The organism is Deltaproteobacteria bacterium, assembly GCA_026712905.1.
Classification (GTDB): domain Bacteria; phylum Desulfobacterota; class Binatia; order UBA9968; family JAJDTQ01; genus JAJDTQ01.
This window is the reverse complement of the sequence record JAPOPM010000153.1, coordinates 1-56,487: the sequence shown is the minus strand read 5'-3', so window position 1 is coordinate 56,487 and position 56,487 is coordinate 1. Positions and strand designations below refer to the sequence as shown.

General features: G+C 65.8%; 54 protein-coding genes (1 of these 54 only partly in view). 26 read left to right on the top strand and 28 right to left on the bottom strand.

All coding sequences use genetic code 11. The annotated features are described in order from the left end of the window. Nucleotides 1-459 carry the 3' portion of a TIGR03619 family F420-dependent LLM class oxidoreductase gene (locus OXF11_12355; protein ID MCY4487887.1) on the top strand. 426 nt of this gene lie to the left of the window's left edge, so 459 of the gene's 885 nt are visible here — the last part of the coding sequence; its start codon lies beyond the left edge, outside the window; the stop codon is at nt 457-459. A 25-nt stretch (nt 460-484) separates the two neighbouring features. Here the strand turns inward: OXF11_12355 and OXF11_12350 are convergent, their stop codons facing one another. Continuing rightward, nucleotides 485-1,294 (bottom strand): undecaprenyl-diphosphate phosphatase, encoded by an 810-nt coding sequence (locus OXF11_12350; protein MCY4487886.1) that lies wholly within the window; start codon nt 1,292-1,294, stop codon nt 485-487. 445 nt (nt 1,295-1,739) lie between these two features. Here OXF11_12350 and OXF11_12345 point away from each other — a divergent pair, with 445 nt between their 5' ends. Both OXF11_12345 and OXF11_12340 read left to right on the top strand, forming a co-directional pair. Beyond that, nucleotides 1,740-2,819 carry an LLM class flavin-dependent oxidoreductase gene (locus OXF11_12345; protein ID MCY4487885.1) on the top strand — a complete coding sequence of 360 codons (1,080 nt, stop codon included), beginning with the start codon at nt 1,740-1,742 and terminating at the stop codon, nt 2,817-2,819. Between the two features lie 48 nt (nt 2,820-2,867). Next, nucleotides 2,868-3,947, top strand: coding sequence for an LLM class flavin-dependent oxidoreductase (locus OXF11_12340; protein MCY4487884.1), 1,080 nt, complete (start codon nt 2,868-2,870; stop codon nt 3,945-3,947). A gap of 108 nt (nt 3,948-4,055) precedes the next feature. Here OXF11_12340 and OXF11_12335 read toward each other — a convergent pair whose 3' ends face one another. Then, nucleotides 4,056-4,550 carry a tetratricopeptide repeat protein gene (locus tag OXF11_12335; GenBank protein MCY4487883.1) on the bottom strand — a complete coding sequence of 165 codons (495 nt, stop codon included), beginning with the start codon at nt 4,548-4,550 and terminating at the stop codon, nt 4,056-4,058. A 238-nt stretch (nt 4,551-4,788) separates the two neighbouring features. Here OXF11_12335 and OXF11_12330 point away from each other — a divergent pair, with 238 nt between their 5' ends. Continuing rightward, nucleotides 4,789-5,736 (top strand): NAD(P)-dependent oxidoreductase, encoded by a 948-nt coding sequence (locus OXF11_12330; GenBank protein MCY4487882.1) that lies wholly within the window; start codon nt 4,789-4,791, stop codon nt 5,734-5,736. Nucleotides 5,737-5,750: 14 nt separating this feature from the next. After that, nucleotides 5,751-6,416, top strand: coding sequence for a hypothetical protein (locus OXF11_12325; GenBank protein MCY4487881.1), 666 nt, complete (start codon nt 5,751-5,753; stop codon nt 6,414-6,416). A 345-nt stretch (nt 6,417-6,761) separates the two neighbouring features. On the opposite strand, the gene OXF11_12320 is transcribed toward OXF11_12325, so the two are convergent. Both OXF11_12320 and OXF11_12315 read right to left on the bottom strand, forming a co-directional pair. Then, complete coding sequence (locus OXF11_12320; GenBank protein MCY4487880.1) at nt 6,762-7,622, bottom strand: DMT family transporter; 861 nt, start codon at nt 7,620-7,622, stop codon at nt 6,762-6,764. 25 nt (nt 7,623-7,647) lie between these two features. After that, the gene (locus OXF11_12315; GenBank protein MCY4487879.1) at nt 7,648-8,406 is read right to left on the bottom strand and encodes a DUF3750 domain-containing protein; all 759 of its coding nucleotides are present in this window, start codon (nt 8,404-8,406) and stop codon (nt 7,648-7,650) included. 151 nt (nt 8,407-8,557) lie between these two features. Between OXF11_12315 and OXF11_12310 the strand changes: the two genes are divergently transcribed. Continuing rightward, a complete protein-coding gene (locus OXF11_12310) occupies nt 8,558-9,643 on the top strand; it encodes an amidohydrolase family protein (GenBank protein ID MCY4487878.1) in 1,086 nt (361 codons plus the stop codon). Between the two features lie 37 nt (nt 9,644-9,680). Further along, nucleotides 9,681-10,766, top strand: a complete 1,086-nt coding sequence (locus OXF11_12305; GenBank protein MCY4487877.1) for an amidohydrolase family protein — start codon at nt 9,681-9,683, stop codon at nt 10,764-10,766. Between the two features lie 15 nt (nt 10,767-10,781). On the opposite strand, the gene OXF11_12300 is transcribed toward OXF11_12305, so the two are convergent. Genes OXF11_12300 through OXF11_12290 form a run of 3 tightly spaced genes read right to left on the bottom strand, consistent with a single transcriptional unit; the run spans nt 10,782 to nt 14,064 of the window. Next, nucleotides 10,782-11,351, bottom strand: a complete 570-nt coding sequence (locus OXF11_12300) for a hypothetical protein (GenBank protein MCY4487876.1) — start codon at nt 11,349-11,351, stop codon at nt 10,782-10,784. Continuing rightward, entirely contained in the window at nt 11,348-12,949 is a 1,602-nt protein-coding gene (locus tag OXF11_12295; protein ID MCY4487875.1) for a tripartite tricarboxylate transporter permease, read from the bottom strand. The genes OXF11_12300 and OXF11_12295 overlap by 4 nt, the downstream gene beginning before the upstream one ends. 35 nt (nt 12,950-12,984) lie before the next feature. Beyond that, nucleotides 12,985-14,064, bottom strand: a complete 1,080-nt coding sequence (locus OXF11_12290) for a hypothetical protein (GenBank protein ID MCY4487874.1) — start codon at nt 14,062-14,064, stop codon at nt 12,985-12,987. A 170-nt stretch (nt 14,065-14,234) separates the two neighbouring features. On the opposite strand from OXF11_12290, the gene OXF11_12285 reads away from it, so the two are divergent. The 3 genes from OXF11_12285 to OXF11_12275 all read left to right on the top strand — a co-directional run bounded on the left by OXF11_12285 (nt 14,235) and on the right by OXF11_12275 (nt 16,844). After that, nucleotides 14,235-15,680: a UbiD family decarboxylase gene (locus OXF11_12285; protein MCY4487873.1), complete on the top strand. Its 1,446-nt coding sequence runs from the start codon at nt 14,235-14,237 to the stop codon at nt 15,678-15,680. A gap of 69 nt (nt 15,681-15,749) precedes the next feature. Next, nucleotides 15,750-15,896 (top strand): zinc ribbon domain-containing protein, encoded by a 147-nt coding sequence (locus OXF11_12280; protein ID MCY4487872.1) that lies wholly within the window; start codon nt 15,750-15,752, stop codon nt 15,894-15,896. A 30-nt stretch (nt 15,897-15,926) separates the two neighbouring features. Next, entirely contained in the window at nt 15,927-16,844 is a 918-nt protein-coding gene (locus tag OXF11_12275) for a hypothetical protein (protein ID MCY4487871.1), read from the top strand. Between the two features lie 271 nt (nt 16,845-17,115). Here the strand turns inward: OXF11_12275 and OXF11_12270 are convergent, their stop codons facing one another. Both OXF11_12270 and OXF11_12265 read right to left on the bottom strand, forming a co-directional pair. Then, nucleotides 17,116-17,967, bottom strand: a complete 852-nt coding sequence (locus tag OXF11_12270; protein ID MCY4487870.1) for an isoaspartyl peptidase/L-asparaginase family protein — start codon at nt 17,965-17,967, stop codon at nt 17,116-17,118. Then, nucleotides 17,964-19,037: a dipeptide epimerase gene (locus OXF11_12265; protein ID MCY4487869.1), complete on the bottom strand. Its 1,074-nt coding sequence runs from the start codon at nt 19,035-19,037 to the stop codon at nt 17,964-17,966. Before OXF11_12265 ends, OXF11_12270 begins: the two co-directional genes overlap by 4 nt. 243 nt (nt 19,038-19,280) lie before the next feature. Here OXF11_12265 and OXF11_12260 point away from each other — a divergent pair, with 243 nt between their 5' ends. The 8 genes from OXF11_12260 to OXF11_12225 all read left to right on the top strand — a co-directional run bounded on the left by OXF11_12260 (nt 19,281) and on the right by OXF11_12225 (nt 29,640). Continuing rightward, nucleotides 19,281-20,078 carry a dienelactone hydrolase family protein gene (locus tag OXF11_12260; protein ID MCY4487868.1) on the top strand — a complete coding sequence of 266 codons (798 nt, stop codon included), beginning with the start codon at nt 19,281-19,283 and terminating at the stop codon, nt 20,076-20,078. Between the two features lie 126 nt (nt 20,079-20,204). Then, entirely contained in the window at nt 20,205-20,789 is a 585-nt protein-coding gene (locus tag OXF11_12255; GenBank protein ID MCY4487867.1) for an ABC transporter substrate-binding protein, read from the top strand. A gap of 139 nt (nt 20,790-20,928) precedes the next feature. Then, nucleotides 20,929-21,576, top strand: coding sequence for a hypothetical protein (locus tag OXF11_12250; GenBank protein ID MCY4487866.1), 648 nt, complete (start codon nt 20,929-20,931; stop codon nt 21,574-21,576). Nucleotides 21,577-21,613: 37 nt separating this feature from the next. Continuing rightward, nucleotides 21,614-23,260, top strand: a complete 1,647-nt coding sequence (locus OXF11_12245) for a thiamine pyrophosphate-requiring protein (GenBank protein MCY4487865.1) — start codon at nt 21,614-21,616, stop codon at nt 23,258-23,260. A 36-nt stretch (nt 23,261-23,296) separates the two neighbouring features. Then, a complete protein-coding gene (locus OXF11_12240; GenBank protein ID MCY4487864.1) occupies nt 23,297-25,987 on the top strand; it encodes a UPF0182 family protein in 2,691 nt (896 codons plus the stop codon). Nucleotides 25,988-26,012: 25 nt separating this feature from the next. After that, the gene (locus OXF11_12235; protein ID MCY4487863.1) at nt 26,013-26,840 is read left to right on the top strand and encodes a DUF1732 domain-containing protein; all 828 of its coding nucleotides are present in this window, start codon (nt 26,013-26,015) and stop codon (nt 26,838-26,840) included. Further along, nucleotides 26,837-27,463 (top strand): guanylate kinase, encoded by a 627-nt coding sequence (gmk, locus tag OXF11_12230; GenBank protein MCY4487862.1) that lies wholly within the window; start codon nt 26,837-26,839, stop codon nt 27,461-27,463. Before OXF11_12235 ends, gmk begins: the two co-directional genes overlap by 4 nt. A gap of 53 nt (nt 27,464-27,516) precedes the next feature. Then, entirely contained in the window at nt 27,517-29,640 is a 2,124-nt protein-coding gene (locus OXF11_12225) for a bifunctional (p)ppGpp synthetase/guanosine-3',5'-bis(diphosphate) 3'-pyrophosphohydrolase (GenBank protein ID MCY4487861.1), read from the top strand. 6 nt (nt 29,641-29,646) lie between these two features. Here the strand turns inward: OXF11_12225 and rpmB are convergent, their stop codons facing one another. Next, a complete protein-coding gene (rpmB, locus tag OXF11_12220; protein ID MCY4487860.1) occupies nt 29,647-29,838 on the bottom strand; it encodes a 50S ribosomal protein L28 in 192 nt (63 codons plus the stop codon). Nucleotides 29,839-30,076: 238 nt separating this feature from the next. Between rpmB and OXF11_12215 the strand changes: the two genes are divergently transcribed. Both OXF11_12215 and OXF11_12210 read left to right on the top strand, forming a co-directional pair. Further along, nucleotides 30,077-30,412 (top strand): hypothetical protein, encoded by a 336-nt coding sequence (locus OXF11_12215; protein MCY4487859.1) that lies wholly within the window; start codon nt 30,077-30,079, stop codon nt 30,410-30,412. A gap of 143 nt (nt 30,413-30,555) precedes the next feature. Beyond that, nucleotides 30,556-31,998, top strand: coding sequence for a UbiD family decarboxylase (locus OXF11_12210; protein MCY4487858.1), 1,443 nt, complete (start codon nt 30,556-30,558; stop codon nt 31,996-31,998). Nucleotides 31,999-32,021: 23 nt separating this feature from the next. On the opposite strand, the gene OXF11_12205 is transcribed toward OXF11_12210, so the two are convergent. The 8 genes from OXF11_12205 to OXF11_12170 all read right to left on the bottom strand — a co-directional run bounded on the left by OXF11_12205 (nt 32,022) and on the right by OXF11_12170 (nt 41,718). Continuing rightward, the gene (locus OXF11_12205) at nt 32,022-32,723 is read right to left on the bottom strand and encodes a DUF151 domain-containing protein (GenBank protein ID MCY4487857.1); all 702 of its coding nucleotides are present in this window, start codon (nt 32,721-32,723) and stop codon (nt 32,022-32,024) included. A 289-nt stretch (nt 32,724-33,012) separates the two neighbouring features. Further along, nucleotides 33,013-33,939 (bottom strand): DUF6282 family protein, encoded by a 927-nt coding sequence (locus OXF11_12200; protein MCY4487856.1) that lies wholly within the window; start codon nt 33,937-33,939, stop codon nt 33,013-33,015. Between the two features lie 189 nt (nt 33,940-34,128). After that, nucleotides 34,129-35,355, bottom strand: a complete 1,227-nt coding sequence (locus OXF11_12195) for a M20/M25/M40 family metallo-hydrolase (protein MCY4487855.1) — start codon at nt 35,353-35,355, stop codon at nt 34,129-34,131. A 70-nt stretch (nt 35,356-35,425) separates the two neighbouring features. Further along, nucleotides 35,426-36,724 (bottom strand): amidohydrolase, encoded by a 1,299-nt coding sequence (locus tag OXF11_12190; protein ID MCY4487854.1) that lies wholly within the window; start codon nt 36,722-36,724, stop codon nt 35,426-35,428. 32 nt (nt 36,725-36,756) lie between these two features. Continuing rightward, the gene (locus tag OXF11_12185; GenBank protein ID MCY4487853.1) at nt 36,757-37,719 is read right to left on the bottom strand and encodes an LLM class flavin-dependent oxidoreductase; all 963 of its coding nucleotides are present in this window, start codon (nt 37,717-37,719) and stop codon (nt 36,757-36,759) included. Nucleotides 37,720-38,229: 510 nt separating this feature from the next. Next, nucleotides 38,230-39,339 (bottom strand): NAD/NADP octopine/nopaline dehydrogenase family protein, encoded by a 1,110-nt coding sequence (locus OXF11_12180; protein ID MCY4487852.1) that lies wholly within the window; start codon nt 39,337-39,339, stop codon nt 38,230-38,232. A 90-nt stretch (nt 39,340-39,429) separates the two neighbouring features. After that, a complete protein-coding gene (locus OXF11_12175; GenBank protein ID MCY4487851.1) occupies nt 39,430-40,587 on the bottom strand; it encodes a mandelate racemase in 1,158 nt (385 codons plus the stop codon). A gap of 18 nt (nt 40,588-40,605) precedes the next feature. Beyond that, nucleotides 40,606-41,718, bottom strand: a complete 1,113-nt coding sequence (locus OXF11_12170; protein ID MCY4487850.1) for a Xaa-Pro peptidase family protein — start codon at nt 41,716-41,718, stop codon at nt 40,606-40,608. Between the two features lie 274 nt (nt 41,719-41,992). Here OXF11_12170 and OXF11_12165 point away from each other — a divergent pair, with 274 nt between their 5' ends. The 4 genes from OXF11_12165 (at nt 41,993) to OXF11_12150 (ending at nt 46,297) form a co-directional block, all read left to right on the top strand. Beyond that, nucleotides 41,993-43,108: a DUF262 domain-containing protein gene (locus OXF11_12165; protein ID MCY4487849.1), complete on the top strand. Its 1,116-nt coding sequence runs from the start codon at nt 41,993-41,995 to the stop codon at nt 43,106-43,108. After that, nucleotides 43,105-43,755 carry an MAE_28990/MAE_18760 family HEPN-like nuclease gene (locus OXF11_12160; GenBank protein MCY4487848.1) on the top strand — a complete coding sequence of 217 codons (651 nt, stop codon included), beginning with the start codon at nt 43,105-43,107 and terminating at the stop codon, nt 43,753-43,755. Before OXF11_12165 ends, OXF11_12160 begins: the two co-directional genes overlap by 4 nt. A 218-nt stretch (nt 43,756-43,973) precedes the next feature. Next, complete coding sequence (locus OXF11_12155) at nt 43,974-45,062, top strand: ornithine cyclodeaminase family protein (GenBank protein ID MCY4487847.1); 1,089 nt, start codon at nt 43,974-43,976, stop codon at nt 45,060-45,062. 62 nt (nt 45,063-45,124) lie between these two features. Next, nucleotides 45,125-46,297, top strand: coding sequence for an MltA domain-containing protein (locus OXF11_12150; GenBank protein ID MCY4487846.1), 1,173 nt, complete (start codon nt 45,125-45,127; stop codon nt 46,295-46,297). A gap of 180 nt (nt 46,298-46,477) precedes the next feature. Here OXF11_12150 and OXF11_12145 read toward each other — a convergent pair whose 3' ends face one another. From OXF11_12145 to OXF11_12130, 4 genes are read right to left on the bottom strand one after another with little or no spacing between them, the layout of a single operon-like run. Further along, a complete protein-coding gene (locus OXF11_12145; protein ID MCY4487845.1) occupies nt 46,478-47,764 on the bottom strand; it encodes an NAD(P)/FAD-dependent oxidoreductase in 1,287 nt (428 codons plus the stop codon). Between the two features lie 15 nt (nt 47,765-47,779). Beyond that, nucleotides 47,780-48,502 carry a c-type cytochrome gene (locus OXF11_12140; protein ID MCY4487844.1) on the bottom strand — a complete coding sequence of 241 codons (723 nt, stop codon included), beginning with the start codon at nt 48,500-48,502 and terminating at the stop codon, nt 47,780-47,782. 22 nt (nt 48,503-48,524) lie between these two features. Next, nucleotides 48,525-48,854, bottom strand: a complete 330-nt coding sequence (soxZ, locus tag OXF11_12135; GenBank protein ID MCY4487843.1) for a thiosulfate oxidation carrier complex protein SoxZ — start codon at nt 48,852-48,854, stop codon at nt 48,525-48,527. 8 nt (nt 48,855-48,862) lie between these two features. Continuing rightward, the gene (locus tag OXF11_12130) at nt 48,863-49,297 is read right to left on the bottom strand and encodes a thiosulfate oxidation carrier protein SoxY (GenBank protein MCY4487842.1); all 435 of its coding nucleotides are present in this window, start codon (nt 49,295-49,297) and stop codon (nt 48,863-48,865) included. Nucleotides 49,298-49,393: 96 nt separating this feature from the next. Between OXF11_12130 and OXF11_12125 the strand changes: the two genes are divergently transcribed. Then, on the top strand, nt 49,394-50,383 hold the full coding sequence (locus OXF11_12125) for an LLM class flavin-dependent oxidoreductase (GenBank protein ID MCY4487841.1): 990 nt from the start codon (nt 49,394-49,396) through the stop codon (nt 50,381-50,383). A gap of 481 nt (nt 50,384-50,864) precedes the next feature. Here OXF11_12125 and OXF11_12120 read toward each other — a convergent pair whose 3' ends face one another. The 6 genes from OXF11_12120 to OXF11_12095 all read right to left on the bottom strand — a co-directional run bounded on the left by OXF11_12120 (nt 50,865) and on the right by OXF11_12095 (nt 56,126). Next, nucleotides 50,865-51,254 carry a hypothetical protein gene (locus tag OXF11_12120; GenBank protein MCY4487840.1) on the bottom strand — a complete coding sequence of 130 codons (390 nt, stop codon included), beginning with the start codon at nt 51,252-51,254 and terminating at the stop codon, nt 50,865-50,867. A gap of 206 nt (nt 51,255-51,460) precedes the next feature. Continuing rightward, nucleotides 51,461-52,741, bottom strand: a complete 1,281-nt coding sequence (locus tag OXF11_12115; GenBank protein MCY4487839.1) for a TRAP transporter large permease subunit — start codon at nt 52,739-52,741, stop codon at nt 51,461-51,463. 32 nt (nt 52,742-52,773) lie between these two features. Further along, on the bottom strand, nt 52,774-53,328 hold the full coding sequence (locus OXF11_12110) for a TRAP transporter small permease (GenBank protein ID MCY4487838.1): 555 nt from the start codon (nt 53,326-53,328) through the stop codon (nt 52,774-52,776). A 42-nt stretch (nt 53,329-53,370) separates the two neighbouring features. Continuing rightward, complete coding sequence (dctP, locus tag OXF11_12105) at nt 53,371-54,387, bottom strand: TRAP transporter substrate-binding protein DctP (GenBank protein MCY4487837.1); 1,017 nt, start codon at nt 54,385-54,387, stop codon at nt 53,371-53,373. 50 nt (nt 54,388-54,437) lie between these two features. Then, nucleotides 54,438-54,938, bottom strand: a complete 501-nt coding sequence (locus tag OXF11_12100; protein ID MCY4487836.1) for a hypothetical protein — start codon at nt 54,936-54,938, stop codon at nt 54,438-54,440. Nucleotides 54,939-55,133: 195 nt separating this feature from the next. After that, nucleotides 55,134-56,126 (bottom strand): ABC transporter substrate-binding protein, encoded by a 993-nt coding sequence (locus tag OXF11_12095; protein MCY4487835.1) that lies wholly within the window; start codon nt 56,124-56,126, stop codon nt 55,134-55,136. Between the two features lie 92 nt (nt 56,127-56,218). Here OXF11_12095 and OXF11_12090 point away from each other — a divergent pair. Continuing rightward, a partial coding sequence (locus OXF11_12090) for a hypothetical protein (protein ID MCY4487834.1) occupies nt 56,219-56,487 on the top strand: 269 nt, incomplete at its 3' end.

Sequence of the window (56,487 nt, the reverse complement as noted above, 5' to 3'; positions counted from 1 at the left end):
GTCGAGGCGTTGCGCGTGCTGTGGACTCGGGAAGAGGCCGAGTACAGCGGGGAGTTCGTGCGCTTCCCCCCGGTGCGGGTCTTCCCCAAGCCGCTCCAGAAGCCGCATCCGCCGGTCCACCTGGGGGTGCACGACCCCCGGTACGCGCCCAGGCGGGTGGCCCGGTACGCCGACGGTTGGTGTCCGGGGGATCTGCCCGTGGACGAGGCCGCGGACGCGGTGGCCAGCGTGCGGCGTGCGGCCGCGGAGCGCGGACGCGATCCGGAGGGGATCGAGTTCTCGGTGGTGCTGACGCCCGCCGGAGATTTCCCCACGGTGGACGACATGGCGTGCTACCGCGCGGCGGGCATGCGGCGCATCATCCTGCGGGTGATGGAGGCGGCCACGGGAAACGGGGTCGACGCAGTGCGGCGACTGCATCGCTTCATCGAACAGGCGCGGCGGATCGAACCTCGCTGAAAGACTCCCGGATCGCGCCTCCGGCTTATCCCGACAGACTCCGGGTGATCAGCACGGTCAGACCCAGGCCCCAGCAGTAGAGCGCAAACCAACCGAGGCGACGTGACAGCAGCACCCTCAAGAGTACCTCGATACCGAGGTAGCCGGTTACGAACGCGGCGAGGAAGGCCGCCGCGTAGCCGAACCCGTTGATATCCGGAGCACCGGCCAGGCCGTGGGACAGGAGTTGGAGCGTGAACGCTCCCAGGATCGCGGGTATGGAGAGCAGGAACGAGTAACGCAGGGCCAAGTCGCGTCCGAGACCGCTCAAGACCCCCGCGGCAACGGTCGCTCCGGAGCGCGACACACCCGGTATGATGGCCATGCCCTGGACGAGGCCGATGAGCAGGGCGTGCCAGACGCGCATTCTCTCGATATCCGCGCCCTGGCCGCGCACACGATCCGTGGCTACGAGCAGGGCGCCGGTCACCAGCAGCATGCTCGCGGCCGTGGGCACGCTGCTGAAAAGGCGCTCCAGTCCGTCCTTGAAGAGCAAGCCGATCAAGGCCGTGGGCAGGGTACCGGCCACCACGAGCCCGAGAAGGCGAACGGCGTCCGGGTCGGAAGCCCGGGGCCTCAGAGCGGCGCAGGCCAACACCACGACATCGCGACGAAAGTAAAGCAACACCGCGCCGAGCGTTGCCAAGTGCACGGTGGCATGGAACAATACGCCGGGTTCCTGGAAGCTTGGCAGCCACGACTGAACCAGCACCAGATGGCCGGAGCTGCTGACCGGCAGGAACTCGGTGAGCCCTTGGAGGATTCCGAGCGTTGCAAGAGTCAGGGTGGGGCTCACGATTCGGGCTCGCGACTCCTCGACTGCCGCAAGGGCGTTGTACCGTGCGGGACCCGTGCGGCGGTCCGTCGAGGTTGATTCATGAGTCTACTACGAAACGGGCCGCGAGGCCATGCGCCCTGTGTGCTTCGGTGGCGGGCGTTTCTGTGGAAGATCCGGGCAACTGCTTCGAACATGGTTTGTAACCAAGTAATTGAGTTGCACCGGTCGTCATTTAATTGCTCTTTTGAAAATTTGTAACCGGATTGTAACAATTGGATGATAGGTGCGACAATTGCTGCCTTACTCACGTTGTTCTCCCTGTCTCAGACATGGGCTCGCGGGATGCCGAAAGCGACCACGAACCCATGTCTGAGACAAGGAGACGGCGTGTCCAACCCATACGGTCGGGGACGGACCCCTTCTCCGCGTCCCCGGCCGCCTTCCTCTCCAGGCTTGAACGCCCATGACGGCTTTCGACGGCAGGCTTAGTCTTCAGTTCGTCACCCACTTGGCGAACCACTACACGGTCAACCGGTTCGTGGAGCTGGCCGCGCTGGCCCGTGAACGCGGGTTCCAGCGCATCTGGCTCAACGACAACGCGCGCTACCGGAGCCAGGTGGTGGTGCTCTCCGCCATCGCGGCGCGGGTGCCCATCGGCGTGGGCACGGCCGTCCTCGTGCCCTATTTCCATCATCCCATCGAGGTGGTGGATTCGCTGGCGGCCCTGTCCGAGTTGTGCGAAGGGCGCGAGGTGGGCTTCGGACTGGCGCGGGGTTCCACCACCCAGACGCCGCAGCACGTGATCATGCACCGGCCCTTGGCGCTGGTGCGGGAGTTGGCCGTGTTCGTGTCGCGGGCGCTGGCCGGGGAGAGCGTGGCCTACGGCGACTTTCCGGTGCTGTGCGAGCACTACCACCTCAATCCCGCGGGCAGGTTCAAGCTCGCGTTCACGCCCAAGTCCCCGGTGGTGGTCTATTCCGGCGGCAACGGCCCCCGGTCGCTGCACATGGGCGGCCAGGTCATGGACGGCCTCATCAGCTCCGGGACCTTCATCCCGATGCTGCGCGCGGGACGGCTCAAGAACATGCACGAGAGGGCCGAGGCCGGCGCCCGCAGCGTCGATCCGAACAAGACGCTGCGGAAGATGGTGGAGCTCAACGTGTCCGTGTCGCGCGACCGGGACGCGGCCATGGAGTTTCCCAAGCGCCAGGTGGCCCACTCGATCCCCCAGTGGGAGTCCCTCGGGTTCACCCCGGAGGAGTACGCCCGGCTCGGCGTGGAACGGCAGAGGGTGCTCGATCTGAAGGACGCCTTCGCCCAGGGCGCCACCATCGAGGAGGCCGCATCCCTCGTCACCGAGCAGATGGTCCTGTCCTACTACGTCGCCGGCACACCGGCCGAGGTGGCCGACCAGGTCGTGGAACTGGCGCGACAGGCTCAGGAAATGGGCTACGACGAGATCGCCTTCGCCAAGCTCGGCCCCGACTACGAGGAAGCCATCGAAATGCTGGCGGAGAGCGTGATGCCGCGGCTCAACGGTTAGGTCCGGCGCCCCGGTTCCAGCGACAACATCGAAGAGAAAGGCATCCCCATGACGGCATTCGACGGCAAGCTCAGCCTCCAATTCGTGATCCACCTGGCGAACCGGTACACGGTGACCCAACTCGTGGACCTGGCCGGTTTGGCGCACCGGCGCGGCTTCGATCGCATCTGGGTCAACGACAACGCCCGCTACCGGAGCCAGGTGGTGGTGCTCTCCGCCATCGCGGCGCGCGTCCCCATCGGTATCGGCACCGCCATCCTGGTGCCCTATCTGCACCATCCCATCGAGGTGGTGGATTCCCTGGCGGCGCTGTCGGAGCTGAGCGAGGGGAGGGAGATCGGCTTCGGGCTGGCCCGTGGCGACCTGGCGCAGACGCCGCAGCACGTGGACGTTCACAAGCCCATCGCGCTGGTTCGGGAGCTGGCCGTGTTCGAGCGGCGCGCGCTGGACGGAGAGCGGGTTCCCTACGGCGACTTCCCCGTGCTCTCCGAATACTACCGGCTGAACCCGGCCGGCAGCTTCCAGTTGGCTTTCAAGCCGGGATCTCCCGTGGTGATGTATTCCGGCGGGAACGGTCCCCAGTCGCTGCGCATGGGCGGCCAGGTAATGGACGGACTCATCAGTTCGGGGACCTTCATCCCCATGCTGCGCGCGGGCCGGCTGAAGGAGATGCACGAGATGATCGAGGCCGGCGCCCGCAGCGTGGACCCCAACAAGACCCTGCGCAAGATGGTGGAGCTCAACGTGTCGGTGTCGCGGGACCGCGCCCAGGCCATCGAGTTTCCCAAGCGTCAGGTGTCCCACTCGATACTGCAATGGGAGGCGCTCAAGTTCACCCCCGAGGAGTACGACCGCCTCGGGGTGGAGCGGCTGAAGGTGCTCGAGCTCAAGGAGGCCTTTGCCCGGGGCGCCACCGTCGAGGAAGCGGCGGCGTTGGTGACCGAGGAAATGGTCCTCAACTACTACGTCGCCGGACGTCCGGAGGAGGTGGCCGATCAGATCGTCGACCTCGCCCAGCAGGCCCGGGAGCTGGGTTACGACGAGATCGCCTTCGCCAAGCTCGGCCCGGACTACGAGGAAGCCATCAACATGCTGGCGGACAGCGTGATGCCGCGCTTGCGGGGGTAGCGCGCACCCTTGCCCTCGACCCGGATCATGGGCGGGGAGACCGGCCGGTTGGCGCCGCGCCGCCCCTGGATTCCCGCTTCCGCGGGAATGACGATTCGGGGGGTGAGGTCAGAGGCTGCGCTTCTTCTGCCGCGCGCGCAGCGCCTCCAGGTTCTGGCGCGCGCCGCCGGCGAAGGGGTGGACGGCGAGGGTGGCCTCGAACGCGGCGATGGCGGCCTCGTCGTTGCCCATGGCGTTCATGATGAGGCCGAGGCCGGAGAGGGCGCCGAAGTGGCGCGGCTCGAGCTCCAGGGTGCGGTCGATGTCCTTCACCGACGCGCCGTACTCGCCCATGAGATAGTAGATGGTGGCGCGCTTGTTCCAGGCCTCGGCGAACGTGGGGTCGATGGCGATGATCTCGCCGAAGGTCTGCACGGCGGCCGGGTAGTCCTGGGCCGACATCTCCGCCAGGCCCCGGCGCATGAGCTCGTTGATGTCGTCATCGTCCGACTGATGCCAGATGGCCCAGATCACGTTGGTGACCGCGGCGGCGTCGTGAGCGTCGTCAGTGGTATGGAGGCGGGTGAACAGGGCGTCGAGCCGCGGGTCTGTCTGGTCGGCCATAAGGATTGGGGATGACGTTAAAAGGAATGCAACCAGTACCGCTCCAGCGATCCTCACGGCGCCACCATACAGGGTCCGGTTTCCGCGCGTCAACACGCGGCGGACGGTGCCGAGCGTGTTTGCCGGCGGCGGCCAAGTCGGTTATGGATGGGGCTGTGCCGAGCCGAAGCATGCCTCGCCCGACGTGGATCGTGCGGGATCGTGGGCGTCTCAATTCCAACCAAGGAGTCAGGTAATCATGGGAACAACACTTGTCACCGGAGTGGGCCTCGTCGGCACCTCGTTCGCGCAGTGTGCGCTGAAGCGCAACGAGAAGCTGGTTTTCTACGACTTCATGCCGCGCACGGAGTATCTGCACCGGAAGCTCGGGACGGCGGACGTGAACGTGGTGGAGAAGGACATCCGGGACCTGCCGGCGCTGGTGGATGCGATGCAGCGCCACCGTCCGGAGACCGTGGTGCATACCGCCGGACTCATCGGCGGGCGGGTGGTGGAGTCGCTTTACAACGGCCTGCAGATCAACGTGATGGGGACCATCAACGTGTTGGAGGCCGCGCGGCTCACCGGGGTGAAGCGTTTCGTGCTGATCAGCACCTTCGGCGCCTATGACCGGCGTCGCGCCGGGGATCGACCCACCCACGAGGACATGCCGCGTGGGCCGGGCGCCGGTTACGGCAACTCCAAGGCCACCAAGGAGCTGATGGCGGAGGCATATCAGCGTCTGTACGGCTTCGAGCTGCTGACGCTGCGCCTGGCCAACGCGTACGGGCTCGGGCACTTCTGGGGCGGCTCCGGCGGCGGCGAGAAGGTGCAGATGCTGCTGGAGGCGGGCATCCGCGGTCAGGTGGCGCGGATTCCCCAGGCCCAGACCATGACCTTCGAGTACGTCTACGCCAAGGACATGGGGCGTGCCGTGGACCTGGCGACGACGGTGCCGATGCCCGAGAAGACCACCCTCAACATCGGCTCCGGCCAGGTGACGACCTTCGACGAGCTGGTGGCGTCGGTGGAGCGGCAGTTTCCCAAGCTGGAGGTGGAGGTGATTCCCGGACGGCCGCCGGATGTGTCGACCAGCGTGCCCCTGGACATCTCCAGAGCCAACGAATACCTGGGCTGGGAGCCGCAGTACACCATGGACGCGGCGTTCGAGGACTACGCCAAGGACCTCCGGGCGGTCATGGAGTGAGAGGCGGAGCCGCGATGGAATTGCTTCACTGCGTATACGAGCCCGAGGGCGAAGGGCCGCATCCGACGATCCTGGCGCTCCACGGACGCGGCGCCAACGCCATGGACCTCCTGGGGCTGGCGCCGCATCTGTGCGGCGGCGCGTTCCGCGTCATCTGTCCGCAGGCGCCGCTGGAGGTGGCGCTGGGCCCGGGCATGACCGGATACGCCTGGTTCCCCATGTCCCTGGGGGGCGAGATCGATACCGCCGCCTTCCTTTTCGCCCGCGACCGGCTGCGTACGTTCCTGGACCAGTGCGCCGAGCGCTACGCCGTGGCCGGCGGCAAGCTGGTTCTGCTGGGCTTCAGCCAGGGCGGCGGCATGGCCTACAGCCTGGGATTGTCCGATCCCGACCGCTTCGCCGGCATGTGCGTGCTCAGTTCGTGGCTGCGCGAGGGGACGCTGGACGCCCTTGGCGTGTCCGACGGGGTGGACTCGCTCCGGACTCTGGTGCAGCACGGCGCCCGCGACGAGCTGATCGAGCTGGCGCGCGCCAAGCACTCGATCACCCTGCTCGAGAAGCTGCGGGTCCCGGTGGACTACCGCGAATACGACATGGGCCACGAGATTACGTCCCGCAGCCTCGCCGACCTGACCGCGTGGCTCCAGGAGAACGTGCTGGCGCAGGCCATCGCCCCTTAGCTCCGGCACGGCGGGCACGCAACGTCGTCCTCGCTCCCCCCATGGTCATTCCCGCGGAACAGGGTGTGTCATAACTCCGCCCGGACAAGAACTGGCGCCCCCCCCCCCCCGATTCCTCATTCCCGTTTCCCAGGCCGTGTCAAAACGTCGTCCGGGCAAGAATTGGCGCCAACCCCCGGAGTCGTCATTCCCGCGAAAGCGGGAATCCAGGAGTGGGGAGGCGGGCAACGCCGCTGTAGTGCCCCACCACCACCCCTGGATTCCCGCTTTCGCGGGAATGACGATTCCGGGGGGGCTCTGCCTCATCAGTATTGACACAGCCTGGAAGGCGGGAATCCAGGGGATCTACGCCAGGTAGATGGCGACGACGCCGATGATGACGAACAGCGTGGCGATGGCGGTGCGCAGGTTCACCTGCTCGATGTCGCGCGAGAACAGCATCGTGCCCAGCAGCACCCAGAGGGGCGCGATGCAGACGATGGGTCCTACCACGACCACGTTGCCGTTGCCGAGGGCGGCCACGAGCGACCAGATGCCGATTGCCTCGAAGACTCCGGTGACCAGGAAATAGGGCATGGCGCGCCGGTCCGGCATGAGCCGGGCGCGCGCCTTCGGGTTCAACAGGTTCAGCAGCATGGGCACCAGCGCCGCCGTCCCCATCACCGCGCTGAGCAGCAGCGGCTGGTTGGCCACGGTGAGGCCGTAGCGCCGCAGCGGGTGGTTGAGGCCGGCGCTGAAGGAGGCGGCCAGGGGGAAGACCAGTTCCCATGTCCGGTAGGTCTGCTTCTGGTGTTGCGGTCTCCAGGAGATCAGGCCGATCCCGGCCACGACGAGTCCCGTGCCGGAGAGCAGAAAGGGTGTCACCGTCTCGTGCAGGAGCAGCACGGCGAGGGTGGTGCTGAAGAGGGGATTGGTGGCCTGCACCGTGCTGGTGACCGATGCCCCCATGCGCGCCACGCCGGTGTAGGCGCACAGCCGTGTGACGAGTTGCAGCCAGCCGCCGACGGCGAAGCAGGCGATGGCGATGAACGGGATGGCGCGCACGCCGCCGGTCATGAACGCCACCAGCCAAAGGATCGTGGTGTTGACGCTCAACGCCACGTAGGCCGCGGTCACCGGCGTGGAGTACATCAGTCCGCGCCGGGCGGCGAGAAAGCAGCCGGCGTAGAAGAACGACGTCACCAGGGCCAGGAATTGCGGGGTCATGAACGTCGGTCCGGGCGCCGGGTCCTCATCGTTCCGGCAGATCCCTGCTGAGGCCGATGCGCTCCACGAAGGGAAGCTTGAGCGCCGGCCGCGTCACGTCGAGTCCGAAGACGAGCCCGAGAACGTTGATCTCGATCCCTTCCTGCAAGGCGAGCGTCAGCCCCAGCGCGCCGTATACGGAGAGTTGCCAGCCGGTGTAGCTGGGCGCGCGGGCGAGGAAGGCTCCCTTGTCCAGATAGTCCTTGCCCAGGGCGTTGGCGGGAAGCGCGGCCCCGAGCTCGGGCACGCGGCGGCCGATGTAGGCGGTGAAGGTGTTGCTGTTGGGGCCCGGCCACAGCCGGTACTCCTCCGGATACGGGTAGCTCCCGGCGGCTTCGCGGATGCCCTCGATGGCGCGCTCGGCCGCCGCCCCGCGCAGGTCCGCCATGACTCGCGGGCGGCTGTCGAACCACAGCCGGTCGGGAATGTCTTGCTGCACCGAAACCACCGGCAGGCCGCGGTACAGGCGCCAGCCCACCACCTGGTAGACGGTGTACGCCGGTGCCCCGGGTTCCTTGGTGGCGATCCACGTATGCACGCCGAATATGCCGCGCCAGTTGAAGGCGCGCGCCGCATAGAGTTGAACCACGGCCTCGGGCGTACGTGCGGGGTCCGGCGCGATGCCGGAGCTTTCCCGGCTGGCGGTGCGCCAGTCCCGGTTCCACGCCCCGGACGCGGCGACCACGAACACCGAGACGAGCGCCAGCGACAGAAGAATCAGCGAGATGGTAAGGATGTTCCGCACGGGGCTGCCGTATGGGCGTCCCGTCCGTGTGGGATGCGGCCCCGCAAACTTCTTGACACCCAATCCAAGGGTTCGTTAACTAGTGCGGGTGTGCGGGGCAGAGAAGGACACCTGTCGCGAGTCTAGGTCAATTCCGCCGAGGAGACAAATCATGACACGGAACGGACACCCTGTGGTGGTGGACGCGGACGCCCACGTTCTCGAGACCGAGCGCACCTGGGACTACCTCGAAGGGTCCGACAAGAAGTTCAGGCCCGCGCTGTTCGGCTCGCCGGACATGGACATGCAGTACTGGGTCATGGACGGCAAGATCCGCGGCGCTCGTTTCGCGACGCTGAGCGAACAGCAGCTCGACGCGCTGTCCGAGAAGAAGGGGCGGAGATTCACCACGCCCCAGGCCTCCCGCGAGATGGACGACGTGGACCTGCGCCTGGCGCACCTCGACGAGCTGGGGGTGGACGTGCAGGTCATGCACAACACCATGTGGATCGAGCGGGTCACCGACCGGGCCGACGCCGAGGTTGCCCTGTGCCTGGCGTGGAACCGCTGGATGGCGGACGTGTGGAAGGCAGGCGAGGGACGGCTCCGGTGGTCCTGCGTGATCCCGGCCATGGCCCTGGACGAGGCCGTGCAGCAGATGCGTTTCGCGCGCGAGCACGGCGCGGTGGCGGTGTGCATGCGCCCCTTCGAGGGCGACCGGCACCTGGTGGACCCTTACTTCTATCCGGTGTTCGAGGAGGCCTCGGCGCTGGACCTGGCCATGGGCGTGCACATCGCCAACGCGAGCACCGGACTCATGGCGCACTTCCGCCCGCGCTACGACAAGACCGGCGGCTTCGCGCCGTTCCGCATCCCCACGGTGGTCACCTGCCTCTCGCTCATCATGAGCGAGGTGCCGCGCGTCTTTCCCAAGCTGCGCTGGGGGTTCATCGAGACTTCGGCCCAGTGGATTCCCTGGATCGTCAACGAGGCCCGGCGGCGCGCGGGTACCGACTATCCCGACAATCCCCTCAAGGAGTACAACGTCTACGTCACCGCCCAGTGCGACGACGACTTCCCGTACGTGTTGAAATACGCGGGCGAGGACAACATCGTCATCGGCACCGACTACGGCCACACCGACACGTCCAGCGAGGTGGACGCCATCACGCGGTTCAAGGCGGAGACGACGGTGGATGACACGGCGCGCTGGAAGATCCTGAGCGACAATCCCAAGGAACTCTACGGCATCGCGTGACCGCCGCCCGCGGGTCGCGCACGAAAGGAGAAGGAACATGTCCGGCAACGGAAAGACCCTGGTGGTGGACTCGGACGCCCACGTGGTGGAGACCGAGAACACGTGGGACTACCTGGAAGCGTCCGAGAAGAAGTTCCGGCCGCAGCTCTTCGCCCCCGAGGACTCCACGGCACAGTACTGGGTGCTGGACGGGAAGGTGCTGGGCTTCCGTTTCCGCACCCTGAGCGAGCAGCAGCTCGACGAGGTCTCGGCCCAGGCCGGGCGGCAGATGCAGACGCCGAAGGAGGCGCGGGAGCTGCGCGACGTGCAACTCCGCGTCGACCACCTCGACAAGCTCGGCATCGACGTGCAGATCCTGTACAACACGCTGTGGATCGAGCAGGTCACGGACCGCGCCGACGTCGAGATCGCTTTGTGCGCGAGCTGGAACCGCTGGATGGCGGACGTGTGGAAGCAGGGTAACGGGCGGCTCCGGTGGGTGGCGGTGGTGCCGGCCATGACCATCGGCGAAGCGCTGGAGCAGATCCGCTTCGCCCGGGAGAACGGCGCCGTGGGCGTGTGCCTCCGTCCCTTCGAAGGTGACCGGCACCTGGTGGATCCATATTTCTACCCGATCTTCGACGAGGCCCAGCGCCTCGACATGATGATGGGCATCCATATCGCTATCGGGAGCCCCAAAATGGCGACGCAGTTCCGGCCGCGCTATGACAGTGGCGGCGGACTGCCGGTGTTCCGCATCCCCACGGTCTCCACCTGCTTCACGGTGATGATGAGTGAGGTGCCCAAGGTGTTTCCGGACCTGCGTTGGGGATTCATCGAGTCCTCCGCCCAATGGGTGCCGTGGGTGGTGAACGAGACCATCCGGAGGTCGGGGACGGCGGAGTATCCCACGGACCCCATGAAGGCGTTCAACATCTACGTGTCGGCCCAGACCGACGACGACTTCCCCTACGTCCTCAAGTACGCGGGCGACGACAACATCGTCATCGGCACCGACTACGGCCACACCGACGCCTCCAGCGAGGTGGACGCGTTCACGATTTTCAACGGCAACGATACCATTTCCGCGGAACAGAGGCGGAAGATCCTGAGCGACAACGGCCGGGCGCTATACGGGGTGTAGGGTCCCGGGCCCCTTCTACCTGGCGCCGACCAGGACCGATACCTGGTAGCACACGCTGGTGAAGAGCGGGCTCGTGGTCAGGCCGGTCCAGACGAACAGCTTGCCCTCGGCGAAGAAGATGTGCATGCCGCAGTCGAACGCCAGCATCACCGCGCCCAGCACGGCCGTGGTGATGGAGACCACGGTGAGCCAGCTCTCCCCGGCGCTTTTCAGGTAGAGGAACGTCATCAGCCCCACGCCGAACTGAAAGCCGAGGAGCCAGATGGCGAGGGCGAAGCAGAGGATCCAGCCGATGATGCTCGCGGTGCGGCGCCGTTCCTCCGCCGGGTCGAGGTCGTCGCCCTCCTGTTCCAGGAGCGAGGCGTCCAACATTCCCGGTTCGCCCGCGTCCGTCGGCGCGGCCTTCTCGTCGCTGCCCGCCAGTTGCCGCGCGAGCTGGAGCGCCAGCAGTCCGGCGGTGGGAAGTCCGATCATCCACGCCATGAGGCTCGCCTGGATCTCCCACTTCGAGGCTTCCCACAGACCCCAGGCCAACATCAGGAACAACGCGCCCGTGAAGACGGTGGAGTATCCGCGGAAGCTCATGGCCTCGGTTCCGCCGCCCGCGCGCGGCGGCGTTGGCTGATGAGCGGGTAGGCGATGCTCACGATGATGATGCCGAGAATGATGAGCACCCCCGGGCGCGCGAGGAAGCCGAACTCGTAGCGCGAGTACGTGATCCACAGGTAGTTGTCCGCCAGCCGCCCCAGCACCAGCCCCAGCAGGAGCGCCGGGCGGGACCAGTCGAACATCACCATGAGCCAGCCCAGGGCGCCGAAGATGAGCGTGATGACGATGTCGCCGATGCTGTTGCTGTGGGTGTAGGACCCCAGGTAGATGAACAACAACAGCGGCGGGATCAGCAGCGTCCCCTTGATGCGCGTGAGCCGCGCCAATTGGTTCAGGAACAGGAAGCACACGGACACGGTGATGACGTTGGACACCACCAGCACCCACACCAGCGAGAGGGTGACGTCGAGGTCCTTGGTGAGCATGGACGTGCCCGGGCGCAGCCCCAGGATCAGGAAGGCTCCCAGAAGGATGGCGGTGGTGACGTTGCCGGGGATGCCGAAGGCGATGGTGGGGATGAGCGCGCCGCCGAGGGTCGAGTTGTTGGCCGCGCCGGGGCCGAGGACGCCCTCGATGACCCCGGTGCCCACCTGGTCCTGCTTGCCCGCGGACTGCATGGCGTGGGCGTACGCCACCCACTGGGAAACGGGGCCGCCCATGCCCGGGATGATGCCGATGTAGGTGCCCATGGCGCTGCAGCGGATCACCAGCCACCAGTGGCGCAGGGCGTCCTTCACGCCCTCGAGCACGCCTCCCAGACGCCCCACATGGGCCTGGGCGATGCTCCCCCCCTTGGTCGCCAGATCGACGATCTCCGGTATGGCGAAGAGCCCCACCGTGGCGGGCACCAGCCCGATGCCCGCGCCGCCCGTCTCGCCACCCCCCCACAGGTAGATCAAGCCGAACGTGAAGCGTTCGGTGGCGGTCTGCAGGTCCAGGCCCACCAGCGAGAACATGAAACCCAGTCCTCCCGCGGCCAGGCCCTTGACCACGCTGCCGCCGCTCAGGGCGCCGACGAAGGTCACGCCCGCCACCGTGAGCATGAAGAACTCGGGCGTGCCCAGGGACAGCACCAGCGGCGTCACGATGGGGATGGCGATGGCGATGGCGCAGGCGCCGACGAGGGCGCCCATGAGCGAGCTCATCAGCGAGGCGCCCAGCGCACGCCCCGCCTCGCCCTTCTTGGCCATGGGGTGACCTTCGACAATGGTGGAGGCGGTGGATCCCTCGCCGGGGATACCGAAGAGGACCGATGTGATGTCGCCGGTGGTGGCCGTGACCGCCATCATGCCCAGCAGGAAGGAGAACGCCTCCACCGCGTCCATCTTGAGCTGGAACGCGAACCCGAGCATGAGGGCCATGGTCACGGGTCCGCCGAGACCGGGCAGCATGCCCACGGCGAAGCCGATGAGGTTCCCGAGAAGAAGGTAGCCGAAGGCGGGCCAGGCGAAGACCCGGAGCAGCCCCTTCACGGAGGCCGAGCCGATCTCCGCCGCCATGTCCTGGGCCAGATAGATCCACAACCCCAGGACCACCAGGATGGCCAGCCAGGTCAGGCGTCGGTTGCCGGTCACGAGTGTGAGTGCCCCTTCTCAGCCCAAGGGGTCGTTCACGGCTTCTGTGCCATGGCCTTCAGCAACGCGACGGCCTCGGGATCGCTCTTCTGGATCTCCACGACCCGGTCGATGATGGACTGGGCCTGGGGTGCGTTGAGGGAGATCAGCTTGAAGCCGATGGCCTTCTCGAAGTGGGCGACCATCTCGGGGTCCTTGAGGAACCGGTCGAAGCTCGCGGCCATGGTGTCGAAGGTCGCCTTGGGAACGCGGGGCGCGTAGACCCAGCCGCGACGGACGCCGGCGAGGAAGGCCAGGGTCTCCATGGCGCGGTAGCGCACGTCCTTGCGTATCGACTCCCCCTTGAGTTCCAGGACGATCTCGAAATAGGTGGGGATGTCCGGCAGACGCGGGTCCCGGATGATCTTGCCGTCCTGGACGGTGCCTTCCTGGGCCAAGGGGACAGCGACGCCTTCCTTGACCATGGGCTCCACCGCGGTGAAGTAGGCGCTCTGACTGTCGTTGGTCAGGTTCAGCTCGCCCCGGCGAAGGGCCGCGCGCATGTCGCCGCTGCTGCCGTAGCCGGTCACCACCTTGTGGTCGAGGTCCAGGATGCGCATGAGCAGCCGCGGCAGCATGGCGCGCGGGCTCTGGATCGACGTGGTGCCGAAGAATACCTTCTTCTTCAACCCGGCCAGTTCCGTCCCTTTGCTGATGCCCAGGTCCTTGCTGGCGAAGGCGATGGTGGTTTCCCGCCCCCCCCCGAGCCAGCGCAGCTTGGCCAACTCGAACTTGACCTTGTCGGGCTTGAAGATGGTGTCCGTGACCGAAGTAGAGAACTGCCCGATGATGGTGCCGTCGGCCGGCGCGGAGTTGTACACCCAGTTCTCGCCCACGATGCCGCCGCCGCCGGGCATGTTGCGGATGATCGCGGTGGGGTTTCCGGGGATCTGCTTGCCGATGAACGGCAGCATCTGGCGCGCCATGATGTCGGCGGCCCCGCCCACGCTGTAAGGGATCAGGATGGCGACGGTCTTGCCCTTGAAGGAAACCTCGGCGACCGCCTGGGTGGCGCTCCCGAAGACGAGGAACAGGACGGTGATCGCGGTTGCGAGGACTGCGAAGAGTCGTTTCATGGTGTGCTCCTTCCTGAGTTGGTCCAACGCCCTTGTATTGCGGGTCGTGACCGGATGTCAACCCGCGAACCGCGCCCCGGCGCGATTTGACAACCTTCGGTCCTTCGGCTAAGAACGCGAAATCTTCGGAGAATCCAACTTCCACTCAACACATTCGAGAGAGGTGACACATGCCCAAGAGCCTGGGATCGTTTCTGGAAGATTGCCGGCGTGAGATTCCCAACGAGGTTGTCCACGTGACCAAGCAGGTGGATCCGGCTCACTACGACGTGAGCGCGCTCATCAAGCACCTGGACGAGATGCGCAAGTTCCCCATCCTGGTGTTCGACAAGCCGCTGAACCTCCATGGACAGCCGTCGGATATCAAGCTGACCATGAACTGCGAGATCTCCCAGGGCAAGACCCAGGTGGCCCTCGGCCTGGACAAGAACACGAGCCGGGAGGTCATGACCGACATCTGCCTGGAGCGCGAGGAGCACCGCCTCGAGCCGGTGGTCATCGAGCGCGATCAGGCGCCGGTCATGCAGAACGTCCAGACCGGCAAGGACGTCGACATCTACCAGATCCCGGTGATGCGGCACCACTACATGGACGGCGGTCCCTACATCGTCATGTCCACCGTCACCAAGGAGCGCACCTCCGGCATCTACAACTGCTCGTACCACCGCATGGAGGTGAAGTCGCCCCAGAGCACGGCGCTGTACGCCTCGCCGCGCCACTTGTGGAAGATCTTCAAGGACTACGAGGACAACAACATGGAGTGCCCCGTGGCCACCGTGCTGGGGCACCATCCGGCCTATCACATGGGCGCGTGTTACAGCGGTGCGTTCGAGGTGAGCGAGTTCGACATCATCGGCGGCTACATGCAGGAGCCGCTGCGGCTGACGCCGTCCTCCACCTGGGGCGACAACTTCCTGATCCCGGCCGATGCCGAGGTGGTCATCGAGGGCCTGCTCCAGCCCAACAAGCGCGTGGTGGAAGGTCCCTTCGGCGAGGCCCCGGGCTATCTCGGGCCACAGCGCTACACCACCTGTGTGGAGTACAAGGTGACGGCCATGAACTGGCGCAAGGGCGCCATGTTCCAGTCCATCATCACTCCGGAAGGGGATAAGCCGTGGATGGACCTGCCGCGTGAGGGCGCCTACCTGCGCCGTTGCCGCGAGGCGGTGCCCGGCGTGACCGCGGTGTGCAAGATGGGGCGCCACGCCCACTACAACGTCTTCATCGCCATGAAGAAGATGTCCGAGGGCGACCCCGGGCGCGCGGCGGCCGCGGCCCTGACCTTCGACCACACCAAGAACGTCTTCGTGTTCGACGAGGACATCAACGTGTACAACCCCACGGACATCCTGTGGGCGCTGGCCACGCGCGTGCAGCCGCACCGCCAGATCTCGATCCTGCAGCCGCTCTTCCGCGGCAACTTCCTGGATCCGTCGCTGGTGGACGAGATCAAGACCTCCGGGATGATCGTCGACGCCACGCGGCCGCTGGACCGGCCCTTCTCGCCGGTGTCGAAGGTGCCGGACGAGGCCATGGAGCGCGTCAAGGTCGAGGATTTCATTCCGGGCGAGATCCTGTCGCACATTCCCATCGACCGGACCACGTACTGGTCGTAGGCAGCCGGATCGTTCCGGCGACCGTGTAGCACACGCGGCGGCATTCATTCAGAACGAAAGGAACCCCTCATGGGTCAGGCAGTCGAAATCACTTGTCCGAAATGCACCGAGAAGTTCGTGGTGAACCCGCACATGCTGGGCTCCGGCATGGAGTTCCACTGTCCCTTCTGCGGCGTCTACTTCCCCGAGGAAGAGAGTCCCCACATCTGGAAGTAGGAGAGTGCGTCGCCCCACGACTTCTTCGATTTGAAGCGCCTCTTCGCTTTCCGGGAGGCGCTGGAACGAATCGAGGCCGCGGATGCGCCCGGGGCCGTCCTGGTGGACGGCTCGGAGCCCGTCCGCGGCGGCCGTGTGGGTGTGCTGCCGGGCTCCTTCAACCCGCCTACCGTCGCCCATCTGGAGCTGGCTCGGGCGGCTCGGCGGCGGTTTGATCTCGACACCGTCGCCTTCTCCCTCAGCAGCGTCACCGTCGACAAGGAACGCGTGGAAGGGCTGTGCCGCGAGGACCGGCTCTTGCTGCTTTCATTGTTGACCGCGGACGATGTCCGGACCGCGGCCGTGGTGGTCAACCGCGGCCTCTACTCCGATCAGGCGCCCGCGTTCCGCGCGTGTTTCGGCGGCGACGCGGACCTGTGGTTCATCGTCGGCATGGACAAGGTGCTGCAGATATTCGACCCCCGGTACTACGAAGACCGCGACGCCGCGCTGGACACCCTGTTCGCGCAGGTGCGGCTGATCGCGGCCAACCGCGAGGCTTGGGGTGCCGAGGCGTTGCGCGTTCTGCTGGACCGGCCCGAGAACGTTCCCTACAGGGACCGGGTGCAACCGTTGACGTTGCCGCCGCACCTCCGGGACCAGTCCTCGAGCGCCGTGCGGCGCGGGGTCGGAGGGCCGGCCGCCGACGCTGTCTCGCCGCCCGTGCGGGAGTTCATCGAAGCCACGGGCGCGTACCGGGAGCCCTACGAGCTGCGTCTGGCGGCGCTCGACGCCCTTTATCCCGTGCGTGAATGGGCGGAGGCCGAAGTGGCGTTCGACGCCGTGATGGCGCGGGTGGCGGAATCCGGGGGCGGTGAGGCGGTGCGCGAACTTCTGCTAGCGCCGATGCCGCCCGACAATCTCAAGGCCGGGTTGGCGGCGCTGGGCTTGGCGCGTTTCGGCGTTTGACGATTCGAACCGTCATTCCGGCGGAACAGGCGTGTCAAGACACCATCTGAGAGAGGCAACAACCCCCCGAATCGTCATTCCCGCGAAAGCGGGAATCCAGGGGTGGTGGTGGGGCCCTATAGGGCGTTTCTCGGCCTCGCCACCCCTGGATTCCCGCTTTCGCGGGAATGACGATTCGGGGGACCGCTGCCGGGTCGTGGCCAGGTGGAGTTTTGACGCGGCCTGTTCCGCGGGAATGACGGAAAGGGTCTCCGCGCGGCGCATTGGCCCGTCAGCTCGCCGTGGCGGTTTGCCCCTCCGGAGTGAGGACGCACACCGGCATCTCTTCGGCGTTGTGGGCGAAACCGACGGCGCCGTAGCGGTCTACCAGGATGAGGCCGGCCTGCGCGCCGGTCTGCCGCTCCAGCAACTCCACGGCGCGTTGCGCCGCGGTCGCGGGCATCAGCCCCGCGGCCATCAGGTCCACCGCGGTCTTGGCCAGCAGGACCTTGATGATGGCCTCGCCCTGTCCGGTGCACGAGGCGGCGCCGACGGCGTCGGCGTAGGTGCCGCAACCGATGAGCGGCGAGTCCCCGACACGGCCGGGGAGCTTTCCCGGGGTGCCGCCGGTGGAGGTGCCGGCCGCGAGGCGGCCGCGAGCGTCGACGGCGACGCAGCCCACCGTGCCGTGGCCGGCGCTCCAGCGGTTGCGCTGGGCCTGGGTTGTCAGGGTATCGCCCGGCACCGGCTCGATGCCCGCCCGGCGCGCGAAGTCGCGGGCACCTTGGCCCGCCAGCATCACGTGACGGCCGTCGTCGAGCACCTTCCGCGCCAAGCGGATGGGGTTGCGGATGCCGGAGACCGCGGCCACGGCTCCGGCCTCGAGGGTGTCGCGCATGAGCGCCGCGTCCATTTCCACCTCGCCGGCCGCGTTCAACGACGAACCGGTGCCCGCGTTGAACCGCGGATCGTCCTCGAGCACGGCCACGGCCTCTTCCACCGCCTCCAGCGCCGAGCGCCCCCGGCGCACTGCCGTCCAACCGGTCCGGGCCGCCGCCAGGCAACCGGCGAGACGTTCGCGCCGCTCGGAGCCCGATCCGCGTCCGGCGCCGCCGTGCACGATGATGGCGGGCTGGAACTTCACCGCGCCGTCAACTCCCCGCCGTGGCCGGCGCTGATATGCCCCAGTTCATAGCGCGGGCCGTTGACGGTGTACCCGCCGCGCACCGGATCCTCGGCGAGCAGCAGGGGAGTGTCCAGGTCGATCCATTGGAAGGCTCCGGTGCCGGCCGCCAGATGGACGCTGAAGCCCATGGCCAGACGTGTCTCCACCATGCCGCCGATCATGAGCCCGAGGCCGGAGGCGCGGGCGATGGCGATGATTTCCAGCGCCTGGGCCACGCCGCACTTGGCTAGCTTGATGTTGATCACCTGCGCGAGACCGTCGCGCGCGATGCGCGCGGCGTCCTCGGCGGAGCGACAGGATTCGTCCGCCGCCACCGGCACCCCCGCCTCGCGCGCGACGCGCGCCTGGCCCTCCCAATCCTCTCGCGGCACCGGCTGTTCCAGCAGGGCGGGCTCCATACCCAGGCGGCGCAGCGTGCACAGCACGGCCAGTGTCTGTTCGGCGTCGTAGCCTTCGTTGGCGTCGAGAATGAGACGGCACCCCGGATGACCCGCGCGGATGGCGCGTACGCGCTCGATGTCCCCGTCGACGTCGCCGCCGACCTTGGTCTTCAGCGTGGTGAAACCGCGGGCGCGATATTCCGAGGCGAGGGCCTCGGCCTGTGCCGGATCACAGATGGGAATGGTGATGTCGGTCTCCACGGACACGGAGGCGCCGCCGAAGTACTCGAAGAGAGGCATGCCGTGGCTCCGCGCCAGGGCGTCGAGAAGCGACATTTCCAGCCCTGCCCGCACCGTGGGGGCGCCGGCCAGCGTGGCGGAGAGCGCGCCCAGGAGCGGGCGCCAGCGCAGCGCCTCCTTGCCGATCCATTCCGCTCCCGCCCGGCGTGCCGCCGCCAGCGCCGTGGCCTGATCTTCCGGCGTGACCGTGGGCAGGATGGGAATCTCCCCCCACCCGCTCACGCCGCCGGCGAGTTCCAGTCGCACGGCGACGTTGGAAACCGCGTCCAGGCGCGCGCCGGAAATGGTGAAAGGCGCCTTCAGGGCAACGTCCAGGGGACGCGCTTCGATTCGCGTGATGCACGGCATGGGCGATTCAAGAACAAGCGACCAGCCCAGAGCGTACAATCTGTCGCGGCGTCCCGCAAATACGTCCGACGGTTCGCGAACCCTTTTCGCCGGGTGTTGCGGTTCTTGTGTCGGCCAACCACGGGTCGCCCGCGCTCCCGTCGAAGGCCGTCGCTTCATCTCGCCGTATCTGTTACGTATTCGAGCATCGAGACACATGCGTCCACGCCGTGCGGCTGCACGGAGCACCAAGGAGGACCGAAAATGATATCCGAGGTCGAGTTCGCTCCGGGCAAGAAGGGCTATCTGGCGAGACCCGCGGAGGGCGGCCGTCACCCCGCCGTGATCCAGCTCCATGAACGTTACGGTGTCGTGCGGCACACCACGGACATCGCCGAGCGACTGGCACGGAATGGCTACGTGGCCCTGGCGCCCGACATGTTCTCTCGCTTCACCGGCGACCGGGAAGCGTTGGAGCGCGGCGATATCGGCGTCGGCATCCGTGACGACGAGGCGCTGACGGACTTGGACGAGTGCGTCAACTACCTGCGCGGTCTCGACGATGTCGACGGCGTGCGTATCGCCGTGATGGGCGTGTGCCAGACGGGACGACAGCCGCTGCTGGCGGCGGCCCACCGAGACGACCTGCGCTGCGCGGTGGTGTTCTACGGCGGCATCTACCAACGCGACTGGGAGCCCCACGAGGAGCGCCCGGTCTCGGTGGGGGAGTTCATCCAGCGCTTGTCCTGCCCGGTGCTGGGGGTGTTCGGCGACAGCGACCACATCATCTCGGTGGATGACGTGCGCCGTTTCAGGCGCGCGCTGGAGGACGCCTGGAAGACCTACAACATCCGCATCTTCCGCGACGCGCCCCACGGCTGGCTCAACGATACCATGCCGGGGCGCTACCGGCCGGAAGCGGCCGAGGGCGCCTGGGCCCTGTTGTTGCGTTTCCTCCAACGGCACATGGCCGAAGAGCCCGAAGCGTCCCGTGTGGAATGGGAGTTCGAGGGCGACGTCCCCGCCGTGTACGACTTCTCCAAGATGGTCCGGCTGGCCTGATTCACTGCTTGTCCCCTTACCAGGGCGCGCGGGCCGCGTCTTGTTTGGCTTCCCGGAGATAATCGCTTAGATTGGGGGAGTCAGGGTGTCATGGAGCGGACATTTGCGGAAATGCGAGGTGCACGCGTGAGCTCCGGACGCTCGTGGCTGTGCGGGTTGCTGTTGGTGGCGTGTTGCCTGGCGCCGACCGCGTGGGCGGAGGAGGGTCCCAGGAGCGAGGTCGAGCAGGCGTTGCGCGCCGGTCTTGCCATCCTCGGTGATTCCAGCCTTCAGGAGGACGCCAGGATAGAAGGGGTGCGGGCGGTCTTTCTGCCGCTCTTCGACTTCCCCGAGATGGCCCGGCGCTCGCTGGGCGCCCACTGGCGCCGTCGGACGCCGGAGGAGCGGCAAGAGTTCACCCGGCTCTTCGGTGCCTTGCTGGAGAAGACCTATACGAGCCGCATCGCCGGTTTCAGAAGCCAGCGGGTGCATTTCACCGGTGAGGAGATCGACGGGCGTTACGCCCAGGTCGAGACCCGGATCGTGGACCGGAAGGGACGCAGGTTCGACCTGGACTACCGCCTGCACCGGGTGGAGGCCGCCGGCAAGTGGCTCATCTATGACATCGTCATCCAGGACATCAGCCTGGTCAACAATTATCGCGCCCAGTTCAACCGCGTGATCAACCGGAGTTCCTACGAGAGCCTGATGGCCAAGCTTCGCGCCCGGTAACGCCAAGACGGCCGACGGACGGTGGTTCCACCGGTCACACCGAGGATACATGCAGGAAGAGTCGGTTCCAGCCGTTCCCAAAAAAGCATCCACCCTCGTGCTCGTGCGTCCGGCGCATGCCGGTGTGTTCGAGATCTTCATGACACGGCGGCCCCGTGAAATGCGTTTCCTCGGCGGGTTCTTCGTGTTTCCCGGAGGCGCGGTCAAGGGGGCGGATGCCTCGCCGGCGATGCTGGATCTGTGTCGCGGACTCTCGCCCGCGGATGCCCGTGCGCGTTTGGGGGACGAGTTGAGCGCCGAGGACGCCATGGGGCACAGGGTGGCGGCCATCCGCGAGCTGTACGAGGAAGTGGGGGTGCTGCTGTGCGTGGTCCGGGAAAACGGCGCGGCCGTCGCGCCGGAAGCTTGGGAACGCGTGGTGGCAAGGCGCACCGCGCTGCTGGGCCGTGAAGTCAGCTTCCCGGAACTGCTGACGTCCGAAGGGCTCTGCTGCGACGTCGGCAAGCTCGTCTACTTCTACCACCGCACCACGCCCGAGCGTTACGCCATGCGCTTCGACACCCGCTTCTTCCTGGCCGTCTTGCCGGAGGGGCAGACGCCGCTGGAGGTATCGGAAGAGGTGACGGAGAGTCTTTGGATCACCCCCGCCGAGGGGCTGCAACGAGCGGAGCGGGGGCGCATGGCCATCATCCCGCCGACCCTGGCGACCCTGCGAACGCTGGCCGAGCTGGGCACATGGGACGCGCTTTGCCGGGACTTCGCGCTGCCGTTGCCGGAGAATGAATGAACCTGCCCGGGAGGGTTGGGAGGGAGCAGTCGATACCATGAGAACGGTGGACGTCATCGCGGAGATCCTGAAGCGCGAAGGGGTGCCCTACCTGAGTGCCTTCCCCACGTCGACCCTGATCGAAGCGGCGGCCGCGGCGGGCATCCGGCCGGTGATCTGCCGCCAGGAGCGCGTGGGGGTGGGGATCGCGGACGGATACAGCCGGGTCAACAACGGCACGCCGCCGGGCGTGTTCGCCATGCAGTTCGGTCCCGGGGCGGAGAACGCCTACGCGGGCGTGGCCACGGCTTTCTCGGACGCCGTGCCGATGCTGCTCCTGCCCCTGGGGCACTCGCGCGAACGGGACGGCGTCTTTCCCCAGTTCAGCTCCGTCAGGAACTACGCGCCGGTCACCAAGTTCGTGGAGCAGGTCACCACGGCGGACCGGATCGTCGATGCCATGAGGCGGGCGTTCGCGCGCCTCAAGATGGGACGTCCCGGACCGGTGATGGTGGAGATCCCCGTGGACGTGGCCGGGGAAGAGCTCGATGCGGCGGTCGTGGAGCGGTACCGCCCGGTGAAGGCGGCGGTGTCGCAGGCGGACCCGGGCGACGTCATGGCGGCGGCGAAAGCGCTGCTGGAAGCGCGGGATCCCGTGATCCTGGCCGGCCAGGGGGTGCTCTACGCCGAGGCGGCGCCGGAGCTGCTGGAGCTGGCGGAGCTCACCCGCGTGCCCGTGGTCACCACCATGGGCGGCAAGAGCGCTTTCCCCGAATCCCACCCGCTGGCGCTGGGCAGCGCCTCCGGCGTCATGAATCTGCCGGTGTACCACTTCCTCAGCCAGGCCGACGTGGTGCTGGCCGCGGGCACGAGCCTCACCCGGCATCCCATGACCACACCGATCCCGGCGGACAAGACCTTCATCCAGGTGATCGACGATCCCATCGACGTGGGCAAGAACTACGACGTCGAGTACCCGGTCATCGGCGACGCTCGGCTCGTGCTGCGGCAGTTCGTCGAGGCGGCCAGGGACCTGCTGAACGGGCGCTCCCGGGACGATCGTTCCCCCGTTCGCGCCATCGCCGAGCTGCGCGCCACGTGGCTCGATGCGTGGAACGAGAAGCTCTCCTCCGACGAGGTCCCCATCAACCCGTACCGGGTCATCGCCGAGTTCATGAAGGCGGTGGACCCGGCGGAGGCCATCGTCACTCACGATTCCGGCAGTCCGCGGGACCAGATCATGCCCTTCTACCGCTCGGCCGGGCCGCGCTCGTACCTGGGGTGGGGCAAGTCCCACGGCCTGGGTACCGGACTGGGATTGAACCTCGGCGCCAAGCTGGCGGCGCCGGACAAGTTCGTCGTGAACTTCATGGGCGATGCCGCGTTCGGCATGACCGGGCTCGACTTCGAGACCGCGGTGCGCTCGAACCTCCCGATCCTGACCATCGTGCTCAACAACTCCACCATGGCCGTGGAGACGCGCCACATGACGGTGTCGCACGAGCGTTACGGCAGCCGCGACCTGGGCGGAAACTACGCGGACATGGCCCGCGCCATGGGCGGATGGGCCGAGCGCGTGGAGGACCCGGCCGAGGTGGGTCCCGCCATCGTGCGCGCCCGGCGCGCCACCGAAGAGGGCCGGGCGGCACTGCTGGAGTTCATCACCAGCGCCGAAATCGAATATTCCTACAAGGGCGCGTTCTGAGCCGCACCGGCGGCCCCGAAGCGTTGAAAGGATACCATGAGAAGGTCCATCGGTTTGATCGCGCTGGGCGCGTTTATCTTGTTCTCGCTCGTCGGCGAGGCCGTTTACCTCTACACGGATTATCTCTGGTTCCGTGAGATCGGCTACTCCGGGGTATTCACCAAGACGCTGTGGATCAAGGTGTCGCTGGGGCTGATCTCCGGGCTCCTGTTCTTCGCGCTCTTCTATTTCAACATCAAGCTCGCGGCGCGCCGGCGCGAGGGAGTGGTGCCGCTCCAGAGCAGCAACCCCGAGGTGCCGGGCTTCGAGGAGCTGGATCCCCTCATCCGCCGGTTGCTGCTGCCGGTGGCGCTGGTGCTGGGTTTCCTGGCCGCGCCTCAGGCGGCCATGCACTGGGAGTCCGTGCTGCTCTACTTCAACGGGGTTCCCTTCGGCATGCAGGACCCGCTCCTGGACAAGGATATCGGATTTTATCTGTTCCAGCTCCCGGCTCTGGACGCCGTCTACCGCTGGTTCCTGGTGGCCTTGGGCGTGATCCTGGTGGCCACGACCTTCGTCCATTTCCTCTACGGCGGCATCCAGTACTCCGAGAACGGCCTGTCGGTGCACCGCGCCGCCAAGATGCATGTTTCGGTGCTGTTGGCGCTGGTGTTGCTGGTCCTGTGCGGCGGCTATCTGCTCGACGCCTACAAGCTGCTCAATTCGCACAACGGCGTGGTGTTCGGCGCCGGCTACACCGACATTCACGCTCGCCTTCCGGCGTTGCGCGTGCTCGCGGTGGTGGCGGCGCTGGTGGCGGTGCTGTGCCTGGTGCAGATGCGCCGGCCGGGCTTGCGAACCCTCTTCATCGGTCTCGGCGCCCTGGCGGCGGTGCACGCCGTGGGCATGTACGCCTATCCGTCCTTCCTGCAGCAGTTTCACGTGGTCCCCAACGAACTGGTGGCGGAAACGCCCTTCATCGAGCGCAACATCCGCTCGACCCGGCATGCCTACGGTCTCGACCGGGTCGAGGCCCAGGTGTTCCCGGTGAACGAGGTGCTGACCGCGGACGATCTGCAGGAGAACGACGCCACCGTCAAGAACATCCGCTTGTGGAACTACCAGCCACTGCTGTCCACCTATGCCCAGTTGCAGCAGATCCGCACCTACTACGAGTTCGTGGACGTGGACAACGACCGTTACCAGGTCGACGGCGAATACCGCCAGGTGATGCTGTCGGCGCGCGAGCTGTCCCACGAGCAGCTTCCGAGCCGCATCTGGATCAACGAGCATCTGATCTACACCCACGGTTACGGTGTGGTGTTCAGCCCGGTGAACCAGATCAGCAAGGAAGGGTTGCCCGAATTCTTCGTCAAGAACATCCCGCCGGTATCCAACGGTTTCTTCAAGGTGACGCGGCCGGAGATCTACTTCGGCGAGGTGGCCAACGACTACGTGTTCGTCAAGACGCGGGCGCGCGAGCTGGACTACCCGGCCGGCGACCAGAACGTCTACACCACCTACGATGGCGAGGGCGGTGTGCCGTTGCGCTCGTTCTGGCGCAAACTCCTGTTCTCGGCGCGTTTCGCTACGCTGCGCATCTCCCTGTCCAACGACCTCACGCCGGAGAGCCGGATTCTCTACCACCGCAAAGTCCAGGACCGTGTGCGGAAGCTGGCGCCGTTCCTCGATTTCGACGAGGACCCCTACCTGGTGGTGACGCCGGAAGGGCGGCTCTTCTGGATCATCGACGGTTACACCACCTCCGACCGCTATCCCTACTCCGAGCCCACGGACGGGATCGGCAACTACATGCGCAACTCCGTGAAGACCGTGGTGGACGCGTACAACGGCACGGTGGACTTTTACATCGCCGACGGGGACGATCCCGTGGTGAGGGCCTACGCCAGCGGGTTTCCCGGGCTGTTCAAGCCCATGGAAGGCCTGCCCGACGCGCTCCGTTCCCACGTCCGCTATCCGCAGGACTTCTTCAAGGTGCAGGCGCACATGTACGCCACCTACCACATGCAGGACCCGCAGGTCTTCTACAACAAGGAGGACCTGTTGAGCGTCCCCATCCGCACGGTGGACGAGCAAGAGCGGCAGATAGAGCCGTACTACACCATCATGCGGCTGCCCGGGGAGGAGAAGGAGGAGTTCGTGCTGCTCCTGCCCTTTACCCCCAACAACCGCGACAATATGCGCGCGTGGTTGGCGGCGCGCAGTGACGGCACCCACTACGGCAAGCTCCTGGCCCTCAATTTCCCCAAGGACCGCCTGGTCTATGGGCCCAAACAGGTCGACGCCCGCATCGACCAGGACGCCTTCATCTCGCAGCAGTTGAGCCTGTGGGGCCAGCGCGGCTCGGAGGTCATCCGCGGCAGCCTGCTGGCGATTCCCATCCAGGATTCGCTGCTGTACGTTCAGTCGCTGTACCTGGCGGCGGAGCAGGGATCGCTGCCCGAGCTCAAGCGGGTGGTCGCGGTGTTCGGCAACCGTATCGCCATGCGCGAGAACCTGGAGGACGCGCTGCGCGAGCTGTTCGGTTCCACGGCAAGTGTCGAGGGTGCGGCGCCCGCGCCCGCCGTCACGTCCGCCGCGGCAAGGGAGCAGGGCGGTGATGCCGAGGCCCGGGCACTGGAGCATTACCGGCGCTCGATGGAGCGCCTGCGGGCCGGCGACTGGGCCGGCTTCGGCGACGCGCTGCGTCAGCTCGAGCAGTCGCTCCAGGCCATGCAAACGCCGTAGGTGATACGGGGGGTGTATGAGAAGCATGACAGGCTTTGGCCAAGCCATCCTCCAGGACAGGCGGGGCAAGGGCTCGGTACAGATCCGTAGCGTCAACCACCGCCACGCCGATGTTCACCTGCGCGTGCCGAAGCTCTACATGAGCCTCGAGGACGAGTTGCGGGAGCAGGCGCGTGCGCAGATCCACCGGGGCCGCACCGACATCTACGTGGACCGGACGCCGCTCAAGGGGCGCGGTTACCGCGTGGAGGTGGACGAAGCCTTGATGGAGCAATACTGTGATGCGCTCCGGCGTATCAAGCAACGCTTCCGGCTCGAGGGTGACATCGACCTCCAGTTGGTGCCGCGCCTGCCGGATCTCTTCCAGTTCAAGGAGCCGGAAGAGATCGAAGCGGGCGAGCGGCAGCTTGCGTTGCGCGCGCTGCAGGCGGCTCTGAAAGCGCTCACCCGGTCGCGCGACCGGGAGGGGCGCAACCTCAAGCGCGACATGACCGCGGAGGCGCGCCGGCTCACCCACACGTCCCGGCGGCTCGGGAAGAGCGCCGAGTCCATCGACCGGCGGCTCCAGGAGCAGAACGCCGCGGCCAATCCGGTGGGCGAAGCCGGCAGCAACGCGTTCAAGGGCAGTATCAACGAGGAGGTGGTGCGCCTCGGCAGCCACGTGGAGATGCTCGCCAGCCTGATGCGCGAGCGCGAGCCGGTGGGAAAGAAGATCGACTTCTTGCTGCAGGAGATTCAGCGGGAGCTGAACACCATCGGTGCCAAGGCGCCGCAGCTCGAGGTCGTGCGGCTGGTGCTGGGCGGCAAGGAAAGCGTGGAAAAGATCCGCGAGCAGGTCCAGAACGTGGAATGACGGTCACGATCGGCAGCTTTGCCCGGCGCGGTCCGGGCGTCGTCTTCATCGTGTCGGCTCCTTCGGGAGCGGGCAAGACGACGTTGACACGGCGGGTCTTGGACGTCCACTCCGAGATGAGGCTGTCGGTGTCGTGCACCACCCGGGCGCCGCGGACCGGCGAGACTCAGGGCGAGGACTATCACTTCGTGTCCGAGCCGGTATTCAGGCGGATGCTTGACGCCGGCGAGTTCGCGGAGTGGGCCGAGGTGCACGGAAGCCTCTACGGCACGCCACGGCGCATGCTGGAACGGCAACTCCGGAAAGGACAGGACGTCCTGCTGGACATCGACGTACAGGGGGCGCGCCAGATCAAGGAGCACTTTCAAAGCGCCGTCTCCATCTTCGTCCTGCCGCCGTCGCTGGCAGAGTTGCGGCGCCGGCTGGCGGCGCGGGGCACGGACGCGCGCAAGACCATCGAGCAACGTTGGTTGCGGGCGCGGCATGAAATTCAGGAAATCACGGGGTATGATTATTTCATCGTGAACCGCGACGTCGACGATGCGGTAGCACGCCTTGCCGCCATCATCGCGGCTGAAAGGGTGAAGGTTTGCAGGTTCATTCAGATGCGGAAGCCGGTGTAAGCTCCCGGCGCCGATCCCGCGGCACGGCTGGCAAGGGCGCCGCCAACGAGCTGGTGGAAAAGGTCCTGCAGTACCAGCCCACGGCGGACGTGGAGCCGTTGCGCCAGGCGTACCAGTTCACCGCGAAGGTGCACGAGGGACAGAAGCGTCTTTCCGGGGAACCCTACGTGACCCATCCCCTCGCGGTGGCGGGAATATTGGCGGACCTGAAGCTGGATCTTCCCAGTATCATCGGCGCCATGCTGCATGACACCGTCGAGGATACCGTGGCGACGCTGCCGCAGATCGAGGAGCAGTTCGGCGCGGAGATCGCCGTGCTGGTGGACGGCGTCACCAAACTGAGCCAGGTCAATTTCAACAGCCAGGAGGAAAAGCAGGCCGAGAACTTCCGCAAGATGATTCTGGCCATGGCCAAGGACATCCGCGTGGTGCTCATCAAGCTGGCCGACCGTACGCACAACATGCGCACGTTGCAGTACCTTTCCGTCGAGAAGCAGCGGCGCATCGCGCAGGAAACGGTGGACATCTACGCTCCCATCGCGCACCGGTTGGGGATTTACTGGATCAAGAGCGAGCTGGAAGACTTGGCGCTCAAGTACCTGCGCCCGGAAGTCTACGCCGAGTTGAAGCACAACGTGGCGCAGAAGCGGAAGAACCGGGAGAAGTACACCAACGACGTCATATCGCGGATGAGCAAGGCCTTGGCCGAAGAGGGCATCGACGGCGAGGTAAGCGGACGGCCCAAGCATTTCTACAGCATCTTCCGCAAGATGGAGAACCAGAGCCTGGACTTCAGCCAGGTGTACGACCTCGTGGCCTTTCGGGTGCTGGTGGACACCCAGCGCGAGTGTTACGAGGCCATGGGCGTCGTCCACTCCAAGTGGCGCCCGGTGCCGGGCCGGTTCAAGGACTACATCGCGCTTCCCAAGGCGAACATGTACCAGTCGCTGCACACCACCGTCATCGGCCCCAATGCGCAGCGCATCGAGATCCAGATCCGCACCCACGACATGCACCGCGTGGCCGAGGAGGGCATCGCCTCCCACTGGCGCTACAAGAAGGGCCAGGACCTTCAGGTAACGGACTTCCAGCGCTTCACGTGGCTGCGGCAGCTTCTCGAATGGCAGCAGCACCTCTCCGATCCCCAGGAGTTCCTGCACAGCATCAAGGAGGACCTGTTCCCCGACGAAGTGTACGTGTTCACGCCGGGGGGTGACCTCCACAGCTTTCCGAAGGGCGCCACCATCATCGATTTCGCCTACCGTATTCATTCCGACATCGGACAGCGTTGCACGGGCGCGCGGGTAAACGGGCGGCTCGTCCCCTTCAAATACATACTGCGGAGCGGCGACACGGTGGAGATCATCACGACCCAGGAGCAGACCCCGAGCCGGGACTGGCTCAAGGTGGCGAAGACGCCCCGCGCCAAATCCCGGATTCGCGCCTGGATTGCCGCGCAGCAGCGCGAGCGCAGCGTGGCCCTGGGTCGCGAGATCCTCGAAGGGGACCTCGCCCGCCACGGGCTCGACTACCAAGCGCTCGAGGACCAAGGGACCATCAAGACGCTGGGACGGGACCTCGGAGTCCGGAACGAGGAAGGTCTCCTGGCGGGCATCGGCTACGGCAAGGTGATGTCGCACCAAGTGCTGGCCAAGCTGCTCCCGCCGGAACAGATTCACAAGGACAAGGAGCAGATCGAGGGCGGTCTGGAGCGTCTTTTCCGGCTCGTGGGGTCACGCGATCGCGGCGTGCGCGTCACGGGTATCGATGACGTGCTGGTGCGGTTCGCGCGCTGCTGCCATCCGTTGCCGGGCGAGGACATCGCCGGCATCATCACGCGCGGACGGGGTGTGACGGTCCACGTGGCGGGGTGCCCGACGGCCCTGGAGGGCGATCCGGCCCGAAAGGTGGAAGTGAACTGGGCGGACGACGTGAAAATGCCGCGGGCGGTGAAGATCGAGGTGACCTGCGCGGACAAACCCGGCCTCCTCGCGGCCATCAGTTCGGCCATCTCGGAGGCGGGCGTCAACATCGCGCGCGCTCACATACGAACGTTCGACGACAGGGCCGTGAACACCTTCGAGATCATGATCGGCAGCTTCGATCAGTTGGGGCGGGTGCTGCAGGATATCTCGCGGGTGAAGGGAGTGTACCGGGCGAGCCGCGTTCAGGGGTAGTGTCCGTCAAGCGACCTTTTCGACCTTGCCGGATCGCAGACACCGGGTGCAGACGCGGATGCGCTTCACGGCGCCGTTGTACCGTGCGCGAACCTGCTGCAGATTGGGGAGCCAGCGGCGCCGGGTCTTGTTGTTGGCGTGGCTGACGTTGTTGCCCACGGAGGGCCCCTTGCCGCAAATGGTGCATCTTCTGGCCATGGCTACTGTTTCCGTATCCTTTCGATCAATTGCGTCGAGGATACCACATAGTTCCGCGTTTGCGAAGCAGGTGAGGTAGTCGACGGGAGGATCGAATTGATACAGGTAGCACGTTTCCCCGAGCACTTGCGCGTTGTGTTTTCTTGCGGGCCATGTTAAGGCCTAGAAAACACTTCAGCCACGGGGGAGCCAAATGGCGTTGGACTTGCGAGACAGCGTTCGGAAACAGATCGATATCTTGAAGAAGGAATTGGCTTCGGCCACCGAACGGGTCAACGGCTTGAACGACGAGATCAAGCGGCATGAGGTCATCTACGGCATGCTGGCCGGGAACGACAAGCCGGCACCGCGTCGAGGGCGTCCCCGCGGACCGCAAAAGCGCGGTCCCAGCGGTTCCATGATCGACTGGAATTCCATCTTCCAAACGCTGCCCAACGAGTTCACCCTGGACACCATCGGCGCCAACGAGACCGCCCAGGAGAAGCCGCGTGCCTATCTCCGGCAGGTGGTCGTGCGCTGGTCCAAGGAAGGCCGCATCAAGCGCACGGGAAGAGGGCAATACCGGAAGGCCTGATCCTCGCTTTTCACGCGCATCATGCGCACGCCGGCCCGACGCCTTAGCGGCGCGTGGCCGGGCCGTCGGCCGTGGCTCCAGCCCGGCCGCACGATTTCGGGCCGACAAACCAACGTAATTCACCGCCAGGGATTGGAGGTTCCATGCAATTCAATGATTGTCGTCAGTGGATCGAACAAGCGAACGCCATGGGCGAGCTCAAGACCCTCAAGGGGTGCAACTGGGATCTTGAGATCGGCGCCATCACCGAAATGGTCATGCGCAGGGAAGACGGCCCGGCCGTGTTGTTCGACGAGATCAAGGATTATCCGGCCGGCTACCGGGTCCTGTCCAACACGTTGACCTCACGCAAGCGCATCGGCCTGACGTTGAATCTGCCGCCCGGTGACAGCAAGATGGAGTTCGTCAACACTTGGCGGAATCACTACAAGAACATCAAGCCGGTGCCCGCGAAGGTGCTCAAGGACAGCCCCCTGTTCGAGAACGTCTTCGAGGAGGGCAACATCGACCTGTTCAAGTTCCCCACGCCTCGCTGGCACGAACGGGACGGCGGCCGCTACATCGGCACCGGCAGCATCGACATCACCTCCGACCGTGACGAGGGCTGGACCAACTGGGGTACGTATCGCGTGATGGTCCACGACTCGGACACCGTGGGTTTCTATATCTCGCCGGGCAAGCACGGCCGCATTCACCGGGACAAGTATCAACAGACCGGCGAGTCCTTCAAGATGGCCATGTCCTTCGGGCACGATCCGCTGGTGTTCCTCGGCGGCAGCATCGAGGTCCCCTACGGGGTGCCCGAGTACGACTTCCTGGGTGGAATCCGGGGCGAACCCCTGGAGGTGGTGAAGGCGCCGTATTCCGGCCTGATGGTCCCGGCCAACGCCGAGATCGTGGTGGAAGGCGACGTGCTCTTCAACGAGGACCGCGTGGAGGGCCCCTTCGGCGAGTGGACCGGTTACTACGCCAGCGCGGAGCGGAACGAGCCCATCGTCAAGATCAAGCGGCTGTACCATCGCAATGATCCCATCATCCTGGGGTCACCTCCGGGCAGGCCTCCGGCCGAGCTGGGCTGGTATCGGTCGTACCTGCGCTCCGCGCTGATCTGGGACGAGATGGAGAAGGCGGGCGTGCCGGACGTGAGGGGCGTGTGGCTGATGGTGGCCGGCGGCAGCCGCCTGGTCATGGTGGTTTCCATCAAGCAGCGTTACCCGGGACACGCGCGCCAGGCCGCGGTGGTGGCGTCACAGTGCCACGCCGGCGCCTACCTCGGCCGGTACGTCATCGTGGTGGACGACGACATCGATCCCTCCAACACGGACGACGTCATCTGGGCCATGGCCACGCGCTCGGATCCCGACGCGGACATCGACATCATCCGGCGCTGTTGGAGCGGTCCCCTGGACCCGATCGTGCATCCCACGAAGAAGGGCTTCAACTCCCGCGCCATCATCGACGCGTGCCGTCCCTACGAATGGATGGATCAGTTCCCGCCGGTGGCGGAATCGCCCCGCGAAGTGCTCGATGCCACCGAGAAGAAGTGGGGCAAGGTCCTGTTCAGCACCAACGGCACGGGCGCATAGCCCGAAATCAAGGTTTTCCGGGTTTATCGAGACGGCGGGTTCGTCACAAGGGTGACGAACTTGCCGTCTCTTTGTATGCGCAGGACGCGGAGCTGCTTCGTCATGGGGTCTTGCAGCTTTTCCAGCAGATCGCGGGAACTCCTGATGGGCGTGCCGTCCACTTGCACGACCACATCTCCACGGCGGAGCCCGAGTCTGGCGCCGGAGCTGCCGCGCTCCACGTGAGCGACCAGCGCGCCGGCGTCGACGGTCGCGGCAAACAACCTCGCCAAGTCCGGGGTAAGGTCCTGCACTTGCATACCCAGGGTCCGCGCAACCCTGTCCCGCAGTTTCGATTGCCGCCCGTCCATGCGAACGCCCTGCCGCAGGACCTCGGGTGTTGCATAAATCGGCGTGCCCGTCCGTAAAGCCACGGCGATGGCGTCGCTCGGGCGCGCGTCGAGGCGAATGCGCCGGCTGTTCCGTTTAATCGTGATCTCCGCGAAGAAGGTACTCTCGCGCAATTCCGTGATGGTCACGCGTTCCAACTCGGCTTCGAGGCCTCCCAACACCCTTTGAATCAAGTCGTGCGTATCGGGTCTGGGAAGCTTTTCTCCGGCCAGAGCGCGAGCGATGGAGTTGGCTTCGGCCTTGCCGATCCAGATGGGCAGTAGTCGCTCGCCGCCGGCCAACAGCACCACCGGCGTCCCCCGCGTCGGGTCCACGACCACTTGCCGCACCTCCATGCGGACAGGTTCCGCATGCGCGCTCCCGTTCTGAAGCGGCAGTCCCAGGAGTGCCCCGAACAGCAAAGTGCGCGTCAGCACCCTTGTGCAACGGTCGCTTCGGAAACCGCGCCGCTCGGCTGGCCAAACGCCCCGCATGCCGCGGAGCTTAGTCACCGGCGTCGCGCGGTGTCAACAACGTTCGCGAGAGTCGAGCCACCACACCACCCGGATTCCCGCTTCCGCGGGACTGACGATTCGGGGGTGTGCTTCGGATCGCTCTTCACGGACACCTTTTGCAGCATTGGGGTTAAGGGTCCACCAGGGAACGAGGGTTGTCCTTCATGGCGGTGTCGATGTCCACGCGCGGGATTCCTTCGGCCAGCAGCCCCGCGCCAAGCCGCGCCAGCCCTTCCGCCGGAGCCGCCCGGTCCACCTGGCCCACGTCCGTGGACAGGATTGTCCGCGCCGCGCCCACCTGCCGCAGGATAGCCGCGGTCTCCTCGAACGACACCAGGCCCATATCGACCAGGATGAAGCTCAACTCGACGTAGGCGCCGGCGTTGGCCAGATCGAGAAGTTCCGAGACGGCGATGGCCGGGGGATCGTAGCAGGGGTGCGTGACGATGACCTTCCGGACGCCCAGAGCGCCGGCCCGTTCCATCACATGGAACACCTCGTCCCGGCCCGCGTGGCCGGTGGCGAGCACCAGGTCGTGGTCGGCGGCGATGCGCAGGATCTCGTCCAGTGGCCGCCGGAGCCCGGCGGCGAGCACGTTGATGGGCTCTACCTCGGCCAGCGGCCGGGCCAAGGGGGAGACCGTGCCGCCGCACCACTCGGGCGGGATGTCGTATTGCTCGCCTTCGTGATGCCGTGCGGTGAGATGCGCGGCGGCGTGGACCGTAGGCAGCCACACGACCTTGAGGTAGGGTTCGCCGTCGGCCGATGGTCCCAACGCGCCGCGCACGGCCGCGGGATTGATGCCGCCGACATAGTGGTTCAACACGACCGAGCCGTGAAGGCGGACGCCAGTTGCGTCATGCGCCATCTGTGCCCAGCTCGAGGTTGGGGCCATGTGCGACTTCAGCACGACGCCGCCGAGTCCCGTCTCCGCCACATGCCGGGCCAGCGAAATCGCGTCGAAACGCCGCGGAATCCCCTCGGGGCCGCAGTGCACGTGCAGGTCGACCGCGCCGGTGACGTCGAACGCTTCGGGGGTGCTTTTCGAGGTGCTCACGTCAATCCGTCGCTATGGGCAATGGAACGCCGCCGCCATCCTGAATGCGTCAGTCCAGCTTCTCGGGCTGTGTCAAACCCCCATCCGGGATAGGCAACGACCCCTGAATCGTCATTCCCGCGAAAGCTTGCCCTCGACCCCGATCGGGGGCGGGAATCCAGGAGGGGGGTGTTTGTGGCGAGTCTCCCTTCATGTGCCGCAGACGTCCATGGCCGTGTTCGCCAGCACCTCGGCGCACGTCACCATCTCGCTGATGAAGATGTAGCTGCCGTCGGGGCCGGGGTCGAGGAAGCCGCCGCCGGGTCCGTAGTGGAGGCAGGGGATGCCGTGCTTCCAGAGCCAGCAACTGTCGCCCGCGGAGTAGGACATGGGCAGGTGGGCGCCGATGAGCCCGGGCGGCGCACCCGTGACCTTCTCGTGGTTTCGCGCCACCGCCTGGACGATGGCCGCGTCCGGCGGCACGTCCAGCGGGTCCATCACCAGGCGCCGGCAGCCCTTGAAGAAGGGTGGCGGTGGGATCTCGATGGCGTAGTCGAAGTCCGGGTCGGCGTCCGTCAGAGGATCTAGCGCGCGTCTCACGTCGGCGATGACCGAGTCCGCCGTCTGCCCGGGCACGAAGTGTACGTCCACGATGACGGTGCACAGGTCGGGCACGTAGGGCGGCTCCGTCAACACGTAATCTTCACCGCGCCCGCCGATGATGCTGCCGACGTTGAGGCGGGGCAGGGCGGGCAGGTCCGCCCGAGGCGTGCAGGTGAACTCCACGTGGCCCAGGGCCTCGATGACCCGTGTCATCTGCTCCACGGCGTTGACCGTCTCCTCGACCTTGCTTACGTGTCCGGTGACGCCGTAGGTATGGACGGCGAAGTGCACGATGCCGCCGTGCACGGTCACGAGATTGCCCAGGCCGAAGGGCTCCGGCAGCACCGCCATGTCGGTGCGGAAGCCGCTCTCCATGAGATGGTGAGTGCCCTCGCCGCCCTGGGTCTCGCCCACCACGCAGGCCAGCACCAAATCTCCGCACAGCTTCACGCCGCTTCGCCGCACCGCCTCGGCCGCGCCGATCATGGCGGCCACGCCGCCCTTCATGTTCTGCACCCCGTGGCCGTAGAGCCGGTCCCCCTCCACCACCGGCGTCCAGGGGTCGCGCGTGCAGCCCCGGGTGAGGGAGTTGATGTCGATGTGGCCGTTGAACATGAGGCTCGGGCCGCCGCCCGCGCCCTCGAGGATGGCGATGGTCTGGCAGCGGCCGGGCGCCACTTCCTGGAGCGTCACTTGGTAGCCGCGCTCCGAGAAGTAATCCCGCAGGAAGAGAGCCACCGGGGTCTCGTCGGGGCAGAAGCTCGGGATCTTGATCAGCTCGCCGGCGAGTCCCACGAGTTCCGTTGCGTCAACATCAATCTCAGGCTCTGTCATGGACGTGTCCGTTCCCCTGGATTCCCGCCCCCGATCGGGGTCGAGGGCAAGCTTTCGCGGGAATGACGATTCAGGGGGACCCGGTGAGGCGCATCACCAGTCCCGCCATGAGCATGGCGCCGTGGGCCAGGGCGCGCTCGTCCACGTCGAACGTGGAGGTGTGGTGTCCCGTGGGGGTGCTGCCGCCGAGCAGGAAGTAGAGGGACTTGCCGCCGTGTTCCTGGACCCGGCGCATGAAGTAGGTGGCGTCCTCGCCGCCGCCCAGGGGGCGGGCGTCGTGGACGCGGAAGTCCACGGGCGAAGACCCGGCCACCCGCGCCAGGTGGTCCTTCATCTCGCCGTCGGACTTGGCGCCGATGGTGCGGCCGGTGATCTCGCTGGTGACCTCGACCCCCTGGAGCGTGGCCGCGCCTTCGATGCAGCGCCGCGCGCCTTCCTCCATGAGCTCGCAGATCTCGTCGGTGCCGCCGCGCACTTCGTACTTCATGTGGGCCTCGGACGGCACCACGTTGGTGCCGGTGCCGGCGTTCAGCACGCCGACGTTGACGAAGGTGGCGCCCTGGCCGTTGCGCGGCAGGGCGTGGAGCGCCAAGGTGGCCTGGCACGCCGCCAGCAGCGCGTTGCGCCCCCGTTCCGGCGCGCCGCCCGCGTGGGAGGCCACGCCGCGGAAACGCGCCTCCATCTTCACGGACGAGAGGAAGTGGGTCGCCTCCAGCGCCACTTCGCCCAGCGGCAACGTCGGTCCGCCCATGTGCAGGCAGGCGAAGTAGTCCGTGTCGTCCACCACTCCGGCCTCCACCATGGGATGGGCGCCGCGGCCGCCTTCCTCCGCCGGCTGGAACAAGAGCTTCACGCGCCCGCGCCAGTCCGGGTTGGCGGCCAGCAGCTCGGCCGCGCCCAGGCCGATGGTCACGTGGGCATCGTGGCCGCAGGCGTGCATGACGTCGGGCTTGCCGGAAGCGAAGCCGCGGGCCACGGGCGGATGCGCCGGGTCGTCGGACTCGGCCACCTCGGTGGCGTCCATGTCGAAGCGCAGCGCCACGGTGGGGCCTTCGCCGCGCTCGAGGATGCCCACCGCACCCGGCACCTCGATGTCCCGCGCCAACTCACCCGCCTGGGCGCGGCTCTCCCGCACCACCGCCTCCTCGGGCCAGCCGCGCACCGCGTCCGGATGGATGCAGTCAGACCCCGTCTCCACCCGGTAGCCCAGCTCGCGCAGCCGGTGCACCACCATGCCGGTGGTGCGGAACTCGGTCCAGCCCGCCTCGGGGTGGCGGTGCAGGCTGCGCCGGATGTCGGTCAAGTCGGGGAGCTTGGACTCGGCCTGCCGCATGAGTTCCTTCAGGTATTCGTTGAGCTGTTGTGCCATAACCCACCAGTTTTATATAGTTTAGAGGCCTTCTATCCCTCCCGCGCGATCTCCACCACGCGCCTGCGTTGCTCCTGGGTGCCGAGGGGCATGAGCAGGGGCAGGTCGAGACCGCCGCGGACGAACTCGTCCAGGCGCTGGCGGCATTCGTCCGGCGTTCCGGTCACGGAATGCGCGTACACCACTTCGTCGCTGATGAGGCCCTTGGCCTCGTCCCAGGCGCGCCGGCCGACGGCGTCGGCGAGGCGGTCCTGGTCCACGGCGCCGCCCCCGAGGCGGATGTTGTCGGCGTGGTGCTTGTTGCGGAAGATGTACGCCAGAAAGGTCTTGGTGGCGTCCATGGCCTCCCGCGGGTCGTCGGATACCGAGGCCGCGATGAACCCGGCGACTTCTCCCGTGGCGTCCTTCCCGGCGCGGGCGACGCCTGCCTCCACCTCGTCCACGCAGTGCCGGATGTACGCCGGAGTGCAGCCGGCGGACAGCAGCACGCCGTCGGCCACCTCGCCGGCCAGGCGCAGCATCCCGGGCCTCACCGCCGTCATGTAGATGGGTATCTCGGTGCCGGGTGTGAGCCCCATGCTGGCGCCGTGGACGGTGAACATCTCGCCCTCGAACCGCACCGTCTCGCCCGCCAGGAGCGCGCGCAGCAGCGTCATGTACTCGCGCATGGTCCTGAGCATCCGCTCGGCCTGGATGCCGATCTCCCGGAGCGCCGTGGGGTTGGCCGTGCCCGCCGTGGCCGCCACCCGTCCCGGCGCGAACTCCTCCATGGTGGCCAGCGCCATGGCGGTGACCATGGGGTGGCGCGAGTAGGGGCTCAGGGGCGCGGGGTTGACCTTGATACGGGGAGTGCGGGCCAGGAATGCCATGGCCGATGCGATGGAGTCCCGGAAGCAGATGTGGTCGGACATCCAGATGGAGTCCATGCCGATCTCGTCGGCCAGTTGCGCCAACTCGATCATCTCCTGGATCGAGTAGAAACCGTCGAAACACAAGCCCGCGTGCATGGCCGACAGAGTAGAACAACCGAGACGGGAATGAAAGAAGACGAAAGCCCCTCTGGCGCCATTCCCGCGGAGCAGGCCGTGTCAAAACGTGGTCCGGACAAGAACCGGCGCCAAACCCCCCGATTCGTCATTCCCGCGGAAGCGGGAATCCAGGGGTGGTGAGGCGGGGGAGCGTCGCTGTAGCACCCCTCCACCGCCCCTGGATTCCCGCTTCCGCGGGAATGACGAATCGGGGGGCGTCGCCTCAGCAGTCTTGGCACAGGCTGTTCCGCGGGAATGACGAATAGTGGGGCGGCGCCTCAGCAGTCTTGACACGGCCTGTTCCGCGGGAATGACGAATCGTGGGGCGGCGTCTCAGCAGTCTTGGCACAGCCTGTTCCGCGGGAATGACGAATCGAAGGGGCTGTGCCCATCAGTTGTGACACAGCTTGGAAAGCGGGAATCCAGGGGCGGGGAGGGGCTAAATGGGCGTGTTTCGGTCTTGTTCGTACCGGTGGCTCAGGGGAATCCCGTATCGAGGATCGCCTGAAGGTCCGCGGGGCTTGTCCCTTCCAGACCCATGTCCGCCAGCGTGAGGCCTGTGTGACGGTAGTCCACGCGGTTCATCTCCGACGCGAGGGTGATGAGGGCGTCGATGACCGGCGTGTCGATGCCCAGCAGGGCGGCCAACTCGGCCATGGGCACGAGGCCGTAGCCCACGTCTTCGTGCACGTAGCGGTGGTCGTGGGTCGTGGGCGACACGATGGTCTTGTTGGGCTCGCTCTCCTGCGTGGCCTGGTAGACGTCGCCGCTGGCGAGGGCCGCGTCGGAGGTGAGGCCGGCGGCGTGGAAGATCTCCACGAAGGTGCGCGGCGGCAGCCCAAGCGCGCGCACGATGGCCAGCCGTTCCCGGTCCACCCCCTCGATCATGCGCGCCACCGAGGGCGACAGGGCCTCCCGGTAGAAAAGCATCGCGCCGCCGTGCTGCTCGATCCAGCCGGCGTTCCCCACCATGCCGGCGGGGTGCATGATGGCGTTGATGTTGGAAAGGCCGGTCTCCAGCACGTTGCGCGCGGGCACGATGTTGGCGAACACCGCGGTCATGTCCGGCAGGATCTCCGGCCCATGGGCGGCGGGGAAGGCCGCGCAGCCGAGGTTGGCGGTGCGCCGGTAGACTTCCACGCGCGCCGCGCCGGCCATGCGGCAGATGCACGTGAGGGTCACGGTCTCGCAGCAGCGAACGGGCACCCGGCATCCCGCGCGTCGCAGTTCGTGCACGAAGTGCAGGCTGCCCCCGGTCTGGCCCGGGTTCAGGTGGACGATCTGGTCCTCGGTCAGGAGGGGCGCCAGCGAGCGCGCCATGAACGCGTGGGCCACCGCCGGGGCGGCGATGGTGATCAGGTCGGCGCCGGCGACGGCCTCCTCCAGCGCCGTCGTCGTGAGCCGCGGCCGCCCGAAGCTCTCCCGGCCGCCCTCCACCAGCTCGACGCCGCCGCGCGCTAGCAAGGGTGCCAGCGTCTTCTCGGAACGGGAGTAGAGCCGCGTGTCGAACCCCCGAATGGCGAGGTCCGCCGCGGTGGCGCCCCCGCCGTTGCCCGCGCCGAGGACGGCGACCTTCGTAATGCTCATGGTGTGAATCCGACGCTTCAAACCGACATTCCCGCTCTGACGGCAATGACGGTCACGGGCTTCAATGCCATCCCAAGGACAAGGTCCCCGTCACTTGTCCAAGCGGTACCGCTCCACCTTCTCTTCGTCCAACTCCACGCCCAGCCCCGGCCCCCGCGGCACCTTGACGGCGCCGTCGACGAACGCGAAGGGCTCGGTGACGATGTCGTCCTTGTAGTAGATGCCGGCGACGCGCCCGGTGGCCTCGGCGTCGGGGGTGGTGACGGGGATCACGCAGCCCAGGTTGGCGGCGGCGGTCGAAGCGGCCAGGTGGACGTTGGCGGCGTTGCCCACGCCCATCTCCACCGAGCCGTTGACGTTGCACGGGAAACCCGCGGCCTCGGCGATGGCCGCCACCTTCTTGGCCTTGAGCAGACCGCCGGGCTTGGTGGTGTAGATGGAGATGATGTCCGCGGCCTTCTTCTCGATGATCTCCAGGACGTCCCAGGTGGTCCAGGCGCTCTCGTCGGCCATGACCGGCGTGTCCACGCGCCGGGTGACCTCGGCCATGGCGTCGAGCCCCTCCACGGGTTGCTCCATGTAGAGGATGTTGTACGGCTCCATGGCCTTGGTGGTGCGCACCGCCTCCTTCGCGGACTTGTAGCCGTTGTTGGCGTCCACCGTGAGGTTCATGTCCGCCCCGAGAGCCTCGCGTACCCGTCGCAGAAGCTCGACGTCCCGTTTGGGTTCCACGCCTCCCTTGAGCTTGATGGTCTTGATCCCTTCCTCCTGTACCCGGAGCACCTCGGCCACCGCTTCGTCCATGTCCATGAGGCCGATGCTGTGGGAGATGGGCACGGATTCACGGTAGAGCCCGCCCAGGAGCTGGTAGGCCGGTACCCCGGCCGCCTTGCCCACCACGTCGTAGAGCGCCATGTCGATGGCCGCCTTGGAATAGGGGTATCCCTTGACCGCCTGGTCCATGAGGGTGTGAAGCCACTCGATGCGGCGCGGGTCCTCGCCCACGAGGGCAGGCGCCAGGATGTCGTGGATTACGGCCGCCACCGAGGTGGGGGTCTCGCCGTAGTAGCGCATGTGGTCGCCGCCCCAATCCTTGAGCGCCGGGGCTTCGCCCAAACCGGTCAAGCCCTCGTCGGTGACGAGCTTCACCACCAGGTAGACGCCGATGGGGGTCTTGAGATTGGCCCACTGGTGTACCCGCCGCGTGGGCAGCCGGACGGGAATGGTCTCGATGTTGTGGATCTTCATCTTGGCTCCGTGGATCCGTCAGCCGATGCGTATGAGCTTGTCCGTGTCGGTGGCGTTCGACAGCAGCTCGCAGCCGTCCCGGGTCACCAGCAGCATGTCCTTGTTCTGAAGCCCCATGCGGCCGGGAATGTACACCAGCGGCTCGATGGCCACCACCATGCCTTCCTCCAGCACTTCCTCGCCGTAGCGTCCCAGGTAGGGCTCTTCGTGCAGGAACACGCCGATGCCGTGGCCCACGAAGCTGATGGGCTCCAACCCCAGTTCGTCGAACTTCTCCAGGAACCGGCGATAGACCTCCTGGGCATGGGCGCCGGGCTTGATCAGGTCCATGACCAGGTACTTGCACTCCACCAGGTTGTCCCAGATGCGCGCCTGCTCCTCGGTGGGCGCGCCCACCACCGCCGTCCGGCACACGCCGGCGTGATAGCCGTCCAGGACGCCGAAGAGCTCCATGCGGATCAGGTCGCCTTGCCGGAGCGTCCGTTCCGTGGGGCCCACGTTGGGGAACTGGCTGCGCTCGCCCGAGGCGATGATCATGAGCTTGAAGTGCTCCGCGCCGCCGGCGAAGATCCGCCCGGTCAGCTCGCCCGCCATCTCCATTTCGGTCATGCCCGGCCGCGCATTGGCCAGGGTGCCGCCGATGGCCGAGTCCGTGATCCGGCTCAGGGCGCGCAGCAGCTCGATCTCGCGCGCGGTCTTGACCTGGCGCAGCTTGCCGAAGAGCGCGTCCGCGGCCACGAAGTCGGCCTTGGGCAACAGCCCGCGCAGGGTGGCGAAGTCGCCGGCGGGGAGATACTCCATCTCCACGCCCACCCGGCCTCCGGCCAGCCCGCGCGCCTCCATGGCGGCGGCTACCTCGCGCATGGGGTCGTCGGTGAACTCCCGGTACACGCGGATGTCGTCGACGGAGGCGTGCGCCTTCACCGTGGTCTCCTCCATGTCGATGGCCACCATGGTCGTGTGTCCCGACCGGTCCACGAGGCACATGGCGTGGCGCCAGCGCATGAGGAGTTGCGAGGGCACCACGAACCCGGTAGTGTAAGCTAGGTTCTCGGGCGAAGCGGCGATAAGGGCGTCAAGACCCCGCTCCACCATGGCGGTCTGTTGTCTAACAATGATGTGTGGGTCCATGTCTTGAAGCTTCGCGGCATAGCTACTGTTGAAAGGATAGTGTACCGGTCAACACCGGGTACAGCAACTTCAGCGCCTGGTGCCCGTAAGGGCCGCGGGCACGAAGGCCTCTGTGATTCCCCGCCGCGCCTCCCTCGTGAGTTCATGTTATTGGTTCCCGCGCAAGAACGGAATAGTTGGTGTTTTGGACGGTCTCAGCAAGAGGGTAAGGTTCCTAAGAATACTTGGATACGTAGCGGGTCCGACTAAACTAAGGGACCCTAGGAGTAACAGAATGAGTCTTGATGAGGAAATAAGCGCTCGCCGCGCTGAAGTACGTAGTGATGGCTACCCCATGTCTATCGGGGAACTCATCAACCTCTACCGCGATAATGAGTTAGATATACACCCTGAGTTTCAACGATTCTTTCGATGGAGCGAAGAGCAAAAATCGCGCCTTGTAGAGTCAATCCTCTTGGGGATTCCCATCCCTTCGATCTTCGTTTCCCAAAGGGATGACGGCGTGTGGGACGTAATTGACGGGCTACAACGGCTTTCCACTATCTTCGAGTTGGTCGGCATTCTCAAAGACCAAAAGGGCGAAGAACTACCGCCATTGACTCTCAAGAAAACAAGGTATTTGCCTTCGCTGGAGGGTAAGAAGTGGGAAAATGGAACGGACGAAACGTCGTCTATTGGGACCACCAATCGCCTTGTTGTCAGACGTTCGAAGATTGATGTCAAGATAATGCTACGCGAAAGCAGCGAATCGAGTAAGTACGAGCTGTTTCAACGCCTCAACACCGGCGGTTCACCGCTCTCCGATCAAGAGGTCAGGAACGTAATCTTAATAATGGTAAATGCTGATGCTTATCGCTGGATAGAAGATTTGGCGGAAGATGAAAACTTCCAATCCTGCGTGGCATTGTCGGACAGAATGTTGAGCGAACAATTCAATCTGGAATTGGTGACGCGGTTTTTGGTTTTTCGACAGCTCGGAGAGGAGGACATCAAGCAAGTCGGCGATATCGGCGAATTTCTTACGGAGCGTATTACCCAGCTTGCGGAACCACGAAGCTTCAAGAGAATACGTAAGACTGAAGAAAAGGCGTTTCGATCAACCTTTCGGTGTCTCGCAGAATCGCTTGGGGAACATAGCTTCCGTAGATTTGACACAACACGGGATAAGTATCGCGGGGGTTTCTTGATCTCTGCCTTCGAGCCGATAGCGTTTGGGATCGGGTACCATGCGGATTCGTACCACGGAGAGACGGACTCTCTTGAGATGGGGAAAAGGGTCCGAGCCTTGTGGAGCAACCAGAAGTTTTTGGACAACAGCGGAATGGGCGTGAACACAAGGGTCCGCCTGCGGTCAAACGTCCCGCTCGGGCGTGAACTGTTCGCGGTATGACCATACGGACTCTCAGTCAACTCGTCGACGTCCTGGATAAGGACGTAGGCTGGCGAAAACGTGAGCTGACCACTGTGAAGTTCATGCTCGCCAATCGACGGGCTCACCAAACGGAAGCGTTGCTTCGGGCGGCAATATGCCTTCTCTACGCGCACTGGGAAGGATTTGTACAGACAGCTACGACGGGGTACGTGACCTTCGTGGCCAACCAGGGCTTGAGATACCGCGACTTGGCGCCGAATTTTGTGGCGCTGGCGCTGCGGCGGGAGATTGTCAAGGCCGGTCAAACAGAACGACCTACTATTCATAACGGCCTGGTTGAGAAATTGATGACAGATTCGGGAGACAGACTCGAGATTGAACCAGGGAAAGTTGTGCCAAAACAGTCTAATGTCAACCTGGATCGGCTGAGAGAAATTCTTGCTCTTTTGGGACTGGATGAAGGGGACTACCTGTCGAAAGGCGTTCTCTTGGATCGGAAACTACTAGCGAATCGAAACGAGATCGCGCATGGTGGAAGAACGGAACTACAGGCGGAGGACTATGAAGGACTGCAACTGGAGGTCGTCGAATTAGTGGAACGTTTCAACAACGACGTTCAGAATGCAGCAGCGACAGGTCGTTTTCGACGTGCAGGTTCCCAGTAGCCGCTTTCGGTGCGGTATTGCCAGAGGAAGGTGCTTTCAGGGCGGGGGGAGTCTTTGGTGCTCTCAGTGGTTGGGTTTGGATGCGTAGGGTGAGTTTGCGGTCCTACTCGCAATCGGGGTAGGGCGTGGGCGTCTACGTATGCGACGGTCTGCGAAGTGGACGCTGTCGGGATAGGTACATCTGAACTTGCGCAACCCATTCATCGGAAGGAACACGTATGCTGCTTATCAACAACCAGGAAGTCGAAGAGCTGATGGACATGAAGGCCTGTCTCGAAGCGCTGGAGACGGGTTACGAGGACCTCGCGCGCAACGATGCGGTGTACCGGCCGCGGCTCGACGTGTGGGTGCCGTGCGAGCGGCCGGACGGTTACTACCGCTGGGGTACCATGGAGGGCGCGAGCCGCACCATCGGCACGTTCGCCATCCGCATGAAGTCCGACATCGTGCACTGGCCCGGCGGCGACACCGAGGAGAAGTACTGCATGGAGCCGGGCAACTACTGCGGGCTCATCATGGTCTTCAGCATAGCCAACGGCGAGCCCCTGGCCATCATCAACGACGGGGTGCTGCAGCACATGCGCGTGGGCGGGTGCGCCGGGCTGGGCGCCAAGATGCTGGCGCGCGAGGACGCCTCGGTGGTGGGCATGTTCGGCTCGGGCGGCATGGCCGAGACCTATCTCATGGCGTTCAACGAAGTGCGGAAGCTCGACGAAGTGCGGGTCTACAGCCCCACCAAGGCCAACCGGGAGCGGTATGCGGGGAAGATGAGCGAGATGCTGGGGCTCAAGGTCACGGCCATGGACCGGCCCGAGGACGTGGTGCGCGGGGCGGACATCATTTCGGCGTGCACGGATTCCACGCGGGTGGTGTTCGACAATCCCGAGTGGCTCAAGCGCGGCGCCCATGTCACCTGCGTGCGCGCCTGCGAGATCGGCCCCCGGGTGGTGGAGGTCTGCGGCGTGTCCGTCAAGCTCGGGCGCAACACGGTGGTGACGACGGACGAGGGCATGGTGCGGCTTCACGGCAACGTGGGCTACGTGGCCGGCCAGCCCGAGGAGATCGCGCGCATCCCGAACCCGGTGCAGGACAATTATACCGGGGACTACTTCCACTACTTCATCGATGTGAAGCTCGGCCGGCAGCCGGGCCGGACGAATGACGACCAGACCACCTTCTTCATCAACGCCGGCACCCAGGGTCTCCAGTTCGCCGCCTGCGCCGGCCGCGTCTACCAGATGGCGAGAGAGAAGGGGAAGGGGCGCGAGCTGCCCACGGAGTGGTTCACACAGGACATTCGGGACTGAGGCGGGGTCCGGGGACAACCGTGCCGAGGCGGGTTTCAAGCCGGCCCGTGTCCGTGACGCGGATGGCGGTCGACAAAGGCGTCCGGCGGACCGGCGCGCCACGGGCGTGTTTCCTGATGGCGCTGTCGGCGCTTGTGCTGCTCGTCGGATGCGGCCTCCAGCAGGGAGGCCCACTGCCCGCGGCGCCGGAAGCGATCAGTGACGATCTGGAAGCGCAATCCCTCCGCCGAGCCGTGACGGAGAGCCTGCGGTTTCTTCACAAGGTGCCGCGAGAGGCGCGGTTGGGCGAGTGGCCCCGGGCGGTGACGGCCGCGGAACTGCGTTCGTCGCTGGCCGAGTTCCTCGAGATCCTGGAGCGCACGACGGAGGCGGACGGGTCCTGGCTCGACCGGGTGGCGCAACGGTTCGAGTTTCATCCCGCCCCGGCGCGGCCAGCGGGGAACGCGGTCCTGTTCACCGGCTACTACCAGCCGGTGATCGATGCGAGCACGGTGCGCACGGATGAATACCGCTACCCGGTGTACCGGGAACCCGAGGCGACGGGCGCGCGGGCCGGTACGGAGGGGTCGACGACCGCGGCCACGCACCCGTCGCGTTACGAAATCGACGTATCGGGGGTGCTCGGAGGCAAGGGTCACGAGATCGCGTGGTTGCGGGACCCGGTGGACCGGTTCTTCCTGCACATCCAGGGCTCCGGGCTCCTGCGCATGACCGACGGGCGCGAGCTGCCGCTCAACTTCGCCGCCTCCAACGGCCGGCCCTACACCAGCATCGGCAAGGTGCTGATCGACGAGGGCAAGGTGGACCGGGAGTCCATGTCCATGCAGCGCATTCGCGCCTGGCTGGCGGAGTTCCCGGAGGAGCGGGAGGCGCTGTTCGCGCGCAACGAGCGCTACATCTTCTTCCGGCTTGGGGAAGAGGGTCCGCTCGGGAGCCTCGGCGTGCCGTTGACCGCCGGGCGCTCGGTGGCCACCGATCCCGCGGTCTACCCCAAGGGCGCGTTGCTGTACGTGGAGACCCGGACCCCCGTGGTGGACGAGAGCGGTGCGCTGGCGGGCTGGCGTACGGTGCGGCGGTTCGTGGTCAACCAGGATTCGGGAGCGGCCATCCGCGGCCCGGGGCGCGCCGACCTCTACTTCGGCACCGGCGCCGCGGCCGGAGCGCGGGCAGGTTACATGCAGAGCGAGGGAAGACTTTTTCTGTTGATGAAGCGAAGATCGGCACCCCTGGGCTAGTGTGGTGTCTGGTTAATTCGCATAATAATATGCGGAGGATTTTTTGTCGTCGGCAAGGCGCGATGACGAGCAGTGGCGGGCACCACGCGAGGAAGAGCAACGCAGCCGACGGCGAAAAAGACCCGCAGGTTATGATGCGAATTAACCAGACACCACACTAGCCCCTCCGCGCCCTCGCCATCAGCCGAACATGTCCTTGGAAATGCCCGCGTACCAGCCGAGCGATTCCTTGTAGGTCGCCTTGCGCATTTCGGCGCTCTCTCCGGTCTTCGAAATGAACCCGTCGGTCTTGGCGATCTTTTCGTCGGTGGCCTGGTAGGAGGCGCCGACCTTGACTCCGTCATCGGTTGCGATGAGCGACCAGCAGGTGTTGGAGAAGCGCGCCGGAAACACCTTCGAGCTGGTCAGCGCCCCGCGCACCGCCATGGCGCACACCTTGGCCTGGCTGTTGGCGGAGAACCCGGACTTGGGCATATCCCCCTGCTGCGACGAGTCGCCGAGCACGTGGATGTTCTCATCCGCCCGGCTTTGCATGGTGTGGGGCACTACCGGAGCCCACCCGGCCTTGTTCGTGAGCCCCGCCACCGCGGCGATGCGTCCCGCCTGCTGCGCCGGAATGACGTTGCAGACGTCCACCTTGGTCACCTCGCCGTCGATCACCACCTCCATGGAGCCGGGGCGCACTTCGACCTTGTCGCCGCCGAAGTCCGGGCCCACCCGCTCGACCATACCGGGGTAGTGGCGCTGCCAGCCTTCCTCGAAGAGCCCTTGCTTGGAGAACTTCGCCTTCGGGTCGACGATCAGGATCTTCGCGGTCGGATTGGTCTGCTTCAGCGTGTGGGCCACCATCGAGATCCGTTCGTACGGTCCCGGCGGGCAACGGAACGGGTTCGGCGGCGCTACCATGCAGTAGACACCGCCCTTCCGCATGGCCGCGACCTGCGCCTTGAGGACTTCGGTTTGCGAGCCTGCCTTGTAGGCATGCGGCATCCGGTTCTGCTGCGACAGGTCCCAGCCGCGCACCGAACCCGGGCGGAAGTCAATGCCCGGAGACAGCACCAGCCGGTCGTAGGCAAGGCTGCCGCCGCCGGCGAGCCCTACGGTTTTCTTGTCCCGGTCGATGGAGACGGCCCAGTCGTGGACGACGTTGATGCCGTAGGCGGCGGCCAGGGTTCCGTAGCCGTGCCCGATGGACGCGAACTCACGGAAGCCGCCGAGGTAGAGGTTCGAGAAAAAGCACGTGTAATAGCGCCGGGTGGGCTCCACCAGGGTCACGTCGACGGCCCCTTTCGAATCCTTGGCGATGTAACGCGCGGCCGTGGCGCCGCCGGCGCCGCCGCCGATCACCACCACCCGCGGGCGTTTTTGCCCGAGGATGGGAGTCGCCCACAGCGCCGTCGATGCCGCCACCGTCGTTGTCAGGAAGCGGCGCCGGGTCATTCCGCGGTCTTCGTTGCTTTTCTTCATCTGGGTCTCCCCTTCTCACGGACCGGCGAGCGGTCTGCCAAAATACACGGCGAGCGAGGCAATCTCTTCGTTCGACAAACGCTTGGCGATGGTCTGCATGGCCTGGTGCCGCCGTTTGCCGCGTTTGTAGGCTTGTAGGGTTATCACGAAGTCATCGACGGGCCAACCGACAATGGAAGGTATGCCCTCATCGGCCCCGTCGGGCCGGTGGCAGGTGGTGCACTCGCTCGCCAGATAGGCGCCGTATTCGGGATCTCCCGCGGCATCGAGGACCCGCGGGTCGAGGCCGAATTCGTCAATCGTCATGGTCGGTTCCGCCACCGGAAGCCCGGTCCGGGACCCCGAAAGGGTGCGCAGCCACGCCAGCAGGTCCATCCGGTCGCGGGACGCCGCCATGCCCTCATAGCTCATGCGCGAACGCGGCACCATCTTCCGGGGGTTGGTCAGAAAGGCGTCCAGCGTCGCCTTGGTCCAGACCAGCCCGGCTTCTCCGGCTTTTCTCATGGCCGAAGAGTAGCGGAAATCCGAGAGCGAGCCGGCGCGGCGGTCGAATATGTCGTTGAGGTGCGGGCCGATGCGGTGCTTCGCGCCGCGGCCGGCCTGATGGCAGCGCTTGCACTCCTGGTAGAGCGCGTTGCCCCGTTGCGGGTCCGCGCCGCGGGCTCCGGTGGCGACAAGAAGGGCGAGAAGTCCGAACGCAAGTACCGCGAAACCTTCGGACCTGGTCAAGCGTGTCATCCGGTGTCGGGCTTCGGCAACGTCACGGCTTGACCTCGATCCGCCTGCTGAGGCGGTATGTCGAGCCGTCGTCATCCAGCCATTCGAATTCCATCTCGCCCGACTCCCGGACAGCCATCTCGAAACTGAAGTACGGGTCGGCGGATACCGCCCGCTCGAGGTCCACGGAGATCGTCTCCTCCCCGTTGTAGCGCACCACGAACCGGTTGATGATCCGGCGCGGAATTCGTTTGCCGTCACGGCCGAGGCGGAGCCCGGTGTGCATGGGATGGGTAATCCGGGTCCGGACCGTGAAAGGAACGCCCACGGACACCGACTTCGGCAGTTTCACGCGCGGTCTGGGTTTCTGCATTCCTGCACCTAGCAACCGCCCGCCGTCACCTTGATCGGGCGGGAGGTCGTGCGAAACGTGCCGTCGGACATTTCCGCGACGGCGATGAGCTTCTGGCTCCGGGCCAGCCGGATGCGGGTCGACGCCGCCGGCGTGATCCACTTTCCGAAGGTAAAGACGGCCACGCCGGGACTCGGATTGCCGTCCGCGAACACGGCGATGCGCCGGGCGCCCTCGGCGGCGACCCGGATCGGCACGGCGCCGCCGTTGTCGGCGATCTCGGGCGCTTCGAGCAGGACGCCGCCCTCGGCCGGCACCGTCCCCTTGGTGAACGCCGCGATGGCGCGCGACGTCTCATTGGCCGCCCGGGCAACGCGGACGGGAAGGAAACCGGCCAAACTGGCCGCCAGCGCGGCCAGCGATGCGCCTGCCAAAGAAAGTATTTCCCTGCGTGTGGTGTTCATGTTTGGATGTTTTCGACCCGGTGCGACACGGCTTGTCGCGCCTCGCGATCCGTATTTATAGTAGACGTTGGAAAACCGCAACGAAAGAGGGTGCCCGTGAAATTCGGCTTGTTCATCATCGGAGACGACGACCCCGAGCTTCAGCTTGACCTCAAGGGCTACTACGAGAGGATGCTGGAACAGGTGCGGTGGGGAGAGTCGCTGGGATACGAGTGCTTCTGGTTCGGTGAGCACCACTTCGACTTCCACGGCGTCATCCCGTCGCCCACGGTGCTCATGTCCGCCGCCGCCACGTGTACCAGTACCATCCGCCTGGGAGTCGCCGTGGCGCTGCTGCCCTACCGGGACCCCATCCTCACGGCCGAAGAGTACGCCATGATCGACGTGCTCAGCGGCGGCCGGCTCGACTTCGGGGTGGGGCGCGGCACGCCGCCGGAGTTGGTCGGGTTCGGGGTCAAGGAGGACAACCGGGACCGGCTGGTGGAGAGCCTCGAAGTCGTGGAGATGGCTTGGTGCGAGGGGCGGGTGTCGTACCAGGGACAGTTCCATCACATCGACGACGTGTCGCTGAACGTGCAGCCGGTCCAGCGGCCGCTGCCGCCCGTGTACTTCGCCGCCCTGAGCCAGGGCTCCTACCAGGTGGCCGGCGAGCGCGGTTATCCTATCCTCGGCATCCCCTTCGCGAGCTGCAAGGACATGGCCGAAGTGAAGCGCAAGGTGGACTTCTACAAGGAGACCCTGAGCCAAAACGGCCACGACCCCGCCACGCTGGACGTGGGCCAAACCATCCATACCCACGTGGCCGAGTCCGACGCCGCCGCCCGACGCCGCGCCCGACCCGCCATGAGCCGCTACTACGAGGCGCGCAAGTCCGTACGTCCCCGCGGCTACGACGAGCTCGACGAACAGCGCATGCTCATGGTCGGCGGCCCCGCCCGTTGTATCGAGCAGATCCAGGAGATTGCCGACACCGGCGCCAACTATGTCATCTTCTCCATGAACTTCGCTGGCCTCGACCAGAAGAGCATCCTCGAATCCATGGCGATGATGGCGGAGGAGGTGCTGCCCAAGGTTGCGGCGGGCTAGCGCCGGGGGCGCGGTCGTGGCGGTACGCCCCGGGCCACGCGGCCCGATTTCGGAGTAACGCCTGTCCCTAGCGCGGCCTCCGGCACACGCCGAGGTCTTTGCAGCAGTAGACGTGTCTGATGCTGGCGGTGTACTCGCCACGCCGTACGTTGTCGCCGTGGAGGTGCCAGGTCCGGTCATCGGAATGTACCAGATCGATTTTCGCCACGACCCTGCCGAGACCGGAACAGGAGCTCTGGGCGGTTACCCAATTCTTCGGGTGTCCCAACACTGCATTGTGGTTTTTCCATTTGGCTGTCAGGCATTCGGAGTCACCATGGGGAATCCGGTGCTTCCACTCACAGGCTGCAAGGGCAGAGCCCGCCATTATCGCCGAGACGGCGAATACAGCTACAAGGATGGGCAGGGTTCGTCTCATGTTGTTCCTCCTCTTCTCTCGAGAGTCTTACGCATTCCCCCTTTTTGAATTTCCTCCTTGATTTCATTCTACACCTGTAACCGGAGCCCGGGCCGTGTCCTGGCGCGGTCTGTGGCACACGCCGAGGTCGCGGCAACAGTAGACGCCTCTGATCTTCGCGGAGTATTCGCCGCGCCGCGTGTGGTTGTCGTTGAGGTGCCAGGTCCGGTCCATTTCGCCTTTCAAGTCGATTTTCACCGCGACCCTGCCGAGATCGGAACAGGAGCTCTGGGCGGTCACCCAATTACGCGATGGTAGGGTCATTAGCGGCTTGCTGTTCTTCCATTCGGCCGACAGGCATTCGGATTCACGATGGGAAATTCGGTGTCGCCACTCGCAGGCCGCATGGGCTGCCGCCATGGTCATCGTCGCGAGAAGAAATGCCGCCGCAAGGGCAATGAGCACGCGTTTCATTCGGTTCCTCCCTCTTCGTTCATTCAGCCTCTACTTCAAGTGTACCCCCGATCTGTCGGCAAACCGGCTGTTTGCGAACAACGATGAGGGTTTCCCCGGGCATTTCCGCGCATGGCGTGCGCATTTCGCGAAAACGGCGCGCATTTCAGCGCACACGGCGGCGGCGCGTCGACCGAAGGTGAGAGTGAGAGTGGGAAGCGTGCGTCCTACCGCATCAACCCCGGCAACCAGATGGCGATGGGCGGGAACAGCATGACCAGGGCGAGGGCGATGATGTTGATCAGGACGAAGGGGATGACGCCGCGGTAGATGGCGCCGAGGGTGACGTCGGGCGGGGAGACGCCCTTGAGCACGAACAGGTTCATGCCGAAGGGCGGGGTGATGAGCGAGAGCTCGATGTTCACCATGGTGACGATGGCGAACCACAGGGGATCGAGGCCCAGGGAGCGGATCACGGGGAAGAAGATCGGCACCGTGATGAGCATGATGGAGATGGGCTCCATGAACGCCCCCATGATTAGGATCACGATCTGCATGGCGGCGATGATTATCCACGGCGAGACGGGCAACTCGGTGGCGAACGTCGAGAGGCCCATGGCGGCGCCGGAGTGAGCCAGGATCTGGCTGAAGGCGGTGGCGCTGGTGACGATGAGCAGAGCGAATCCCGAGACCTCCACGGTCCCCAGCAGGGCCTTGCGCAGGATCTCCCGCGACAGGCGCCGGTAGGCCACGGCCAGGCAGAAGGCTCCCGCCACGCCCATGGCGGCGGATTCGCTGGGGGTGGCTATACCCATGAAGATCGAGCCCAACACCACCAGCACCAGCACCACCAGTGGCAGGAAGTACAAGAGCGCATTCAGACGCTCGCTCCAGGATACCTTCTCCAGCTCCACGGCCGGCGCCAGATCCGGCCGGACAGAGCAGATGATGACGATGTAGCCGAACAGCAGCGTCGCCAGCAGCAGTCCCGGCAGGATCCCGCCGATCAGGAGATCCCCCACCGAGAGCTGGCTGATGCCGCCGAAGATAACCATCAGCGCGCTGGGCGGGATCAGCACCGCGAGCCCCCCGGAGGTGGCGAGGGTGCCCACGGCCAGGCCGGTGTCGTAGCCCTGCTTGCGCATCTCCGGCACCAGGATCGTGCCCAGGGTGGCCGAGCTGGCCATGCTGGAGCCGCTGCCGGCGCCGAACGCCGTGCCCGCGAGCACGGCCAGAACGGCGAGGCGGCCGGGCACCCGGCCCAGCCACTTGCCGATGGAGGTGATGGCGAGGGCGGCCAGCCCCGAGTGGAGCACCAGTTCGCCCATCAACACGAACAGCGGTAGGGCGATGAACGCGAAGGTGCCGATGCTCGTGAAGCTGCTGAGGGCGATGGCCTGGACCGCGCCCGGGCCCACCAACACGTAAAGGAACCCGAGGTTCAGCACGCCGAACGCGAACGCGATCGGGATGCCCGACGCCATGAGCACGATCAGGGCGCCGAACATGATGACCAGAACGATCCACCACTCGAGGAAGATCAGAGGCCTCCCTTCTCGGGAGTCGTCGCGGGGTGCGCGTGCGATCCAGTGAGGATTCGGACTACAAAGGCGAGACCCAGCCACGCGGCCCCGATGGGGATGATCACCAGCACCGGGAACTTCGGCAGGTTGAGCGCGGTGGAGAACCGGTAGCCGTTCTCGAACGCGTGCCACGCCACCACCCAGCCCTGCCACGCGAGCACAACGCAGTAGATGAGCCCCAGGAAGTCGGTGACGATGCGCAGGCTGCCTTGCGATGCCGGCGTGAGTCGAGCGGTGACGATTTCCACCTTCACGTGGTGGTCGTTCATGAGGATCCAGGCGGACGGAACGAAGCAGAGGTACACCAGCAGGTATTCGTTGATGTCGAGGACCCAGATGGTGGGCGCGGCGAAGAGCATGCGGGCGAGCACGTCGTAGAGAACGGTCACCGCCATGACCACGACGAACGAAGCGGAGACGTAGCCCAGCACGCGGTTCGTCCGGTCGAATGCGCGGTTCAGCGTATTCAGCATGGAGGGGGTGGAGGAGGCGGCCCCCGGGTGCCCTGCCATGCAGGCCGGCGGCCGCCGAGAATCAGGTCCGGAGGGCCCGGATCAGTTGTAAGGCGCCAGGGCCTTCTGGATCTGCGCGCCGTACTTGGGCGATTGCTTGAGCAGCTCGGGCCAGTAGGCGTTGCGGGCGTCGGACAGCCGCTTCTTGGCGGCGTCGTCCACCTCGATGACCTTCATGCCGTTTTTCTCAAGCCTCTTGATCGCGGCATTATCGTTGGTCTGGAAGTACTTGAGGATCCCGGGTTCCATGTCGATGATGGTCCCCTCCAGCACCTTCTTCACGTTGTCCGCCAGCTTGTCCCATGCCCGCGTCGGCATGTAGACGCCGCCCGGCGCGAACTGGATAGGGGTGGCGATCATGGCCTTGTAGACCTTGTGTTCGCCGAAGCTCCAGGCGTCGTTGGGCGCGCGGTAGGCGCCGTCCACCACGCCGCGCTGCAACGCCGTGTACAGCTCGTTGGCCGGGAGGGTCTGGGGCGAGCCGCCGAGGGCCTGGATGGCGGCGGCGTCCTGGGCGCCCGAGGCCCGGATCCGCTTGCCCTTGATGCCGTCGAGGTCCTTGACGGGCTTGGCCATGAGGAAGCGGAAGCCGGTTCCGGCGACGGTGATGCCCAAGAAGCGCATTTCCGACTTTTCCCGGTAGGCCTTGTTGATGATCTCCATGGCGCCGCTCTTGCGCAGGGCCTCCAGGTACTTCTCCAGGCTGTCGGGAGCGATCAGGCTCATGGCCGCGGCTTCGACGGTCTCACCCACGTAGTACGCGGGCGCGGAGTTGGTCATGTCGGCGATGCCGGTGCGCAGGGCCTGGAACTGCTCGAACGCGGATGCCACCTCGTTGCCGCCCAGGAGCCGGATCTGCACCACGCCCTTGCCCCGCTTGTTCACTTCCTTGATGTAGTTCTTGTACCAAGTGTTGCCGTCGATGCTCAGGGGCCAGGCCGAGATGGCGCGGATCACCACCTCCTTGGCGTCGGCCGGCGCGGCGGCGGTGAGGGTCCACAGGGGGACGGCGAGCAAGAGTGCGAGCAGGGAGACTCTTACAAAAGGTTTCGTACGCATGGGTTACCTCCGGTCGTACTAAGGGGAACGCAATCCCCGGACAAGGATGCTCAGACGGCCTCGTAGGGATAGCGCTTCACCTTCGCCATGTTCTTGCCCTCGATGCGGATCAGCTTGGTGGTATCCGCGCGCCAGGGCGAGTGAAGGTCTCCTTCGTTGTACAGATGGGCCATGCCCGGTTTGAGGGTGTAGGTGCGTAGCTTGCGGGCCTTGCCCTTCTTGCCTTCGTCCGCGGGCTCGACCTTCTCCCAGTCGGTCATCTCGGTCTCGCCCGAGGCCTGGCCATAGATGGCCCAGGCCGGACCGTGGTCGTGGGGATTGCTCCCCTTGGAGCCCTTGTTGTGGTGGGCCAGGATGCAGAACCCGAGCTCGGAATCCTCGTAGATCACCTTCCGCTCCGGTTGATCCTCTTCGACGTGCTGGGCGATGAATTCCTCGTCCTGGCATATCTCCTCGACCAGTGAAACGACTTTCTGGCGTCCTTCCGGGCCGGGCTCCGCCTTGAGGATGCGGTGACAGTCAGCGGCGAACTGCTCTAACGTGTGGCTCATGATTCAACTCCTTCGGAAACAAAGTTTGGGTCCGCCGCGGAACACGGGAACCCGAATATTGGAATCCTTCTACGCCTTCCGCCGCGAGGGTGTCAAGCCGGTTCAGACGGCGCGTTGGCGTAATCTTCGCCCCGTCATCCCGGGCTTGCACCGGGATCCGGGAGTGACGGGGAAGGGGCCGTGCCGCAACCCTCGCTACTCCGCCCACCCGACGATGGGGGTGAACAGGCTCTCCAGCGGCGGCCTGGGTTCCGCCACGAACCCCTGCTCCACCAGATACTGCATGAACGTGTCCAGGGCGGCGCGGTTGGCTTCCACACCGTACGGGTACGGGTCACCGCCGAACAGCTCGCGGATTTCATCCAACTCGGCGTTCAGCCACGGAACCATGTACGCCATGGCACCCGTAAAGCTCATGTGGTCCAGCGCCCACGCCTTGGCCGCCTGGAAGGCCTTGAACATGCTCTCGGCGATCCACGGGTGCTCCACGTGGAGCTGCTCCCGCATGACAATGGTGTGCATGATGGGGAAGATGCCCGTCTCACGGAAGTACTCCCGTTCGGTCTGCCGGTAGTCGCGGAACAGCCTGCCGATGCCAGGATGCCTGCCCACGGCGTCGGGTTGCCGGGCGCCGAGATAGGCGACGATGTCGCCCTCCACCAGCAGATCGTTGATGGACTTCCCGGGCGGCGCCGGCTCGATGTCCACGGCGCCGGCGGGCCGCAGGTCCATCTCGTCATCCGGCGGCCGCGGCGTGTTGACGCCACCCTCCACCCAGCGGATGGTGGAGAGGTTCACGCCGTGCCGGTGTTGCAGGATGCCGCGGATCAAAACGGCCGCCGTCTGGCCGTACTCCTGGACGCCGACGCGCTTGCCGTTGAGATCGGCGGGTTCGGCGATGCCATGATCCCGGTTCACGTAGACGTAGGCATGGCGGAAGAGACGCGACGGGAACACCGGTAACGCGATGAAGGGGAACGACCCCCGCGAGCGCCGGGTCAGGTAGGTGGACAGCGACATCTCGCACAGGTCGAAGGCCTCGGTCTTCATCATGCGGGTGAAAATCTCCGGCGGTGACTGGATCTGCAGGCAGGTGACGTCGATGCCTTCAGGCCGGACGACGCCTTTCGCAATGGCTTCCACCCGGTCGTACGGGCCGGTGGCCAGAGTCAGTGAGAGATTTCCCAACGTAGTTTCCTCCGTGTTAGGGTTCAGTACGGACCCATACGGGCCGGGAAGCGGCGGCGCTCGAAGCCCGTCGCCGCATGGGACGGGGATCGATGGACGTTTACGGATCGTCGCGCGGGGCGCCCGATCATTCGGATATCGTGAGCCGGCTGGGCCGCGAGCAGCGGCGCGGCCTGCTGCAGCGCTCCAATCTCAAGGGCCTTCTCCACCTTGCCGGCCACCTGGCGGCGCTCGGGGTCACCGGGAGCCTCATTCTGCTGGAGGTGCCCGGCTGGCCGGTCCTGCTGCCGCTCCACGGCATCCTGCTGGTGTTCCTGTTCTGCCTGCAGCACGAGGCGGTGCACAAGACGCCGTTCCGTGG

Excerpts from the sequence above, each read along its gene's own strand:
- OXF11_12130 (MCY4487842.1), bottom strand. The coding sequence starts at position 49,297 with ATGAACACCACACGCAGGGAAATACTTTCTTTGGCAGGCGCATCGCTG.
- OXF11_12335 (MCY4487883.1), bottom strand. The coding sequence starts at position 4,550 with ATGGCCGACCAGACAGACCCGCGGCTCGACGCCCTGTTCACCCGCCTC.
- OXF11_12110 (MCY4487838.1), bottom strand. The coding sequence starts at position 53,328 with ATGGCAGGGCACCCGGGGGCCGCCTCCTCCACCCCCTCCATGCTGAAT.
- OXF11_12180 (MCY4487852.1), bottom strand. The coding sequence starts at position 39,339 with ATGAGCATTACGAAGGTCGCCGTCCTCGGCGCGGGCAACGGCGGGGGC.
- soxZ (MCY4487843.1), bottom strand. The coding sequence starts at position 48,854 with ATGCAGAAACCCAGACCGCGCGTGAAACTGCCGAAGTCGGTGTCCGTG.
- OXF11_12260 (MCY4487868.1), top strand. The coding sequence starts at position 19,281 with ATGATATCCGAGGTCGAGTTCGCTCCGGGCAAGAAGGGCTATCTGGCG.
- OXF11_12290 (MCY4487874.1), bottom strand. The coding sequence starts at position 14,064 with ATGAAACGACTCTTCGCAGTCCTCGCAACCGCGATCACCGTCCTGTTC.
- dctP (MCY4487837.1), bottom strand. The coding sequence starts at position 54,387 with ATGCGTACGAAACCTTTTGTAAGAGTCTCCCTGCTCGCACTCTTGCTC.
- OXF11_12235 (MCY4487863.1), top strand. The coding sequence starts at position 26,013 with ATGACAGGCTTTGGCCAAGCCATCCTCCAGGACAGGCGGGGCAAGGGC.
- OXF11_12265 (MCY4487869.1), bottom strand. The coding sequence starts at position 19,037 with ATGCCGTGCATCACGCGAATCGAAGCGCGTCCCCTGGACGTTGCCCTG.
- OXF11_12300 (MCY4487876.1), bottom strand. The coding sequence starts at position 11,351 with ATGAGCTTCCGCGGATACTCCACCGTCTTCACGGGCGCGTTGTTCCTG.
- OXF11_12205 (MCY4487857.1), bottom strand. The coding sequence starts at position 32,723 with ATGGAGGTGCGGCAAGTGGTCGTGGACCCGACGCGGGGGACGCCGGTG.
- OXF11_12170 (MCY4487850.1), bottom strand. The coding sequence starts at position 41,718 with ATGGACCCACACATCATTGTTAGACAACAGACCGCCATGGTGGAGCGG.
- OXF11_12345 (MCY4487885.1), top strand. The coding sequence starts at position 1,740 with ATGACGGCTTTCGACGGCAGGCTTAGTCTTCAGTTCGTCACCCACTTG.
- OXF11_12120 (MCY4487840.1), bottom strand. The coding sequence starts at position 51,254 with ATGAAACGCGTGCTCATTGCCCTTGCGGCGGCATTTCTTCTCGCGACG.
- OXF11_12155 (MCY4487847.1), top strand. The coding sequence starts at position 43,974 with ATGCTGCTTATCAACAACCAGGAAGTCGAAGAGCTGATGGACATGAAG.
- OXF11_12165 (MCY4487849.1), top strand. The coding sequence starts at position 41,993 with ATGAGTCTTGATGAGGAAATAAGCGCTCGCCGCGCTGAAGTACGTAGT.
- rpmB (MCY4487860.1), bottom strand. The coding sequence starts at position 29,838 with ATGGCCAGAAGATGCACCATTTGCGGCAAGGGGCCCTCCGTGGGCAAC.
- OXF11_12320 (MCY4487880.1), bottom strand. The coding sequence starts at position 7,622 with ATGACCCCGCAATTCCTGGCCCTGGTGACGTCGTTCTTCTACGCCGGC.
- OXF11_12210 (MCY4487858.1), top strand. The coding sequence starts at position 30,556 with ATGCAATTCAATGATTGTCGTCAGTGGATCGAACAAGCGAACGCCATG.
- OXF11_12150 (MCY4487846.1), top strand. The coding sequence starts at position 45,125 with ATGGCGGTCGACAAAGGCGTCCGGCGGACCGGCGCGCCACGGGCGTGT.
- OXF11_12305 (MCY4487877.1), top strand. The coding sequence starts at position 9,681 with ATGTCCGGCAACGGAAAGACCCTGGTGGTGGACTCGGACGCCCACGTG.
- gmk (MCY4487862.1), top strand. The coding sequence starts at position 26,837 with ATGACGGTCACGATCGGCAGCTTTGCCCGGCGCGGTCCGGGCGTCGTC.
- OXF11_12240 (MCY4487864.1), top strand. The coding sequence starts at position 23,297 with ATGAGAAGGTCCATCGGTTTGATCGCGCTGGGCGCGTTTATCTTGTTC.
- OXF11_12140 (MCY4487844.1), bottom strand. The coding sequence starts at position 48,502 with ATGACACGCTTGACCAGGTCCGAAGGTTTCGCGGTACTTGCGTTCGGA.
- OXF11_12100 (MCY4487836.1), bottom strand. The coding sequence starts at position 54,938 with ATGAGCCACACGTTAGAGCAGTTCGCCGCTGACTGTCACCGCATCCTC.
- OXF11_12145 (MCY4487845.1), bottom strand. The coding sequence starts at position 47,764 with ATGAAGAAAAGCAACGAAGACCGCGGAATGACCCGGCGCCGCTTCCTG.
- OXF11_12115 (MCY4487839.1), bottom strand. The coding sequence starts at position 52,741 with ATGTTCGGCGCCCTGATCGTGCTCATGGCGTCGGGCATCCCGATCGCG.
- OXF11_12285 (MCY4487873.1), top strand. The coding sequence starts at position 14,235 with ATGCCCAAGAGCCTGGGATCGTTTCTGGAAGATTGCCGGCGTGAGATT.
- OXF11_12175 (MCY4487851.1), bottom strand. The coding sequence starts at position 40,587 with ATGAAGATCCACAACATCGAGACCATTCCCGTCCGGCTGCCCACGCGG.
- OXF11_12195 (MCY4487855.1), bottom strand. The coding sequence starts at position 35,355 with ATGACAGAGCCTGAGATTGATGTTGACGCAACGGAACTCGTGGGACTC.
- OXF11_12245 (MCY4487865.1), top strand. The coding sequence starts at position 21,614 with ATGAGAACGGTGGACGTCATCGCGGAGATCCTGAAGCGCGAAGGGGTG.
- OXF11_12325 (MCY4487881.1), top strand. The coding sequence starts at position 5,751 with ATGGAATTGCTTCACTGCGTATACGAGCCCGAGGGCGAAGGGCCGCAT.
- OXF11_12250 (MCY4487866.1), top strand. The coding sequence starts at position 20,929 with ATGACACGGCGGCCCCGTGAAATGCGTTTCCTCGGCGGGTTCTTCGTG.
- OXF11_12310 (MCY4487878.1), top strand. The coding sequence starts at position 8,558 with ATGACACGGAACGGACACCCTGTGGTGGTGGACGCGGACGCCCACGTT.
- OXF11_12160 (MCY4487848.1), top strand. The coding sequence starts at position 43,105 with ATGACCATACGGACTCTCAGTCAACTCGTCGACGTCCTGGATAAGGAC.
- OXF11_12340 (MCY4487884.1), top strand. The coding sequence starts at position 2,868 with ATGACGGCATTCGACGGCAAGCTCAGCCTCCAATTCGTGATCCACCTG.
- OXF11_12190 (MCY4487854.1), bottom strand. The coding sequence starts at position 36,724 with ATGGCACAACAGCTCAACGAATACCTGAAGGAACTCATGCGGCAGGCC.
- OXF11_12280 (MCY4487872.1), top strand. The coding sequence starts at position 15,750 with ATGGGTCAGGCAGTCGAAATCACTTGTCCGAAATGCACCGAGAAGTTC.
- OXF11_12330 (MCY4487882.1), top strand. The coding sequence starts at position 4,789 with ATGGGAACAACACTTGTCACCGGAGTGGGCCTCGTCGGCACCTCGTTC.